This is a genomic window from Mycobacterium sp. MUNTM1 (assembly GCF_054660795.1).
Genome location: NZ_BAAGDE010000042.1, coordinates 1 through 43,816, shown reverse-complemented (window position 1 = coordinate 43,816; position 43,816 = coordinate 1). Strand labels below are relative to the sequence as shown.

The 43,816-nt window shown below is 68.6% G+C and carries 40 protein-coding genes; 22 read left to right on the top strand and 18 right to left on the bottom strand.

The window, feature by feature from the left end; translation table 11 throughout:
* The first annotated feature begins 161 nt into the window (after positions 1-161).
* Both ACYQ8K_RS21365 and ACYQ8K_RS21360 read left to right on the top strand, forming a co-directional pair.
* Positions 162-248, top strand: a complete 87-nt coding sequence (locus ACYQ8K_RS21365) for a hypothetical protein (protein WP_459972150.1) — start codon at positions 162-164, stop codon at positions 246-248.
* 108 nt (positions 249-356) lie between these two features.
* Positions 357-1,751: a WS/DGAT/MGAT family O-acyltransferase gene (locus ACYQ8K_RS21360; RefSeq protein ID WP_459972130.1), complete on the top strand. Its 1,395-nt coding sequence runs from the start codon at positions 357-359 to the stop codon at positions 1,749-1,751.
* 58 nt (positions 1,752-1,809) lie between these two features.
* Here the strand turns inward: ACYQ8K_RS21360 and ACYQ8K_RS21355 are convergent, their stop codons facing one another.
* The 4 genes from ACYQ8K_RS21355 to ACYQ8K_RS21340 form a co-directional block, all read right to left on the bottom strand.
* Positions 1,810-2,655 carry a DUF559 domain-containing protein gene (locus tag ACYQ8K_RS21355; protein WP_459972128.1) on the bottom strand — a complete coding sequence of 282 codons (846 nt, stop codon included), beginning with the start codon at positions 2,653-2,655 and terminating at the stop codon, positions 1,810-1,812.
* A gap of 137 nt (positions 2,656-2,792) precedes the next feature.
* Positions 2,793-4,064, bottom strand: a complete 1,272-nt coding sequence (locus ACYQ8K_RS21350) for an alpha/beta hydrolase (RefSeq protein ID WP_459972126.1) — start codon at positions 4,062-4,064, stop codon at positions 2,793-2,795.
* Positions 4,064-5,683, bottom strand: a complete 1,620-nt coding sequence (gene fadD12, locus ACYQ8K_RS21345) for an acyl-CoA ligase FadD12 (protein ID WP_459972148.1) — start codon at positions 5,681-5,683, stop codon at positions 4,064-4,066. Before fadD12 ends, ACYQ8K_RS21350 begins: the two co-directional genes overlap by 1 nt.
* A gap of 15 nt (positions 5,684-5,698) precedes the next feature.
* Positions 5,699-6,439: a lysophospholipid acyltransferase family protein gene (locus ACYQ8K_RS21340; protein WP_459972147.1), complete on the bottom strand. Its 741-nt coding sequence runs from the start codon at positions 6,437-6,439 to the stop codon at positions 5,699-5,701.
* Positions 6,440-6,697: 258 nt separating this feature from the next.
* Between ACYQ8K_RS21340 and ACYQ8K_RS21335 the strand changes: the two genes are divergently transcribed.
* The 7 genes from ACYQ8K_RS21335 (at position 6,698) to secG (ending at position 13,941) form a co-directional block, all read left to right on the top strand.
* Positions 6,698-7,162 carry a hypothetical protein gene (locus ACYQ8K_RS21335; protein ID WP_459972124.1) on the top strand — a complete coding sequence of 155 codons (465 nt, stop codon included), beginning with the start codon at positions 6,698-6,700 and terminating at the stop codon, positions 7,160-7,162.
* A gap of 104 nt (positions 7,163-7,266) precedes the next feature.
* Positions 7,267-9,066, top strand: coding sequence for a DUF3556 domain-containing protein (locus ACYQ8K_RS21330; RefSeq protein WP_459972123.1), 1,800 nt, complete (start codon positions 7,267-7,269; stop codon positions 9,064-9,066).
* On the top strand, positions 9,063-10,487 hold the full coding sequence (locus ACYQ8K_RS21325; RefSeq protein ID WP_459972121.1) for a phytoene desaturase family protein: 1,425 nt from the start codon (positions 9,063-9,065) through the stop codon (positions 10,485-10,487). Before ACYQ8K_RS21330 ends, ACYQ8K_RS21325 begins: the two co-directional genes overlap by 4 nt.
* Before the next feature lie 125 nt (positions 10,488-10,612).
* Positions 10,613-11,632, top strand: a complete 1,020-nt coding sequence (gene gap / locus ACYQ8K_RS21320; protein WP_064950380.1) for a type I glyceraldehyde-3-phosphate dehydrogenase — start codon at positions 10,613-10,615, stop codon at positions 11,630-11,632.
* 3 nt (positions 11,633-11,635) lie between these two features.
* Complete coding sequence (locus ACYQ8K_RS21315) at positions 11,636-12,877, top strand: phosphoglycerate kinase (protein ID WP_459972118.1); 1,242 nt, start codon at positions 11,636-11,638, stop codon at positions 12,875-12,877.
* A gap of 14 nt (positions 12,878-12,891) precedes the next feature.
* Positions 12,892-13,677, top strand: coding sequence for a triose-phosphate isomerase (gene tpiA, locus ACYQ8K_RS21310; RefSeq protein WP_459972116.1), 786 nt, complete (start codon positions 12,892-12,894; stop codon positions 13,675-13,677).
* A gap of 30 nt (positions 13,678-13,707) precedes the next feature.
* Entirely contained in the window at positions 13,708-13,941 is a 234-nt protein-coding gene (gene secG, locus ACYQ8K_RS21305) for a preprotein translocase subunit SecG (protein WP_065027059.1), read from the top strand.
* A 22-nt stretch (positions 13,942-13,963) separates the two neighbouring features.
* Here secG and ACYQ8K_RS21300 read toward each other — a convergent pair whose 3' ends face one another.
* Positions 13,964-14,881 (bottom strand): LLM class F420-dependent oxidoreductase, encoded by a 918-nt coding sequence (locus ACYQ8K_RS21300; RefSeq protein ID WP_459972114.1) that lies wholly within the window; start codon positions 14,879-14,881, stop codon positions 13,964-13,966.
* Between the two features lie 138 nt (positions 14,882-15,019).
* On the opposite strand from ACYQ8K_RS21300, the gene ppc reads away from it, so the two are divergent.
* The 3 genes from ppc (at position 15,020) to ACYQ8K_RS21285 (ending at position 19,811) form a co-directional block, all read left to right on the top strand.
* Positions 15,020-17,851, top strand: a complete 2,832-nt coding sequence (gene ppc, locus ACYQ8K_RS21295; protein ID WP_459972113.1) for a phosphoenolpyruvate carboxylase — start codon at positions 15,020-15,022, stop codon at positions 17,849-17,851.
* A gap of 75 nt (positions 17,852-17,926) precedes the next feature.
* On the top strand, positions 17,927-18,718 hold the full coding sequence (locus ACYQ8K_RS21290) for a bestrophin-like domain (RefSeq protein WP_459972111.1): 792 nt from the start codon (positions 17,927-17,929) through the stop codon (positions 18,716-18,718).
* Between the two features lie 106 nt (positions 18,719-18,824).
* Positions 18,825-19,811: an aldo/keto reductase gene (locus ACYQ8K_RS21285; protein ID WP_459972109.1), complete on the top strand. Its 987-nt coding sequence runs from the start codon at positions 18,825-18,827 to the stop codon at positions 19,809-19,811.
* Between the two features lie 2 nt (positions 19,812-19,813).
* Here the strand turns inward: ACYQ8K_RS21285 and ACYQ8K_RS21280 are convergent, their stop codons facing one another.
* Together ACYQ8K_RS21280 and ACYQ8K_RS21275 are read right to left on the bottom strand one after the other, a co-directional pair.
* A complete protein-coding gene (locus tag ACYQ8K_RS21280) occupies positions 19,814-20,743 on the bottom strand; it encodes a histone deacetylase family protein (protein ID WP_459972107.1) in 930 nt (309 codons plus the stop codon).
* Positions 20,744-20,763: 20 nt separating this feature from the next.
* Positions 20,764-21,162 (bottom strand): ATPase, encoded by a 399-nt coding sequence (locus ACYQ8K_RS21275; protein WP_459972105.1) that lies wholly within the window; start codon positions 21,160-21,162, stop codon positions 20,764-20,766.
* A gap of 110 nt (positions 21,163-21,272) precedes the next feature.
* On the opposite strand from ACYQ8K_RS21275, the gene ACYQ8K_RS21270 reads away from it, so the two are divergent.
* Positions 21,273-22,766 carry an MFS transporter gene (locus ACYQ8K_RS21270; RefSeq protein WP_459972103.1) on the top strand — a complete coding sequence of 498 codons (1,494 nt, stop codon included), beginning with the start codon at positions 21,273-21,275 and terminating at the stop codon, positions 22,764-22,766.
* A 19-nt stretch (positions 22,767-22,785) separates the two neighbouring features.
* On the opposite strand, the gene pgl is transcribed toward ACYQ8K_RS21270, so the two are convergent.
* Genes pgl through tkt form a run of 5 tightly spaced genes read right to left on the bottom strand, consistent with a single transcriptional unit; the run spans position 22,786 to position 29,224 of the window.
* Entirely contained in the window at positions 22,786-23,541 is a 756-nt protein-coding gene (gene pgl, locus ACYQ8K_RS21265; RefSeq protein ID WP_459972101.1) for a 6-phosphogluconolactonase, read from the bottom strand.
* Positions 23,538-24,449, bottom strand: coding sequence for a glucose-6-phosphate dehydrogenase assembly protein OpcA (gene opcA, locus ACYQ8K_RS21260; protein ID WP_459972099.1), 912 nt, complete (start codon positions 24,447-24,449; stop codon positions 23,538-23,540). The genes pgl and opcA overlap by 4 nt, the downstream gene beginning before the upstream one ends.
* Positions 24,446-25,990, bottom strand: a complete 1,545-nt coding sequence (zwf, locus tag ACYQ8K_RS21255; protein WP_459972098.1) for a glucose-6-phosphate dehydrogenase — start codon at positions 25,988-25,990, stop codon at positions 24,446-24,448. The genes opcA and zwf overlap by 4 nt, the downstream gene beginning before the upstream one ends.
* Positions 25,987-27,108 (bottom strand): transaldolase, encoded by a 1,122-nt coding sequence (gene tal / locus ACYQ8K_RS21250; protein ID WP_459972096.1) that lies wholly within the window; start codon positions 27,106-27,108, stop codon positions 25,987-25,989. Before tal ends, zwf begins: the two co-directional genes overlap by 4 nt.
* 16 nt (positions 27,109-27,124) lie before the next feature.
* Positions 27,125-29,224 carry a transketolase gene (gene tkt / locus ACYQ8K_RS21245; RefSeq protein ID WP_459972094.1) on the bottom strand — a complete coding sequence of 700 codons (2,100 nt, stop codon included), beginning with the start codon at positions 29,222-29,224 and terminating at the stop codon, positions 27,125-27,127.
* Positions 29,225-29,479: 255 nt separating this feature from the next.
* Between tkt and ACYQ8K_RS21240 the strand changes: the two genes are divergently transcribed.
* Positions 29,480-30,406 carry a heme o synthase gene (locus ACYQ8K_RS21240; RefSeq protein ID WP_459972092.1) on the top strand — a complete coding sequence of 309 codons (927 nt, stop codon included), beginning with the start codon at positions 29,480-29,482 and terminating at the stop codon, positions 30,404-30,406.
* 129 nt (positions 30,407-30,535) lie between these two features.
* On the opposite strand, the gene ACYQ8K_RS21235 is transcribed toward ACYQ8K_RS21240, so the two are convergent.
* Positions 30,536-31,510 (bottom strand): quinone oxidoreductase family protein, encoded by a 975-nt coding sequence (locus tag ACYQ8K_RS21235; RefSeq protein WP_459972090.1) that lies wholly within the window; start codon positions 31,508-31,510, stop codon positions 30,536-30,538.
* A 19-nt stretch (positions 31,511-31,529) separates the two neighbouring features.
* Here ACYQ8K_RS21235 and ACYQ8K_RS21230 point away from each other — a divergent pair, with 19 nt between their 5' ends.
* Positions 31,530-32,195, top strand: coding sequence for a hypothetical protein (locus ACYQ8K_RS21230; protein ID WP_459972088.1), 666 nt, complete (start codon positions 31,530-31,532; stop codon positions 32,193-32,195).
* On the opposite strand, the gene ACYQ8K_RS21225 is transcribed toward ACYQ8K_RS21230, so the two are convergent.
* The 4 genes from ACYQ8K_RS21225 to mptB all read right to left on the bottom strand — a co-directional run bounded on the left by ACYQ8K_RS21225 (position 32,145) and on the right by mptB (position 36,751).
* On the bottom strand, positions 32,145-33,080 hold the full coding sequence (locus tag ACYQ8K_RS21225; RefSeq protein WP_459972145.1) for a COX15/CtaA family protein: 936 nt from the start codon (positions 33,078-33,080) through the stop codon (positions 32,145-32,147). The genes ACYQ8K_RS21230 and ACYQ8K_RS21225 overlap by 51 nt on opposite strands.
* Positions 33,081-33,244: 164 nt before the next feature.
* Positions 33,245-33,955 (bottom strand): ABC transporter permease, encoded by a 711-nt coding sequence (locus ACYQ8K_RS21220; protein WP_459972143.1) that lies wholly within the window; start codon positions 33,953-33,955, stop codon positions 33,245-33,247.
* 77 nt (positions 33,956-34,032) lie between these two features.
* Positions 34,033-34,998: an ABC transporter ATP-binding protein gene (locus ACYQ8K_RS21215; RefSeq protein ID WP_459972086.1), complete on the bottom strand. Its 966-nt coding sequence runs from the start codon at positions 34,996-34,998 to the stop codon at positions 34,033-34,035.
* A gap of 49 nt (positions 34,999-35,047) precedes the next feature.
* Complete coding sequence (gene mptB / locus ACYQ8K_RS21210) at positions 35,048-36,751, bottom strand: polyprenol phosphomannose-dependent alpha 1,6 mannosyltransferase MptB (protein WP_459972085.1); 1,704 nt, start codon at positions 36,749-36,751, stop codon at positions 35,048-35,050.
* An 80-nt stretch (positions 36,752-36,831) separates the two neighbouring features.
* On the opposite strand from mptB, the gene ACYQ8K_RS21205 reads away from it, so the two are divergent.
* From ACYQ8K_RS21205 to ACYQ8K_RS21175, 7 genes are read left to right on the top strand one after another with little or no spacing between them, the layout of a single operon-like run.
* Positions 36,832-37,635, top strand: coding sequence for a helix-turn-helix transcriptional regulator (locus ACYQ8K_RS21205; protein ID WP_459972083.1), 804 nt, complete (start codon positions 36,832-36,834; stop codon positions 37,633-37,635).
* Positions 37,632-39,080, top strand: coding sequence for a Fe-S cluster assembly protein SufB (sufB, locus tag ACYQ8K_RS21200; protein WP_459972081.1), 1,449 nt, complete (start codon positions 37,632-37,634; stop codon positions 39,078-39,080). The genes ACYQ8K_RS21205 and sufB overlap by 4 nt, the downstream gene beginning before the upstream one ends.
* Complete coding sequence (gene sufD / locus ACYQ8K_RS21195) at positions 39,080-40,273, top strand: Fe-S cluster assembly protein SufD (protein WP_459972080.1); 1,194 nt, start codon at positions 39,080-39,082, stop codon at positions 40,271-40,273. Before sufB ends, sufD begins: the two co-directional genes overlap by 1 nt.
* Positions 40,270-41,052, top strand: coding sequence for a Fe-S cluster assembly ATPase SufC (gene sufC / locus ACYQ8K_RS21190; RefSeq protein WP_459972078.1), 783 nt, complete (start codon positions 40,270-40,272; stop codon positions 41,050-41,052). The genes sufD and sufC overlap by 4 nt, the downstream gene beginning before the upstream one ends.
* Before the next feature lies 1 nt (position 41,053).
* Positions 41,054-42,316, top strand: coding sequence for a cysteine desulfurase (locus tag ACYQ8K_RS21185; protein ID WP_459972076.1), 1,263 nt, complete (start codon positions 41,054-41,056; stop codon positions 42,314-42,316).
* Positions 42,313-42,813: a Fe-S cluster assembly sulfur transfer protein SufU gene (gene sufU / locus ACYQ8K_RS21180; protein WP_075233623.1), complete on the top strand. Its 501-nt coding sequence runs from the start codon at positions 42,313-42,315 to the stop codon at positions 42,811-42,813. Before ACYQ8K_RS21185 ends, sufU begins: the two co-directional genes overlap by 4 nt.
* Positions 42,788-43,135 (top strand): metal-sulfur cluster assembly factor, encoded by a 348-nt coding sequence (locus ACYQ8K_RS21175; protein WP_085289419.1) that lies wholly within the window; start codon positions 42,788-42,790, stop codon positions 43,133-43,135. Before sufU ends, ACYQ8K_RS21175 begins: the two co-directional genes overlap by 26 nt.
* A 43-nt stretch (positions 43,136-43,178) precedes the next feature.
* Here the strand turns inward: ACYQ8K_RS21175 and ACYQ8K_RS21170 are convergent.
* On the bottom strand, positions 43,179-43,816 hold a 638-nt coding region (locus tag ACYQ8K_RS21170), incomplete at its 5' end, for a DUF5666 domain-containing protein (protein WP_459972074.1).

Below are 43,816 nucleotides of genomic sequence, written 5' to 3'. Positions count from 1 at the left end.
GCGCCACGCCAGCGTGACGCCGGCCGCCGAGCGCCACGCCAGCGTGACGCTCGAGGGCGCGGGGCCCGCAGCATTACCGGGGGAAACCGCGCCCGGGGGGGGGCCGCCGCTACCACACAACGCCGCGGGCGAGCCTCGGTAGCGGGGCGCCAATCGGAGTCTTGTCGGTTCCGCAGGCGTGGACTCGATCAATGCCACGCCCAACGTCGCCGAGTCCCCAAGCGGCTCCCGTGGATCGAAGCCAATGAGATAACCGCTCCGGCCGGCGACCACGCCAACGTTTCCCCGGCCGAGCCGACCGGTAGTTTGTTTGCCATTGCTGGTCGCGACGGGGGTTGGGGGGCTACGGTCAGATGATGAAGCGGCTTTCGAGTGTTGACGCGGCGTTTTGGTCTGCAGAAACTGCGGGCTGGCACATGCACGTGGGGGCGTTGGCGATTTGCGACCCGAAGGAGTCCTCCGAGTACAGCTTTCAACGTCTCCGTCAATTATTGATCGAGCGCCTGCCGGAGGTGCCGCAGTTGCGCTGGCGGGTCACCGGCGCGCCGCTGGGCCTGGACCGGCCGTGGTTCGTCGAAGACGAGGAGCTCGACGTCGACTTCCACGTCCGCCGCATCGGGGTTCCCGCGCCGGGCGGGCGCCGCGAGCTCGAGGAGCTGGTGGGCCGGTTGATGTCCTACAAGCTGGACCGCTCCCGGCCGCTGTGGGAGATGTGGGTGATCGAGGGCGTCGAGGGCGGCCGGATGGCGACGCTGACCAAGATGCACCACGCCATCGTCGACGGGGTCTCGGGCGCCGGGCTGGGTGAGATCCTGTTGGACGCCACGCCGGAACCGCGTGCGCCGCAACAGGAAACGGTGGGATCGCTGGTCGGGTTCGAGCTGCCGGGGCTGGAGCGGCGGGCGGTGGGCGCGCTGATCAACGTCGGTGTCAAGACGCCGTTCCGCATCGCGCGGCTGGTGGAGCAGACCGTGCGTCAGCAGATCGCCACGCTGGGGGTGCGCAGCAGGCCGCCGCGATACTTCGAGGCGCCCAAAACCCGCTTCAACGCACCGGTCTCGCCGCACCGGCGCATCACCGGCTGCCGCGTCGAACTCGCCCGCGCCAAAGTCATCAAGGACGCGTACGGCGTCAAGCTCAACGACGTCGTGCTCGCGTTGGTGGCCGGCGCGGTCCGCGACTACTTGCAGAAGCGCGGCGAGCTGCCCGCCAAACCGCTGATCGCCCAGATCCCGGTGTCGACTCGCACCGACGAGAACAAGGACGATGTCGGCAACCAGGTGAGCTCGATGACGGTCTCGTTGGCCACCGATGTCGACGATCCGGGGGAGCGGCTGCGGGCCATCCACGAAAGCACCCAGAACGCCAAGCTGATGGCCAAGGCGTTGTCGGCGCATCAGATCATGGGGCTGACCGAGACCACGCCGCCGGGGTTGTTGGGGCTCGCCGCGCGGGCCTACACGGCCAGCGGGCTGTCGCGAAACCTGGCTCCCATCAACCTGGTTGTGTCCAATGTCCCCGGTCCGCCGTTCCCGCTGTACATGGCCGGCGCCAAACTGGATTCGCTGGTGCCGTTGGGGCCGCCGGTGATGGACGTCGCGCTCAACATCACCTGCTTCTCCTACACCGATTACCTGGACTTCGGTTTCGTGACCACCCCCGAGGTGGCCAACGACATCGACGACATGGCCGATCGGATCGAGCCGGCGTTGACCGATCTGGAGAAGGCCGCCGCGCGCGAAACGAGCTAGCGGCGAGCGTCTTTGGGCGAGGGTCACGCTAGCGTGACCGCCGCAGGCGAGCGTCACGCTAGCGCGACACTCGCCGCGCGAAGGCGCCTCGTACCCGGCTGACGATTTCGGCGGGTCGATCCCCCACAACGACTCGAATGACAATCCAGCCCAAGCGCTCAAGGGTTTCACGCCGCCTGATATCCCACGTGTATTGTCGGCGATTTCGCCGGTGTTGCTCGCCGTCGTACTCGACAGCGACCTTTAGATCCTCCCAGCCCATATCGAGGTAGTAAGTTATGTCGCCGAACTCGTCGCTAACCGGGATCTGCGTTTGTGCTCTTGGCAAGCCCGCCCGTGTGAGTAACAGTCGCAGCCACGTTTCCCTAGGCGATTGCGCGCCGGCATCCGCGAGTCCGATCGCGTTGCGCGCCGACTGAATTCCGCGTCTGCCCGGATACCGCTCGGCGAGCGACTGAGCCTCAGCCACCTTGCAGTCGGTCACGCGCAGCAGGTCGTCGATCGCGGCCACGGCGTCGTGAAGCGGATACCAGCATCCCAAGTCGACCGCGGTCCGGGCCGGCGTCGTCACGGGTACGCCGCTGATCAGACTTACTGCATCGTCTTCTATCCGGTCACTGTGGATTCGCAATCCCGGCGACGGGTTTCTGTTGGTATGCAGAAGGTCAAGTGGCGCGGTGACATCGACCCATTCGGCACCGTGAACAGCGGCAGCCGAGAGCCCCGCGACTATGCCTCGCCGGCGCGACCACAGCCATCCCGCGCGGGCGCGAACGAGTGGAGTCAGCTCGGCATCGGGGTTGACGTAGACATCGCGCAGCAACTTCATGTAGTGGGTGCGCAGAGCGCTCTTGACGACCTCTCCGTTCGCGACGGCCTCACTGCCGATGAATGGCTGCGCCATCGCGGCAGCGTCGCATAGTGGGCACCTATCGTCACGTCAGCTGGGGCCGTCTATCCACAACCAGTCACGCCAGCGTGACGCACGCGCGCCTGGGCCGCGCTAGCGTGACGCTCGTCAGAGGCACAGCCAGATGAGACTTAGTCGCGCTCGGGCGGATTCGTGGCATACACCCACGACAGGAACCGCGCGACGGCCTCCGCGGACCGATGCGCCCGGGGGGAACTGAAGATGTCGAAAGCGTGTTGTGCGTGCGGCAATTCGGCGTAGGCGACCGGGTTTTTGGACACCGCGCGCAGCTCCTCGACGAACTCTTCGGCCTCGCCGACCGGGATCAGCGAATCGTCGTGGCCGTGTAGGACGAAGAACGGCGGTGCGTCGGCGCGCAGCCGCCGGATCGGGGACGCGTCGACGTAGATGTCGCGGTGGGTGGCGAATTTCTTTTTCACGACGAACTTTTGGAGCAGGTCCACGAATTCGCGCCGGCCCTCGCCCTCGGTGGAGAACCAGTCGTAGCGCCCGTACACCGGCACCGCGGCGACCACCGAGGTGTCGGCATCCTCGAATCCGGGCTGGAATTTCGGGTCTCCTGCGCTCAGCGCCGCCAGCGAACACAGGTGGCCGCCGGCGGATCCGCCGGTGATGGCCACGAAGTTCGGGTCGCCGCCGTAGCGGGAGATGTTCTCCTTGACCCAGGCCAGCGCGCGCTTGACGTCGACGATGTGGTCGGGCCAGGTGTGCCGCGGCGACACCCGGTAGCCGATCGACACGCACACCCAGCCCCGCGCGGCCAGGTGGCTCATCAGCGGATAAGCCTGGGGGCGGCGCATTCCGATCACCCAGGCGCCGCCGGGGACCTGCAGCAGCACCGGCGCCTTGCCGTCGCGGGGCAGGTCGTGGCGGCGCCAGATGTCGGCGAGGTTGGCGCGGCCGTGCGGACCGTAGGACACCACGTTGGTCTTCTCGACGTAGCGCCGGCGCGCCACGGTGTTGCCCAGTGGCAGGGTGCGCCGCCCGCTGCGTGTCGGCGTGCTCTGCGGCAGCTTGCTCAGCGCTTCTTCGTAGTCGTCGCCCAGCTGGTCGCGCAGACCGGCCTCCAGCACGGGTCCGGGAGTGGTGACGCCGCGATACTTGATCACGCCCAGAATGGCCCAGGACGCCGCTGTCAGGGCAAGGGCGGCCTTGCCGCGCCGCCCCGCGAAGTCGCCGCGGCCGCCCCGCCGCAGCGCGTCGAGCAGCGAAGCGGAGAAGTAGACGCCGGGCACCTCGGAGGCCGGCCAGCCGAACCAGAAGACCAGCACGGTGGTGTAGCCCTTGCGGGCCAACGGGCGTAAACCGTTGGCGGCGTTGGCCAATTCGAGCGCGGCCCGGGCGAGCGGCCGGGGTTTTCTGATGGTCCGGGCCAGCCGCATCAGCCGGTCACCCGCGCTTGCAGCTCGGCGCGCAGGATCTTGCCGGTGCTGCTGCGGGGAAGCTCGTCCAGCACGGCGATCTCGCGGGGGATCTTGTAGTTGGCCAGGTTCTCCCGCACGTGCTGCTTGAGCGCCTCGGGCGCGGCACCCGCGTCGAGTGCGGCGCCGGGCTCGAGCACCACGAAGGCCGCCAGCCGCTGTCCGTATTGTTCGTCGTCCACGCCGATCACCGATGCCTCCGCCACGTCGGGATGTGCCGCCAGAATCTTCTCCACCTCGATCGGGTACACATTCTCGCCGCCGGACACGATCATCTCGTCGTCGCGGCCGACCACGAACAGGCGCCCCGACTCGTCCAGGTAGCCCAGGTCGCCCGACGACATGAAGCCGGCGTGGAAGTCCTTGGTGCTGCCCGAGGTGTAGCCGTCGAACTGAGTGTTGTTGCGTACGTAGATGCTGCCGACCTCACCGGTGGGCAGTTCATTGAATTCCGGGTCCAGGATCCGGATTTCGGTTCCCCCCGCGGGCCGGCCGGCGGTGTCGGGTGCCGCGCGCAGGTCCTGCGGGGTGGCCGTCGCGATCATGCCGGCCTCGGTGGCGTTGTAGTTGTTGTAGATCACGTCGCCGAACGCGTCCATGAATGCGATGACCACGTCGGGCCGCATCCGCGACCCCGACGCCGCGGCGAATCTCAGGGACCGGCCGCTGTAGCGGCGCCGCACTTCGGCGGGCAGCTCCATGATGCGGTCGAACATCACCGGCACCACGGCAAGCCCGGTGGCCTTGTGCCGGTCGATGAGGTCCAGCGTGGCCTCGGGATCGAACTTGCGCCGGGTGATCACGGTGCAGGCCATGGACGCGGCGAAGATCAACTGTGAGAAGCCCCAGGCGTGGAACATCGGCGCCACGATCACGATGTTCTCCTCAGCCCGCCACGGCGTGCGGTCCAGAATCGCCTTGAGCGTGCCGATTCCGGCGTTGCCGCCGGTTTGGTTGGCGCCCTTGGGCGTTCCGGTGGTGCCGGAGGTGAGCAGGATCATCCGGCCCTTGCGGCCGGAGCGCTGCGGCCGCTGCCCGGCGTGAGCGGCGATCAGCTTCTCGACGGTGCGAACGTGTTCCCCGTCCGTCCACGCCACGATGCGGGTGGCGTCCGGCCTGTCGGCCAGCGCACGGTCCACCGTTGGGGTGAATTCCTCGTCGTACACCACCGCGTCGACGCCCTCGCGGTTGACCACCTCGGCCAGCGCGGGCCCGGCGAACGACGTGTTGAGCAGCACGACGTCCGAACCGATGCGGTTGACGGCCACCACCGCCTCGACGAAGCCGCGGTGATTGCGGCACATGATGCCCACGACCTTGGGTTGACCCGTGGGCAGCTGTTGCAGCGCGGCGCCGAACGCGTTGATGTGCTCGTCGAGCGCGCGCCACGTCAGCGTGCCGCGTTCGTCGATCAGCCCGGGACGATCCGGGCAGCGCTGCGCCGCACTGGCGAAGCCGACCGTCATGCCCATGCCCTCGCGGCGCATGGCTGCGGCCATCTTCAGGTAGCGGTCGGGGCGCATCGGCGCGATCATGCCGGCGCGGCTCAGCGTGGTGACTATGCCGAGGGTCTCGCTCAACGGGTTCGGCACGGCTCAGCCCAGAATCGGGAAGCGACGCTTGGCGGCGAGCTCGGTCAGGGCCTCCTGCATCACCGACCGCACGTACTCGTCGACCTCGTCGGCGTCCGGGTCATCACCGAACTGCTGGGCGATGTCAATGGGCTCCAGTACCTGCGTCACGATCTTGGTCGGCAGCGGCAGGTTCGGCGGGATGACCGCGCTCAGGCCGAACGGGAAGCCGAACGACAACGGCAGAATCGCGCTGCGCAGCAAGCGTTTAATGCCCAGCCGCTCGGCCAGCCAGGTGCCGCGGGTCAGGTAGAGCTGGGTCTCCTGGCCGCCGATGGACACAGCGGGCACGATCGGCACGCCCGCCTCGATCGCCGTGCGGATGTATCCCTTGCGGCCGTTGAAGTCGATGACGTTCTCCGACAGGGTTGGCCGGTAGGCGTCGTAATCGCCGCCGGGGAACACGATCACCACGCCGCCGGACCGCAACGCCGCGGACGCGTTCTCCCGGTTGGCCCGGATGTATCCGGTGCGCCGGAAGAAGTCAGCGGTGGGGCCGGTCATCAGGATGTCGTGGCTCAGCGTGTAGACCGGCCGGTCGTAGCCGAGCTTGTCGTAGAAGTGGACGCTGAAGATGGGGACGTCCATGGGGAACATGCCGCCGGAGTGGTTGCCCACCACCAGGGCCCCGCCGGGCGGGAACGTCTCCAGGCCGTGCACCTCGGACCGGAAGTAGGTTTTCAGGACCGGGCGCATCACCGCCATCAGGCGCTGGGTCAAGCCGGGGTCGAATTTGCCGATGTCCCCGCCGTTGGGGTTGCCGTTGTCGGTCACGTTCCTCCCTTGACACTCGCACGAGGCCGCTTGAGGTTTGCGAGGCCGAGTCGAGTCCCTCGATGGTAGCGACCGGACCCTCGTTGCTGTCAGGGTGTTTCACCCCATTTCGTCCAGGTATGTGGTGCGGCCCCCGCCGGGGCGCTATTGTTACGGCGCCCTAAGTAATCCTCGAGAAATGGGGACGCGATGGACGTAGCGGGTCTGTCACCCGAGCGCGGCGCACGCTCGGGCGCTACCCGCAGGTCGGCCAGCACCCGGGACCGGCGCGGACGGCGTTCCCACACCGGTGCGCCCAGCACCGAGACCGTTCGTCGCAGCCAAGAACCGACCCGGCCTGCACCGGTCGTCGACGCGCTCGCCCCGGACAGCGCGGACCACCAGCAGGCCGACTACTTCGTGCGGCTGCTGGCGGGTCGGCGCGGCTTCATCGATCAGCGCATCGAGGAGTATCAGCGCAAGATCGGCACGGCGGAGGCCAAGGGCGACTTCGATGCGGTGGCGGACCTGCGCCGCCTGGTGCGCATCGCCGAGCAGGACCGGCGGACGCTGGACGCCCTACTCGACAAGCTGCGCCGGCGGTTTGTCCGCCAAGCACCGGCACCGGGTGCGGCTCAGGCGCGCCCCGCGGTTCGCCGGCCCGCCCTACGCTGAATCACCCGTCGCCGCAGCGGATTTCGTCGTCAACTAACTGGCGGATAGCCTCTGCCGATACATTCAATGGGCCAGCTGGTTTCTAGATAGGAACGAGGCCGCCCATGGGATTCATGGCTCCGGAGTTTCCCGACGTCGACCCGCAGACGTGGCTGAGCCTGCCGCGGTCGACCAGGCGCCAGATCATGAGCCGGCACTGGGTCGAACACGGCTTCGGCTCCCCGTACGCCGTTTATCTGTTCTACGTCTTCAAGATCGCCGGGTACGCCGCCGGCGCCGCCGCGGTGATCTCCCTGACGCCCGGCCTGGGCGGGTTGAACCACATCGCCGACTGGTGGACGCAGCCGATCGTGTACCAGAAGCTGGTCGTCTTCACGCTGCTGTTCGAGATCCTGGGCCTGGGCTGCGGGTCGGGGCCGCTGACCGCGCGGTTCTGGCCGCCGTTCGGCGGCTTCCTGTATTGGTTGCGGCCCAACACCATTCGGTTGCCAGCGTGGCCGGACAAGGTTCCGTTCACCCGTGGGGACCGCCGCACCGTCGTCGACGTCGCTCTGTACCTCGTGGTGCTGGCCTCCGGCGTCTGGGCGCTGCTCTCCCCGGGGCGGGCCGGCCCCGTCACCGCGGCCGGCGACGTCGGCCTGATCGATCCCCGGCTGGTGGTTCCCGCCATCGTCGCGCTCGCGCTGCTGGGCCTGCGGGACAAGACCGTGTTCCTGGCGGCGCGCGGCGAGCACTACGGGCTGACCCTGCTGGTGTTCTTCTTCGGGTTCACCGATCAGATCGCCGCGTTCAAGATCATTATGTTGGCGCTGTGGTGGGGCGCGGCGACGTCCAAGCTCAACCACCACTTCCCGTACGTCGTCGCGGTCATGATGAGCAACAGCCCACTGCTGCGCGGCCGGGCCTTCAATTGGTTCAAGCGCCGGCTCTACCTCGACCCGGTCGACGACCTGCGACCCTCGTGGATCCCGAAGATCATGGCCCACGTCGGCGGGACGACGGCGGAGTTCCTGGTGCCGCTGGTTCTGGTGTTCGTCGCCGACGGTCACCGCTGGGCGTGGTTCCTGATCGCCTTCATGGTGCTGTTCCACCTCAACATCACGTCCACCATCCCGATGGGTGTCCCCCTGGAGTGGAACGTCTTCTTCATCTTTTCGCTGTTCTACCTGTTCGGGCACTACGCCGGCGTCACGGCCGCCGGGCTGAGCTCGCCGCTGCTGCTGATCATCCTGATCGTCGCGCTTGCGGTGGTGCCGATTGTGGGAAACCTCTTCCCGCAACAGATTTCGTTCCTGCCGGCAATGCGCTACTACGCGGGCAACTGGGCCACCAGCACCTGGTGTCTACGTAAGGGCGTCGAGGACAGGATCGAGGCGAACATCACCAAGGCGTCGGCGCTGGCGCCCAATCAGCTTGCCCGGCTTTACGATCCGCAGACCGCCGAGCTCATGATCGACAAGTTGATGGCGTGGCGATCCATGCACACGCACGGGCGGACGCTGGGCGGGCTGGTGCCGCGCGCCTTGCCCGCCGGCGCCGACGAGGCCGACTACCTGTTGCGCGACGGCGAGATCATCGCCGGGCCGCTGATCGGGTGGAACTTCGGCGAAGGCCACCTGCACAACGAACAGCTGCTTGCGGCCGTGCAGCGGCGCTGCGACTTCGACGAGGGCGACGTGCGGGTGATCATCCTGGAGGCCCAGCCGATCCACCGCCAGACGCAGGCCTACCGCATCGTCGACGCGAAGACCGGCCTGATCGAAGAGGGCTACGTCGACGTCGCTGGCATGCTGAGCCGCCAGCCCTGGCCCGAGCCCGGCGACGACTACCCCGTGCACGTCATCGATCGCGGCGACCCGCCGCGCTTGCGATCGCCGCGGACGACCCGGCGCGCCGCCCGATGACCCGAGCGGTCGTCGTCGGCGCCGGACCCAACGGCCTGGCCGCGGCGATCCAGCTCGCCCGCCGCGGGGTCGACGTGCAGGTGCTGGAGGCCCGCGACACCGTCGGCGGGGGAGCGCGCTCGGCCGAGCTGACGGTGCCCGGCGTGATCCACGACGTCTGCTCGGCCACCCACCCGTTCGGCGTCGGTTCGCCGTTCTGGAGCGAGATCGACCTGCCGAGCTACGGGCTGGTCTGGAAGTGGCCGGAGATCGACTGCGCGCATCCGCTCGACGACGGCACCGCCGGCGTCCTGTACCAGTCGATCGATCGGACGACGGCGGGCATGGGACCCGACGCCACCCGGTGGCGGCGCGCCGTCGGGGACCTCGCCGCCGGATTCGATCAGCTGGCGCAGGACCTGCTCCGTCCCGTGCTGCACATCCCGCGCCACCCGGTGCGCCTGGCCGGTTTCGGGCCGCGCGCGCTCCTGCCGGCCACGGTGCTGGCCCGCTGGTTTCGCACCGAGCAGGCCCGCGCGCTGTTCGGCGGCGCTGCCGCGCATATCTATACCCGGCTGGACCGCCCGCTGACCGCATCCATGGGGCTGCTCTTCCTGGCCAGCGGGCACCGCTACGGGTGGCCGGTCGCCGAGGGCGGTTCCGGGTCGATCACCCGGGCCCTGGCCGCGGCCGTGGAGGCGCACGGTGGCGCCATCGCCACGGGGGTGACCGTCACCGGCCGCCGCGACATCCCCGACGCCGACATCGTCATGCTCGACCTGAGTCCCGCCGCCGCGCTGCGGCTCTACGGCGACGCCATGCCCGGCCACATCAAACGCTCCTACCGGCGCCACCGCCAGGGTTCCTCGGCGTTCAAGGTCGACTTCGCGATCCAGGGCGACATCCCCTGGACCAACCTCGACTGCAGGCGCGCGGGCAGCGTGCACCTCGGCGGCGGCTTCGCCGAGATCGCCGACACGGAACGCCAACGCGCGCAAGGCACGATGGTGCGGCGGCCGTTCGTGCTGGTCGGGCAGCAGTACCTGGCCGACCCGTCGCGCTCGGCGGGCGGCATCAACCCGATCTGGGCCTACGCGCACGTGCCGTTCGGCTACACCGGCGACGCCACCGCGGCCGTCATCGACCAGATCGAGCGCTTTGCCCCCGGATTCCGCGACCGCGTCGTGGCAACCGTCAGCAAAAGCACCGCAGAATTAGAGGCCTACAACGCCAACTACATCGGCGGCGACATCCTCGGCGGCGCCAACGACGGCCTCCAGGTCATCCTGCGGCCGCGCGTCTCGGTCAACCCGTACGCGACCGGCGTGCCGGGCGTCTATCTGTGTTCGCAATCCACGCCGCCGGGAGCCGGCATCCACGGCCTGTGTGGCTACTACGCCGCCGAGGCGGCGCTGCGCTGGGCCCGCGGACGTCACCGATAGGTCGTGACCCGTGTGGCCGACGTCACGGCCGTTGTACCAGCGCGGCAACGGCGGACCTCACTGATCTAGGCTGGCGACGAGCGCAGATCAGCGGACACAGGAAAGAAAGACGACAGGAGAGACAAGTGACGGTCCGAGTAGGTATCAACGGCTTCGGTCGCATCGGGCGGAACTTCTACCGGGCCTTGCTGGCTCAACAGGAGCAAGGCACCGCCGACATCGAGGTGGTCGCGGTCAACGACCTCACCGACAACGCCAGCCTGGCGCACCTGCTGAAGTTCGACTCCATCCTGGGCCGCCTTCCCCACGACGTCAGCCTCGAGGGTGACGACACCATCGTCGTCGGCAGCAAGAAGATCAAGGCGCTCGAGGTCAAGGAAGGCCCGGCGGCGCTGCCCTGGGGCGACCTGGGCGTCGACGTCGTCGTCGAGTCCACCGGCATCTTCACCAACGCCGCCAAGGCCAAGGGCCACCTGGACGCCGGCGCCAAGAAGGTGATCATCTCCGCGCCCGCCACCGACGAGGACATCACCATCGTGCTGGGCGTCAACGACGACAAGTACGACGGCAGCCAGAACATCATTTCCAACGCCTCGTGCACCACGAACTGCCTCGGCCCGATCGCCAAGGTGCTCAACGACGAATTCGGCATCGTCAAGGGCCTGATGACCACCATCCACGCCTACACCCAGGACCAGAACCTGCAGGACGGGCCGCACAAGGACCTGCGCCGGGCCCGCGCCGCCGCGCTGAACATCGTGCCGACCTCCACCGGCGCCGCCAAGGCCATCGGCCTGGTGCTGCCGGAGCTGAAGGGCAAGCTGGACGGGTACGCGCTGCGGGTGCCGATCCCCACCGGCTCGGTCACCGACCTCACCGCCGAGCTGAAGAAGTCCGCCACCGCCGACGAGATCAACGCCGCGATGAAGGCCGCCGCCGAGGGACCCATGAAGGGCATCCTGAAGTACTACGACGCGCCGATCGTGTCCAGCGACATCGTCACCGACCCGCACAGCTCGATCTTCGACTCCGGCCTGACCAAGGTGATCGACGACCAGGCCAAGGTGGTGTCCTGGTACGACAACGAATGGGGCTACTCCAACCGCCTCGTCGACCTGGTCGCCCTGGTCGGCAAGTCGCTGTAAACCGTGGCCGTCCACGACCTCAAAGACCTGCTCGCCGAAGGGGTTTCCGGACGCGGCGTGCTGGTGCGCTCCGATCTGAACGTGCCGCTCGACTGGTCCGGTTCGCAAGGCAAGATCACCGACGCCGGCCGCATCACCGCCTCGGTGCCGACGCTGAAGGCGTTGGTCGACGCGGGCGCCAAGGTGGTGATCGCCGCGCACCTGGGGCGGCCCAAGGGCGGGCCCGACCCGAAGCTCTCGCTGGCGCCGGTTGCCGCGGCGCTCGGTGAGCAGCTCGGCCGGCACGTGCAGCTGGCCGGCGACGTCGTGGGCACCGACGCGCTGGCGCGCGCCGAGGGACTGACCGACGGCGACGTCCTGCTGCTGGAGAACATCCGCTTCGACGCCCGCGAAACCAGCAAGGACGACGGTGAGCGGTTGGCGCTGGCCAGGCAACTGGCCGAATTGGTCGGGCCGACAGGTGCTTTCGTCTCCGACGGCTTCGGCGTGGTGCACCGCAAGCAGGCCTCCGTGTACGACATCGCCACCCTGCTGCCGCACTACGCCGGCACGCTGGTGGCCGAGGAGATCGCGGTGCTGGAACAGTTGACCAGCTCCACCAAGCGCCCATACGCGGTGGTGCTGGGCGGGTCGAAGGTGTCCGACAAGCTCGGCGTCATCGAGTCGCTGGCCACCAAGGCCGACAGCATCGTGATCGGCGGCGGCATGTGCTTCACCTTCCTTGCCGCCCAAGGATTTTCGGTTGGTAAGTCGCTGCTGGAGACCGAGATGGTGGACACCTGCCGCCGGCTGCTGGACACCTACGTCGACGTGCTGCGGCTGCCGGTGGACATCGTGGCCGCCGACAAGTTCGCCGCCGACGCGACCCCGCGGACCGTCGCGGCCGACGCCATCCCGGACGACCTGATGGGCCTGGACATCGGGCCGGGCTCGGTCAAGCGGTTCACCACGCTGCTGTCCAACGCCGAGACCGTCTTCTGGAACGGGCCGATGGGCGTGTTCGAGTTCCCGGCGTTCGCCGCGGGCACCAAGGGCGTCGCCGAGGCGATCGCCGCGGCCACCGGCAAGGGCGCGTTCAGCGTGGTGGGCGGCGGAGACTCCGCGGCCGCGGTGCGCGCGCTGAGCATCCCCGAGGGCGACTTCTCGCACATCTCCACCGGTGGGGGAGCGTCGCTGGAATACCTTGAGGGCAAGACGCTTCCGGGTATCGAGGTGTTGAGCCGACCCCAGCCCGACCACAACTAGGGAGGCCCTGAGCCGTGAGCCGCAAACCGCTGATCGCCGGCAACTGGAAGATGAACCTCAACCACTTCGAGGCCATCGCGCTGGTGCAGAAGATCGCGTTCGCGCTGCCGGACAAGTACTACGACAAAGTGGACGTCACGGTCCTGCCGCCGTTCACGGATCTGCGTAGCGTGCAAACCCTGGTCGACGGCGACAAGCTGCGGTTGAGCTACGGCGGGCAGGACCTGTCCGAGCACGACTCGGGCGCCTACACCGGCGACATCAGCGGCGCCTTCCTGGCCAAGCTGGGTTGCACGTTCGTCGTCGTCGGGCACTCCGAGCGCCGGACCTACCACCACGAGGACGACGCGGTGGTGGCCGCCAAGGCCGCGGCGGCGCTCAAGCACGAACTGACCCCGATCGTCTGCATCGGCGAGCACCTCGAGGTGCGCGAGGCGGGAAACCACGTCGGCCACTGCGAGGAGCAGCTGCGCGGCTCGCTGGCCGGGCTGTCGGCCGAACAGATCGGCAAGGTCGTCGTCGCCTACGAACCGGTCTGGGCCATCGGCACCGGGCGGGTGGCCAGCGCGGGCGACGCCCAGGAGGTGTGCGCGGCGATCCGCAAGCAACTGGCGTCCCTCGCCTCGTCAGAGGTCGCCGACTCGGTGCGGGTCCTCTACGGCGGCTCGGTGAACGCGAAGAACATCGGCGAGCTGATCGCCCGCGACGACATCGACGGCGGCCTGGTCGGCGGCGCGTCCCTGGACGGCGAGCAGTTTGCCACGCTGGCGGCGATCGCCGCCGGCGGGCCGCTGCCCTGAGAACGACCCCGCCCCGGTAGGCTGGCCGTCATGCAGTTGGCTTTGCAGATCACCCTGGTCGTCACCAGCATCCTGGTGGTGCTGCTGGTGCTGCTGCACCGCGCCAAGGGTGGCGGCCTGTCCACGCTGTTCGGTGGCGGCGTGCAGTCCAGCCTGTCCGGCTCCACGGTGGTGGAAAAGAACCTGGACCGGCTGACGTACTTCATCACCGCCATCTGGCTGGTGTGCATCGTCGGCATGGCGCTGCTGATCAAATATCGCTGACGGCGCGCGTGTCCCGCGCCGTTCACAGCGCGGCGGCGAGTCTCCATAGTGCTTCGCGATCGACCGAGTCGGAGCGGTCCAGCGGGCTGAGCACGATGTCGGTGGCTCCGGCGTCACGGTAGCGGCGCAACTGGCGCGCCACGGACTCCTCGGGCCCGATCGCGGCGAGGTCGACGACGCTGGCGAGGCTTTCCCGGGCGATCACGTTGCGGTACGACGGTATGGCCTCATAAAAGCTCAGCTGCTGGGCGGCGGTGCTGCGAGCGGCCTCGACATCGTCGGACAACAGCACGGGCACCGCGGCGATGACGCGCGGTGCCGGGCGGCCCGCCTCGGCCGCCGCCTTGGTGATTTCGGGCACGATGAATTCTCCGATGGTGCGGGGCCCGGCCAGGTAGGGCAGTGTCCCGTCGGCCAGTTCGCCGGTGACGCGCAGTGCCTTGGGGCCCATCGCCGCCACATACACCGGGATCGGTGTGCCGCCGGGCACCCGCACCGGCCAGGTCGGGCTGGCGTGCAGTTCGCTGCCGTGAAAGTCGACGCCGCCGCTGTCGAACACCGACGCCAGGATCGTCAGGTGCTCGCGCAGCCGGGTGATGGTGTTGGGGAAGTCGGTACCGAAGGCCGGGCGTTCCACCTGGCGGGCGCCAAGTCCCAGTCCCAGGCTGAAGTTGCCGTGCGCGGCGGCCTGCGCCGTTTGCGCCAACGAGGCGACGATCAGCGGGTGGCGGGGATTGATCGGCACCACCGAGGTGCCCACGCCCAGCCCGGGCACGGCGGCCCCGACGAGCGCGGCGAGCGTGATGGCGTCGTAGTTCTGCTGCTGGGGCAACCACACCTGCGCGACCCCGAGCTCGTGGGCGCGTGTGGCCTGAGCTATCACGTCGTCGACCAGGTTGGGGGCATCGGGACGGGCCATGAGAATGATTCCGGTGGACATGTCCGCAACCAACACGGTTGTTCGGCTGGTCATTCCTGTCGAATCACGCTGATCTGACTCGCTGGGCGCCATGGTGATTCGCGGCCGGGGGTGGTCCCCGACGGGCGGGCGCGGGCATCCGCGTCGATACTGGGTCCCATGGTTGAGGCATCCGAGGGCACGCTGGAACCGATCGGCGCCGTACAGCGCACCCTGGTCGGTCGTGAGGCGACCGAACCGATGCGGGCCGACATCAGGCTGTTGGGCGCCATCCTGGGCGACACGGTGCGCGAGCAGAACGGGGACGAGGTGTTCGAGCTCGTCGAGCGGGCCCGGGTGGAATCGTTCCGGGTGCGCCGCTCCGAGATCGACCGTGCCGAGCTGGCGCGGATGTTCGCCGGCATCGACATCCGCCAGGCGATCCCGGTCATCCGCGCGTTCAGCCACTTCGCCCTGCTCGCCAACGTCGCCGAAGACATCCACCGGGAACGCCGCCGGGCGATTCACGTCGCCGCCGGCGAGGCGCCGCAGGACAGCAGCCTGGCCGCGACCTACGCCAAACTCGACCGGGCGCAACTGGATTCGGCCACCGTCGCCGACGCGCTGAAAGGCGCGGTGGTGGCCCCGGTGATCACCGCGCACCCCACCGAGACCCGCCGGCGCACCGTCTTCGTCACCCAGCACCGGATCACCGAGCTGATGCGGCTGCACGCCGAGGGGCACCAGGAGACCGACGAGGGCCGCAACATCGAACTCGAGCTGCGCCGCCAGGTCCTCACGCTGTGGCAGACCGCGCTGATCCGGTTGTCCCGGCTGCAGATCACCGACGAGATCGAGGTGGGGCTGCGCTACTACGCCGCCGCGTTCTTCCGGGTGGTTCCGCAGGTCAACGCTGGGGTGCGCGACGCGCTGCGGACCCGTTGGCCCGACGCCGACCTGCTGAACCAGCCGATCCTGCAGCCCGGGTCCTGGATCGGCGGCGACCGCGACGGCAATCCGAACGTGACGGCCGACGTGGTGCGCCAGGCCACCGGCAACGCCGCGTTCACCGCGCTGGCGCACTACCTGGCCGAACTGACCGCCCTGGAACAGGAGCTGTCGATGTCGGCGCGCCTGGTCGCGGTCACCCCCGAGCTGGCCGAGCTGGCCGAGGGCTGCGGGGAGAAGGCCCGCGCCGACGAGCCCTACCGGCGCGCGGTGCGGGTGATCCGCGCCCGGCTCACCGCGACCGGCGCCCGGATCCTGGACCGGCGACCGCAGCACGAGCTGGACCTGGGTTTGACGCCGTACGCCGCCCCGACCGAGGTGCAGGCCGACCTCGACACCATCGACGCGTCGCTGCGCGCGCACGGCAGCGCGCTGCTGGCCGACGACCGCCTGGCGTTGCTGCGAGAAGGCGTGCGGGTCTTCGGGTTTCATCTGTGCGGCCTGGACATGCGGCAGAACTCCGACGTGCACGAGGAAGTGGTCGCCGAGCTGCTGGCGTGGGCGGGGGTGCATCCGGATTACGGTTCGCTGCCCGAAGAGGAGCGGATCGAGCTGCTGGCCGCCGAGCTGGCCACCCGCCGACCGCTGGTCGGCGACCGCGCGGTGGGGGTACCGCCCGCGTGTGGGGGACTGTCCGAGCTGGCGCACACAGAGCTGGGCGTGGTGCGCGCGGCCGCGCACGCCATCGAGCGCTATGGGCCGTCCGCCGTGCCGAATTACGTGATCTCCATGTGCCGTTCGGTCTCCGACGTGCTCGAAGCCGCGATCCTGCTCAAGGAGGCGGGCCTGATCGACGCGTCCGGGGATGCGCCGTACTGCCCGGTGGGCATCTCGCCGCTGTTCGAGACCATCGACGATCTGCACAACGGCGCGACGATCCTGCACGCGATGCTCGAACTCCCGATCTACCGCGCCCTGGTGGCCGCGCGCGACGACAGCCAGGAAGTGATGCTCGGCTACTCCGACTCCAACAAGGACGGCGGATATCTCGCCTCTAGCTGGGCGGTGTACCGGGCCGAGCTGGCCCTGGTCGAGGTGGCGCGCAAGACCGGAATCCGGTTGCGGCTCTTTCACGGTCGTGGCGGCACCGTCGGCCGCGGCGGCGGCCCCAGCTACGAGGCCATCCTGGCGCAGCCGCCGGGCGCGGTGAACGGCTCGCTGCGGCTCACCGAGCAGGGCGAGGTGATCGCCGCGAAGTACGCCGAACCGCAAGCAGCGCAACGCAACCTGGAGAGCCTGGTGGCCGCCACGCTGGAATCGACGCTACTGGATGTGGAGGGATTGGGCGACGCCGCGGAGCCGGCCTATGCGGTGCTCGACGAGGTGGCCGTGCTGGCGCAGCGCGCCTATGCCGAATTGGTGCACGAGACACCGGGTTTCGTCGACTATTTCATGGCCTCCACGCCGGTCAGCGAGATCGGCTCGCTGAACATCGGCAGCCGGCCCACCTCACGCAAACCCACGCAGTCCATCTCGGATCTGCGCGCCATCCCATGGGTGCTGGCGTGGAGCCAGTCGCGGGTGATGCTGCCCGGCTGGTACGGCACCGGCTCGGCGTTCGAGCAGTGGATCGCGGCGGGCCCGGAGAGTGAAAGCGAGCGGGTCGAGATCCTGCACGAGTTGTACCAGCGCTGGCCGTTTTTCCGCAGCGTGCTGTCGAATCTGGCCCAGGTGCTGGCCAAGAGCGACCTTGGCCTGGCGGCGCGCTACGCCGAGCTGGTGGACGACGAGCAGTTGCGGCACCGGGTGTTCGACAAGATCGTCGACGAGCACCGGCGCACCATCGCCATGCACAAGCTCATCACCGGGCAGGACAACCTGCTGGCCGACAACCCGGCGCTGGCGCGGTCGGTGTTCAACCGCTTCCCGTACCTCGAGCCGCTGAATCACCTGCAGGTGGAGTTGCTGCGCCGCTACCGATCCGGCGACGACGACGAATTGGTGCAGCGCGGCATTTTGCTGACCATGAACGGGCTCGCCAGTGCGCTGCGAAACAGCGGCTGATAACCGGCGATTCGCCTCCCCGGGCCGGCCCCCTCGCGAATACCCTGATTGACGCGACGTCGACCGAGGAGACCAGTGAGCGGATCCGGACTACCCCTGTGGCTCTTTCTGGCTTCGGTCGTGGCGGTGGCGATCGCCATCGCGGTGGGCTCCATCTGGTTGGGAAACCGCATCCTGCCGATGCAGCGCTATGGGAAGGAGCCGAACCCGGCGATCGGCTCGTTCCTCACCGTCGTCGGGTTCATCTACGGCGCGCTGCTGGGCTTCACCGTGGTGGCCACCTGGGAACACTTCTCGTCCACCCAGGTCGTCGTGTCCGGCGAGGCGTCGGCGCTGACGACGATGTACCGGCAGACCGTCGCGATGCCCGAACCGGAGCGCACCGAGGTTCAGCAGCTGTTGCGCAAGTACGCGAGCGCGGTGGCGGGCCCGGAGTGGAACAGGCAGCGTAACGACGGCGCACGCGCCGCGATCACCCGGATGTATCGCACCGTCGGGCGCCAGCAGCCCAACGTCGCGGCGAAGCCGATCAATCAGCAATTCCTCAACCAATTGAGCGAGCTGGCGTCCGACCGTAACGAGCGGATCGTGGGCACCAAGCCGCGGATACCCCCGCTGATGTGGGCGGGCCTGATCTTCGGTGCGGTTGTGCTGGTTGCGTTTACCGGCTTCCTGCGGATGGGCAACACCGTCGGCCATGTCATCGTGTCCGGCACGGTCGCCGTTCTGCTGGGTGTGCTGCTGTGCGTCGTGTTCCAGCTCGACCACTCGTATGCGACCGATCAGCGCATCACGTCCGGGCCGTTCCAGCACGCGCTGGACATCTTCGATTCGGTCGACAACGACAGCCGTTACTTCCCGCGCTGAGCATTGACGTTGCGGGCCACCGCATCGGCCTGGTTATGGTTGGGTTCGGGGGCTCGGCCGCACCGGCCGCATACGCAGTGGACGTCTATGCAACGGGAGGTTGGCATTGAAGACCATCGCATTCGGCAAGACGGGGCTCGAGGTTTCCCGGTTGGCGTTCGGTACCTGGGAATTTTGCAGTGACTGGGGCCATGCCGACGAGGAGGCCGCGATCACCATGATCCGCAGCGCCCGCGAGCTTGGCATCAATTTCTTCGACACCGCGCAGCAATACGGGTTCGGCGCGTCCGAACGCCTGCTGGGCAAGGCCCTTCGTGACGACCTCAAGAAGTCCCGGGACGAGGTGGTGATCGCCACCAAGGGCGGCCTGCGTGCCACCGACAACGGCCTGGTTCGCGACGGCAGCCGCAAATGGCTGCGCGAAGGCGTGGAATCCAGCCTGACCGCGCTGGGCATCGACCACATCGACGTCTACCTGGTGCACTGGCCCGACCCCAACACCCCGGCCGCCGACACGGCCGGGGCACTCGCAGAACTGGTGTCGGAAGGCAAGATTCGCCACGTGGGTGTGTCGAACTACGACACCGCGCAGGTGCGCGAGTTTTCCGGGACGCTGCCGGTGGAAGTGGTGCAGCCGCCCTATCACCTGTTCCGCCGCGATATCGAGGACGAGCTGCTGCCGTATGCGCGCGAGCATGACATCGGGGTGATGGTGTACGGGCCGCTGGCGCACGGCCTGCTGACCGGGACGATGAAGGCCGACACCAGTTTCGCCGCCCAGGACTGGCGCGGCAAGAGCGACATCTTCAGCGGCGACGGCTACCTGCGCAACCTGGAAGTCGTTGCGCGCCTTGAGGGGCTGGCCGCCGGGCTGGGTATAACGATCAGCCAGCTGGCCATCGCGCGGGCCATCGCGCAGCCGGGTGTGCACGTCGCCATCGTCGGGGCCCAGCACCTGCGGTACCTGCAGGAAAGCTCGCGCGCGGCCGACGTCACGCTCTCCGAGGGCGACATCGTTGCCATCAACGAAATCCTGGGGGCCGCGACACCGGTCGGCGGCCCGTATCCCGAGATGCACCAGAAGGCGAGTTAGCCTCAGCCCTTCAGCAGCTCGCCGACGTGCGCGGTGACCGAATCGGTGAGGGCCTGCAGGTCGTAGCCCCCTTCGAGCACCGCCACCATCCGGCCGTCGCACAGTCTTTCGGCCGTCGTCATCAATTCCCTGGTTACCCAGGCGAAGTCGTCGGCCGTCATGGTCAGCGAGCCGAGCGGATCGCGTTCGTGGGCATCGAAACCCGCGGACACGATGATCAGCTCAGGCGAAAATCGTTGCAGCGCTGGCAGTATCCGATCCTGAAAGGCCGCGCGCAATTCGGCGCCGCCGTCGCCGGGCGCCAGCGGCGAATTGAAGATGTTGCCGGCACCGGTTTCTCGCACCGCGCCGGTCCCGGGAAACAGCGGCATCTGATGCGTGGACGCATAGAGCACACTGGGGTCGGAGTAGAAGATCTGCTGGGTGCCGTTGCCGTGGTGAACGTCGAAATCGACGATGGCGACCCGCGTCAGCCCGTGTTTGCGCTGTGCGTGACGCGCGCCGATGCTGATGTTGTTGAACAGGCAGAAGCCCATGGCCCGCTCGGTCTCGGCGTGATGGCCCGGCGGGCGGCACGCGACGAACGCGTTCTGCGCGTCACCGGCCAGCACCCGGTCCACGGCCTGCAGCGTGGCGCCCACCCCGCACAGCGCCGTCTCCCAGGTGGACGGCTCCATCATCGTGTCGCCGCCGTCGAGGTAGACGTAGCCGTCGTCGGGCCGCGCGGCTTCCAGCGCATCCACGTAGCGATTGGAGTGCACGTACCGCGTCGTCGCGAGGTCGGCCGGCTCGGCCTCCTCGCGCACCAGGGCGTCGAACTGCGGCCGGCTCAGCGCCGCCTCGACCGCGCGGTAGCGGTCCGGCCGCTCGGGATGGCCGGGAGCCGTCCGATGGGCGGCGAACGCGGAGTGGTGCAGCAGCAACGTGGCCATCGTGGATCCTACCGACGTGGCTAAAGGATGGTCCGGTTGCGCAGCCTGTCCACAAAGCCGCGCACGGCGTGCTCGGTAATCGCCAGCGGAGACATCATCGTCTCGCCCACCTTCACCATCTCCTCGATCCGGGCGACGATGGCCTCCACCGGCTCGACAAGCGTGATCAGCCGCTTGGCCAGGTCGTCCAGGCTCGCCATGGTGCCGTCCAGATGGTCCAGACCGGCCTCCAGGCGTTCCACCGTGGCGTTCAGGCTGGACAGGGAACTGCTGAGCTCCTTCATGGTGGTGCTCAAACCGTCGAGGACGTCTTCGACCTGCTCCACCGTCTTGTCCGCGTTCAGCGCGGCCTGGGTGAGCGTTTTGATCCGGCTTCGCTCTTGCCCCCCGCGCACGGTTCTGTCTGCCATGACCGTCATTATTACCCCTGCGCCGAGCCAGTGTGGCAGGCGTCACCATTCCCATTTTGATAGGGTTCCTATCTAATTTTCCTTGTCGAAATCTCTGCCCGCGCATGGCGTGAAGGAGGATGGCGTTGACGAAAACCCGCGGGGGGCCCGGCTTTCTACGTCAGCCGAGATCGGTGTGGGCCGTCGCCTTCGCGTGTGTGATCTCGTTCATGGGCATCGGTCTCGTGGATCCGATCTTGCCGACGATGGCCAGCCGGCTGCATGCGACGCCCGAGCAGATCTCGCTGCTGTTCACCAGTTACCTGCTGGTCACCGCGGTGGCGATGCTGATCACCGGCTGGGTGTCCTCCAGGATCGGCGCCAAGCTGACGCTTGTCGTCGGGTTGGTCATCATCGTGGTGTTCAGTGCCCTTGCGGGAGCCGCGGGTGGAGTGAACGGAATCATAGGCTTTCGGGCCGGGTGGGGTCTGGGCAACGCGCTGTTCATTGCCACCTCGCTGGCGGTCATCGTGGGCGCGGCCAGCGGCGGCTTCGCGGGCGCGATCGTGCTCTACGAGGCCGCGCTCGGTGTCGGTATCGCGATGGGGCCGATGGTGGGTGCCGCACTTGGCGGGATCAGTTGGCGTGGGCCGTTTTTCGGGGTAGCCGCGCTCATGGGGGTCGCCCTCATCTGCGTGATCACGTTGGTTGCGCCGGCTCCGCTCCCGGCCGAGCGGACGCGGATCGCAGACCCGATCAACGCGCTACGCCATCGCGGTCTTTCGACCGTCGCCGTCGCCGCCCTGTTGTACAACTCGGGCTTCTTCATCGTCATGAGCTATTCGCCGTATCCGATGAAGATCGGCGTGCATGAACTGGGATTGGTGTTTTTCGGCTGGGGGCTGCTGGTCGCGGTGTTTGCCGTCTTTTGCGCGCCGTGGGCGCAGCGGCGCATCGGCACCGCCCGCTCGCTTTATCTGACCCTGTTCTTGATGTCCCTGGACTTGGTGGCGATCGGAGTGTGGATCGCCCGGCCGCCCGTGGTGATCGCTTGCGTGATAGCCAGCGGCGCCTTCATCGGAATGAACAACACGCTGGTGACGAGCACGGTCATGCAGGTGTCACCGGTGCCGAGACCGACGGCGTCTGCCGCTTACAGCTTCGTGCGGTTTATCGGCGCCGGTCTCGCGCCCTGGCTGGGCGGGATCGTGGCCGCTCACTACGGTCAGGCCGCGCTGTTTTACCTTGCGGGAGGCGCGGTGTTCCTCGGCCTGCCGGTGCTCGCCACCGCGCACGGTCTGGTGGCCAAGGCTCACGTGCCCTCCGAACACGAGAGTGATGAGGCCGCCGAGGAAATCGTCGAGGCGGCCGAGGGCAATGTGCTGTACGGCCACTTGCGTGGCGTCGACGCCGCGCCGCTTGCCGACGCCAAACTCACGCTGATCGACAGCGCCGGTCGTCAAGTGGCGCAAGGGCGGTCAAGCGCGGACGGCTACTACCACCTCGTCGGCCCGGTCGACGGCAGACATACGCTCGTCATCGCGAGTAACGGTGACACACAAGCCTTTCCGGTGCAGCTGAGCCGTGCGTCGACAGAACTGTCGCTGCGGCTGGACGGATGCCCGGTCTCTTAGCGACCGGCCTAGCCCACTGTCACGCCACGCCGGATGGGTTCGACGGCAGTTTGGCCGCGGCGTCCTCGTCGAGCAGCCACAGCGTGGTGTCCAGTCCGACCGCCCCGGCGGCCGGCACCGAGACGGGTGCGGCGCCCCCGATGGCGGCGGCCACCGCGTCGGCCTTGCCGCCGCCGGTCACCAGCAACCAGACCTCGCGCGACCGCGCTATCGCGGGCAGCGTCAACGTGATTCGTTGCGGCGGCGGCTTGGGGGAGTCGTCGACCGATACCACCATGCGGGCGGTTTCGAGCACCGCGGGGGTGTCGGGGAACAGCGAGTTGATGTGGCCCTCGGGGCCCATGCCCAGCAGGTGCACATCGAAATTCGGAACCGGCTCGCCGGGTGCGGCGTTGGCGGCCAGCAGCTGCTCGTAGGCCAGCGCGGCCGCGGCGAGGTCGCTGCCGAACTCCCCGTCACTGGCCGGCATCGGGTGCACCTGACTGGACGGGATGTCGACGTGCGAGAGCAACGCGGTCCGGGCCTGCTTGTCGTTGCGTTCGTCGTCGTCCTCGGGGACGTAGCGTTCGTCGCCCCAGAACAGATGCACCTTCGACCAGTCGATCTCGCGTCCCACCAACGACTGCAACAGCCCGATGCCGTTGCCGCCGCCGGTCAGCACGATGAGCGCTCGGCCCCGCGCCGCCACGGCGTTCGCGATGGTCTCGGTCAGCCGCGCCGCGGCGGCCTCGACCATGGTCTTGCTGTCCGGGAAAACTTCGATGCTGGTGCTCACACGTACTGCACTTTCTCAATGCCTTCGAGCGCTGATTGGTATATCTCGTCGGGGTCCAGTCGGCGCAGGTCTTCGGCGAGGCATTCACCGGTTTCCCTGCGCGCCAAGGGGAGTAGGGCGTCCGGCCGGGACGTCCGGCTCAACGTGGCCGTCCTTCCTTCCTGCGGGCGGCTCAAGACGATGGTCTCGCTCTTGCGCACCAGTTCGATCTTGAGCTCGCCGACCGCCCGGCGCACCGGGCCGTCGATCCGGCTGGCCAGCCACCCCGCCAAAACGTCCAGCGCGGGCTCGGTTGCCAGACCGGACACCAGCGCCGACTCGATCGGTTCGTGCGGGGTCAGGTCGACGGCGGAGGTGAGCAGCGCGCGCCAGTACGTGATGCGCGCCCAGGCGAGGTCGGTGTCACCCGCGGTATACCCGGGCAGCCGGCTCTTGATGGCCGACAACGGGTCGACCCCATTGGTGGCGTCGGTGATTCGCCGAATCGCCAACCGGCCCAACGGATCTTGAGCGGGGACCGCCGGCGCGACGTCGGGCCACCAGGCCACCACCGGGATGTCGGGCAGCAGGAAGGGGGTGACCACGCTGGCCGCGTGGCCGGACAGCGGGCCGGACAGCCGTAGTACCACGACCTCGCTGGCGCCGGTGTCCCCGCCGGCGCGCAGCTGCGCGTCCAGCCGCGGTTTGTCCGCATACGGATTGCCCCGCATCGTCACGATGATGCGGCTGGGGTGTTCATGGCTAGCGTTGTTGGCCGCTTGCAGCGACTCCTCGAGGATCTCCTCGCTGTCCGGCGCGACGATCAGGGTCAGCACCCGGCCCATCGCCACGGCGCCGACCCGTTCCCGCAGTTCGTCGAGCTTCTTGTTGACCGCCGTGGTGGTGGTGTCCGCCATATCGATGATCACGGCCGCCGCCATTCCCGGCCGGTGCGGCGCAGCATCTCGAAGGAGGAGTCCGGGCCCCAAGTGCCCGAATCGTACGGTTCGGGTTTACCGCCGGACGCCCAGTTGTTGAGCACGGGATCGAGTATGTCCCAAGCCAATTCGACCTCAGCGTTGACCGGGAACAGGGACGGCTCGCCCAGCAGCACGTCGAGGATCAGCTGTTCGTAGGCCTCCGGGGACTCCTCGGCGAACGCCGAGCCGTAGGAGAAGTCCATGTTGACGTCGCGGACTTCCATCGCGGTGCCGGGCACCTTGGAGCCGAACCGCAGCGTGACGCCTTCGTCGGGCTGCACCCGGATCACCATGGCGTTGGTGCCCAGCTCGTCGGTCATGGTGGCGTCGAACGGCAAGTGCGGCGCGCGCTTGAAGATCAGCGCGATCTCGGTCACCCTGCGGCCCAAGCGTTTTCCGGTGCGCAGGTAGAAGGGGACCCCGGCCCAGCGGCGGGTGTCCACCTCGAGCGTGATGGCGGCGAACGTCTCGGTGGTCGAGTCCTTGGCGAACCCTTCCTCGTCGAGCAGACCGACGACCTTCTCACCGCCCTGCCAGCCCGCGGCGTACTGGCCGCGGCTGGTGGTCTCGTCGAGCGGCTCGGCGAGCTGGGTGGCCGACAGGACCTTGATCTTCTCGGCCTGCAGCGCCAACGGGCTGAAGCTGACCGGCTCCTCCATCGCGGTCAGCGCCAGCAGCTGCATCAGGTGGTTCTGGATGACGTCGCGCGCGGCGCCGATGCCGTCGTAGTAGCCGGCCCGGCCGCCCAGACCGATGTCCTCGGCCATGGTGATCTGTACGTGGTCGACGTAGTGCGCGTTCCAGATCGGGTCGAACAACTGATTGGCGAACCGCAGCGCCAGGATGTTGCGGACCGTCTCCTTGCCCAGGTAATGGTCGATCCGGAACACAGACTCCTCCGGAAAGACCGTATTGACGGCCTTGTTCAAGGCCTGCGCGCTCTCCAGGTCGTGACCGAACGGCTTCTCGATGACCACCCGGCTCCACCGCTCGCCCTGCGGACGCGCCAAGCCGGACTTGTGCAACTGCTCGCACACCACCGGGAAGGACTTGGGCGGGATGGCCAGATAGAAGGCGTGGTTGCCGCCGGTACCGCGCTCGGCGTCCAGCTTGTCCAGGGTCTCGGCCAGCCGGGCGAACGCCTCGTCGTCGTCGAAAGCGCCTGGCACGAAACGGAATCCCTCGGCGAGCCGATCCCAGTTCTCCTGCCGGAAGGGCGTGCGGCAGTGTTCCTTGACGGCCTCGTGCACCACCTTGCCGAAATCCTGTGTGCTCCAATCCCGGCGGGCGAAGCCCACCAGCGAGAAGCTGGGCGGCAGTAGTCCGCGATTGGCCAGGTCGTAGATCGCCGGCATCACCTTCTTGCGGGCCAGGTCGCCCGTGACGCCGAAGATCACCATCCCGCATGGCCCCGCGATCCGCGGGAGCCGCTTATCGCGCTTGTCCCGTAACGGGTTCTGCCATTCTTGCGGGGAGCGGACTGGGGTCATTTGGAGGCGGAACCCAGCTGCTTCTGTGTTTCCTCCAGCAGCTCGGTCCACGAATCCACGAACTTCTCCACGCCCTCGTTCTCCAGCACCACGAACACATCCGGCAGGTCGATCCCGACCGCGGACAGCTTGTCGAACACCTGCTGGGCGTCGGCGGCGGTGCCGGAGACCGTGTCGCCCTTGATCTCGCCGTGATCGGCGACCGCGTCAATCGTCTTCTCCGGCATCGTGTTCACCGTGTTGGGCGCCACCAGTTCGGTGACATAGAGGGTGTCGGAGTAGTCGGGGTTCTTGACGCCGGTGGACGCCCACAGCGGGCGCTGCACGCGGCCCCCGTCGGCCTTGAGCGACTGGTAGCGGTCGCCGCCCTCGAACACCTCCTGGTAGGCCGCGTAAGCCAGCCGGGCGTTGGCCACGCCGGCCTGCCCGCGCAGCGCGAGCGCGTCCTCGCTGCCGATCTTCTCCAGCCGCTTGTCGACCTCGGTGTCCACCCGGGACACGAAAAACGAGGCCACCGAATGGATCTTGGACAGGTCGTGTCCGGCCTCGCGGGCCTTCTCCAGGCCGGCCAAGTAGGCGTCCATCACGGCCCGGTGCCGTTCGACCGAGAAGATCAGCGTGACGTTGACCGAAATCCCTTCGGCCAGAACGGCGGTGATCGCCGGGATGCCGGCCTTGGTGGCCGGGATCTTGATGAACAGGTTCGGCCGGTCGACGATCTTCCACAGCTCGACGGCCTGCGCGACGGTCTTGTCGGTCTCGGCCGCCAGGCGCGGGTCGACCTCGATGGACACCCGGCCGTCGACGCCGTCGGAGGCCTCCCACTCGCGCTTGAGAACGTCGCACGCGTTGCGGACATCGTCGGTGGTGACGGTGCGGATGGTGGCGTCGACGTCGGCGCCGCGCTCGGCCAGCTCGGCGATCTGGCCGTCGTAGGAATCGCCCTCCGCCAACGCTTTCTGGAAGATCGACGGGTTGGTGGTCACGCCGACGACGCTCTTGGTGTCGATCAGCTCCTGCAGGTTGCCCGACTCCAGCCGCTGACGCGACAGGTCGTCAAGCCAGACGGATACGCCGGCGGCGGACAGCGCCGCCAGATTCGGGTTCTGAGCGGTCATGTGAATTACCCTTTCCTCAGTTATCCACTACTTGTTCCGCGGCGGCAGCGACGGCTTCGGCGGTGAAGCCGAATTCACGGAATAAGGTCTTGTAGTCGGCGGATTCGCCGTAGTGCTCGATCGAGACGATCTTGCCGGTGTCACCGACCAGCTTGTGCCAGCTCTGCGCGACGCCGGCCTCGACGGCCACCCGGGCCGACACGGTCGGCGGCAGGACGCTGTCACGGTAGTCGTCCGGCTGGGACTCGAACCACTCGACGCACGGCATGGAGACCACCCGCGCCACAATGTCCTTGTCCGCCAACAACTTCTGCGCCTCGACCGCCAGCTGGACCTCCGAGCCGGTGGCGATCAGCACCACGTCGGGGTCTTGGTCGGGATCCTCGCCGTCCGAGCCCAGGATGTAGCCGCCGCGGGCGACGCCGTCGGCGCTGGTGCCCTCGAGCACCGGCACGCCCTGGCGGGTCAGGATCAGCCCGACCGGTCCGCTGCCGTTGCCGCGGGCCAGGATCGTGCGCCAGGCGTGGGCGGTCTCGTTGGCGTCGGCCGGGCGCACCACCGAAAGCTTCGGGATGGCGCGCAACGCCGCGAGGTGCTCGATCGGCTGGTGCGTCGGACCGTCCTCGCCGAGCCCGATGGAATCGTGCGTCCACACGTAGATGGTGTCGATGTCCATCAGCGAGGCCAGCCGGACCGCCGGGCGCATGTAGTCGGAGAACTGCAGGAAGGTGCCGCCATAGGCCCGGGTGGGCCCGTGCAGCACGATGCCGGACAGGATCGCGCCCATCGCATGCTCGCGCACCCCGAAGTGCAGCGTGCGCCCGTACCAGTCCGCCGTATAGTCTTTGGTCGAAATCGACGGCGGGCCAAAGGATTTGACGTTGTCCATGGTGGTGTTGTTGCTGCCCGCCAGGTCGGCCGAGCCGCCCCACAACTCGGGCAGCTTCGGCCCGATCGCGTTGAGCACCTTGCCGGACGCGGCGCGGGTGGCCAGGGCCTTGTCGCCCGGCTCCCAGACCGGGATGTCGGCGTCCCAGCCGTCCGGCAGCTCCTCGGCGGTCAACCGGTCCAGCAGCGCCTTGCGCTCGGGTTGGGCCTGCGCCCAGGCGTCGAAATCCGCCTGCCACTTCTCGTGGGCTTCTTTGCCGCGGTCCACCAGCTTGCGGGTGTGGGCGATCACCTCGTCGCGCACCTCGAACTTCTTGTCCGGGTCGAAGCCGAGGATCTCCTTGACGGCGGCGACTTCCTCGTCGCCCAGGGCCGCGCCGTGCGCCTTGCCGGTGTTCATCAGCTTGGGTGCGGGGTAGCCGATGATGGTGCGCAGCGAGATGAACGACGGCCGGTCGGTGGCCGCCTTGGCGTTGGCGATGGCCTCCTCGATCGCGACGACGTTCTCGCCGCCCTCGATCTCCTGCACGTGCCAGCCGTAGGCCCGGTACCGCGCGGCGGTGTCCTCGCACAACGCGATGTCGGTGTCGTCCTCGATCGAGATCTCGTTGTGGTCGTAGAAGACGATGAGGTTGCCCAGCTGCTGGACGGCCGCCAGCGACGAGGCCTCCGAGGTGACGCCCTCTTCGATGTCGCCGTCGGACGCGATGACGTAGATGAAGTGGTCGAACGGGCTGGTGCCGGGGGCCGCATCGGGATCGAACAGGCCGCGCTCGTAGCGGGCGGCCATCGCCATGCCCACCGCCGACGCCAGGCCCTGCCCGAGCGGGCCGGTGGTGATCTCAACGCCCTTGGTGTGCCGGAACTCCGGGTGCCCGGGGGTCTTGGAGCCCCAGGTGCGCAGCGACTCGATGTCGGAGAGTTCCAGGCCGAAGCCACCCAGGTACAGCTGCAGGTACAACGTCAGGCTGCTGTGCCCGCAGGACAGGACGAACCGGTCGCGGCCCAACCAGTAGGTGTCGCTGGGGTCGTGGCGCATCGCCCGCTGAAACAAGGTGTACGCCAGCGGCGCAAGGCTCATCGCCGTCCCGGGGTGGCCGTTGCCCACCTTCTGCACCGCGTCCGCGGCCAGCACCCGGATGGTGTCGACGGCGGCCGAGTCGAGCTCGGACCAGTCGTCGGGGAGGTGCGGTTGGGTCAGCGTAGAGATCTCTTCGAGTGTCGTCACAGACATTGTCCTTGGGTCATCGAGCTGATCAATCCCACCCTAGTGCGGGAGGGCCGGCTCTTGCAGCGCAGGATTTCGGGTACCCACGGCCGGCAGGTGTGAAAATTACGCGCCCGTCGAAAGCGCTTAACATTCAGTTCGGAAATCTGGGAAAAATCTGCGGGAACCGACCCGCGGGCGGGCCATCACCCCAACGCGGTCTACCATCGTGTGTAGTAGATGCTGCGCGCCGCTGCGACCCCAAGGAGTTATTGCGTGAGCGTTCGCGGGCGCGCCGCGCCGAGCCAATTGCCAAGCCGAATACAAGGCACGGTGCTGGCGTATCTGGCGCTGACCAAGCCGCGGGTCATTGAACTGCTGCTCGTCACCGCCATCCCGGCGATGCTGCTGGCTCAGCGCGGCACGGTGAACCCGCTGCTCATCATCAATACGCTGGTCGGCGGGATGCTGGCCGCCGGCGGCGCCAACACCCTCAACTGTGTGGCCGACGCGGACATCGACAAGGTGATGAAGCGCACTGCGCGGCGGCCGCTGGCCCGCGCGGCGGTGCCCACCCGCAACGCCCTGGTGCTCGGCCTGGTGCTGACGGTGACCTCGTTCGTCTGGCTCTGGTGGACGACGAACCTGCTGTCCGGGCTGCTGGCCCTGGCGACGATCGCGTTCTACGTGTTCGTCTACACGCTGCTGCTCAAGCGCCGCACCTCGCAGAACGTGGTGTGGGGCGGCGCGGCCGGCTGCATGCCGGTGATGATCGGCTGGTCGGCCGTCACCGGCACCATTCAATGGCCCGCGCTGGTGATGTTCGCCATCATTTTCTTCTGGACGCCGCCGCACACCTGGGCGCTGGCGATGCGCTACAAGGATGACTACAAGGCGGCGGGCGTGCCGATGCTGCCGGCCGTGGCGACCGAGCGTCAGGTGACCAAGCAGATCCTGATCTACACCTGGCTGACGGTGCTGGCCACGCTGGCGTTGGCGCTGGCGACGGGGTGGCTGTACGCCGCCGTCGCCGTGGTCGCGGGGGTGTGGTTCCTGGCGATGGCCCACCAGCTCTACGCCGGGGTCCGCGCCGGCGAGCCGGTCAAGCCGCTGCGGTTGTTCCTGCAGTCGAACAACTATCTGGCCGTGGTGTTCTGCGCGCTGGCCGTGGACTCGGCCATCGGGCTGCCGCACCTGTTCTGATCTGGACCTCGGCGCGCCGTTGAGTGTGCGGCCTGGGCGGAAAAATCGTCGGGATCCCGCCCTGACCGCGCTCTCGACGCCGCCAGTGCACACTCGACGACGCAACCCCCGTCCAGGGCCTGCCCCGAGTCAGGGCAGCAGCACGACCGAGCCCGCCGTCTTGCGGCCCTGCAGATCCTGGTGGGCGCGGGCCGCCTCGGCCAGCGGGTAGCGCCCGCCAATCTCGACGGTGATGTCGCCGCAGGCGATCGCGGCGAACAATTCCTCTGCCCGCCAACTGAATTCCTGGCCGGTGCGCACGAAATGCGCCAGCGACGGCCGGGTCAAGAACACCGAGCCGGCGGCGTTGAGGCGCTGCGGGTCGAACGGCGGAACGGGCCCGCTGGCCGCGCCGAACAGCGCCAGCGTGCCCCGGATGGCCAGGCTGGCCAGGCTGGCGTCGAAGGTGGTCGCGCCCACCCCGTCGTACACCGCGGCCACCCCGGCGCCATCGGTCAACGAGCGAATCCGCTCGCCGAACGCTTTCGCGTCGTCGGGGTAGGGGAGCACCTCGTCGGCGCCCGCCTGCCGGGACAGCCGCTCCTTGTCCGGCGTCGACACCGTGGTGATCACCCGCACACCGAGCAGGTGGGCCCACTGCGTCAGGATCAGTCCGACGCCGCCCGCGCCGGCGTGCACCAGCACCGTGTCGCCCGCCTGCACCGGATACACCGACTTCAGCAGGTAGTGGGCGGTCAACCCCTTGAGCAGCGCCGAGGCCGCCACCTCGGCCGTCACGCCGTCGGGCACCTCGGCCGTCAAATGTGCTGGGGCCGTAGCGTATTCGGCGTACCCGCCGGCCGCCGCGGCGCTGACCACACGATCGCCGACGCGCAGCCCGTCGACGCCGTCGCCGAGGGATTCGATGGTGCCGGCCAGTTCCGAGCCGAGGATGAACGGCAACTCCCGCGGGTACTGCCCGGAGCGGAAGTAGGTGTCGATGTAGTTGACGCCGACGGCCTCGGCCTTGATCAGCACCTCGCCCGGCCCGGGCGTGGGCCTGGTCGTGTCGACGTAGCGCAGCACCTCGGGGCCGCCGGTTTCGCTGATCTCGATCGCGTGCATCTGCTTATCATGCCCGGGCATGAAACTCGCTCGCCCGGACGTCTTCCATCCCCGCCTTGTGTTGGCGGGGGCGGGCGACGGCGCGGGCCGGGTATCCGACGACGCCGGTCTGGTGGGCGCGCTGCGGGGGCGCGGGCTGCACGCGCGCTGGCTGTCCTGGGACGATCCGGACGCCACCGGCGCGGATCTGGTGATACTGCGGGCCGCCGCGGGCGCACCGGATCGGCGCGACGAATTCCTGGCCTGGACCCGGCGCGTGCGCCACCTGCTGAACCCGCCGGGCGCGGTGGCTTGGAACCTCGATGAGCGGTATCTGCGCGACCTCGAGCACGACGGGGTCTCGACGGCCGATCCGGGCACACCGCCCGACGCGTCGCTGGTCTTTCTGGGCGGCGAGCGGTCGCACGCCTGGCCGGTCGAGCCGGAGTTCGAATCGTGGGACCTCGGCCACGCCGCGCTGGCCGCGGCGGCCACCCGCTCCGGCATCGCCGCCCGGGAGCTGCTCTGCGCGCGGGTCGACGTGGCCGGCGAGCGGCTGGTACGGCTGGACCTGGTCGCGCCGTCACTGGGCTGGCGCCGGCTGGACACCGCCGCGCGCGACCTCGCTCAGCATCGCTTCGCGCTGGCGGTGGAGTCAGCCTGCGAGCGGCTCGGGCTCGGCCCGCTCTCGCATCGACGCCCATAGCGCCGCGGTGGCCGCCGTGCACGCCGCGGCCCCGGCCACGTGCAGCGCGACCAGCACGGCCGGCACCCCGGTGTAGTACTGCGCGACGCCGACGCCGGCCTGCGCGAACACCAGCACCAGCAGCACCGCGAGCCGCAACCGCACGGGGCGGGCGGCGCGCACCGCCAGCAGCCCGAAGCCCAGGCCCACCAGCAGCGCCAGGTAGGCGATCAGCAGCGACGAGTGCAGGTGCACCAGGGTGTCGACCTGGACTTTCAGCCGCGGCACCGTGCGGGTGGGGCTGCGATCGCCCGCGTGCGGGCCGGCGGCCGTCACCAGCGTGCCGGTGACCAGCACCGCGGCCAGGTTCAGGCCGGACAGGGCGGTTCCGGCGCGCAGCGGCCTGACCACCCGTTCGCGGACCACCCCGTCGTCGGGCTCGCCGACCTTCACGTACAGCAGCACCGCCAGCCACACCATCGTCATCGACGTCAGCAGGTGGATGGCCACGGTCCACCACAGCAGCCCGGTGCGCACGGTGATGCCGCCGATCACCGCCTGCACGACGGTGGACACCGGCATCAGCCAGGCATAGACCAGCACCTCGCGGCGGCGCCGTGCCCGGGTCACGGCCAGGACGGCCAGCGCCGCGGTGATCACCACGGCGAAGGTGACCATCCGATTGCCGAATTCGACGGCCTGGTGGATGCGCGGCACCTCGGCGTGGGCCACCGGAACGAAGCTGCCCGGAAAGCATTGCGGCCAGGTGGGGCAACCCAGCCCCGAGGCGGTGACGCGCACGATCGCGCCGGTGATGGCGATGCCGCCCTGGGTGAGGATGACGACCGCGGCGATCAGGCGCTGCACACCGACGCTGGGGTTGGGGAGCAGGTCCACCGCGCGCATCAGCATCCGTCCAACCACGGCCCGATCCTAAGGCACCGAAAACTACGGGCCGTAGTAAGACCGTCCGCTCGCGAGACTTGAACCACCCACAGGGGTCCCCGGGGCGTGTCGTGTGCGTGGTTTACGTGTCGTGCCACGACAGCCAGCCACGGCAACTAAGACCGTCAGGTGAAGCGGAACCAGCGCAGCGCGCTCAGCGCGCCCACCGCGCCCCACGCCGCCAGGACGACCACGCCGAACCAGTCCACCGACATGGTCATCGCCTGCGAGAGCGCCTCGGTGAGCGCGCCGGACGGCGTCAGCCGAGCCGCGAGTTTCACCGCCGCCGGGGTGATCCCGGTTTCCAGGGTCAGCGCGCCCAACCCGGCGAAGACGAACCACAGCAGGTTGGCGACTGCGAGCACGATCTCGGCGCGCAGCGTCCCGCCGAGCAGCAGCCCCAGCGCCGCGAACACCACGGTGCCCAACGCGATCACCGCCGCGCCCAGCGCCAGCGCCGTCGGCGCGGGTCGCCAGCCCAGTGCAAAACCGATGGCGCCCAACAGGATTGCCTGCAGGAACACCACGGTCACCACGGCCAGGGACTTACCCGCGATGATGCCCCACACCGGGAGCGGGGTGGCGCCGAGCCGCTTGAGCGCGCCGTAGCGCCGGTCGAAGGCGACCGCGATCGCCTGCCCGGTGAACGCCGTCGAGATCACCGCCAGCGCCATGATGACCGGGGTGAAGGTCGCCGCGCGGTGCTGGCCGAACGAACCGAGCGGCAGCAGCGTGAGCCCGACCAGCAGCGTGATCGGGATGAACATGGTCAGCAGCAGCTGTTCGCCGTTGCGCAGCAGCAGCTTGAGCTCCAAACCGAATTGCGCGGCAAGCATTTTCGGCACCGGGCTGGGCCGCGGATCGGGCGCGAAGGTACCCGCGGGGAAGAGGTTCGATTGAATCTCGTTGTCCGTCAAGGCCGTAACTTCCTGCCGGTGAGGTCGAGGAACACGTCCTCGAGGCTGCGTTGCTCGACGCGCATGTCGGTGGCCAGCACGTCGATCCGCGCGCACCAGGACGTGACGGTCGCCAGCACCTGGGGGTCGACGTGCCCCTCGACCAGGTACTCGCCCGGCGTCACCTCGGTCGCCTTGTAGTCCTCCGGCAGCGCGGCGGACAGCAACGACAGGTCGAGCCGCGGGGGTGCGCTGAACCGCAACTGGTCCTTGGCCCCGCTGCGCATCAGCTCGGCGGGCGTGCCGGAGGCCACCGTCGCCCCGTGATCGATGATCACCAGCCGGTCGGCGAGTTCCTCGGCCTCCTTGAGCTGATGCGTGGTCAGCACCACCGTCACGCCGTCGCGGCGCAGCGCGTCGATCAGCTCCCAGACCAGCAGCCGGGCGTGGGCGTCCATGCCCGCGGTCGGCTCGTCGAGGAACACCAGTTCGGGGCGGCCGACCAGCGCGCACGCCAGCGCCAGCCGCTGCTGCTGGCCGCCGGAGAGCCGCCGGTAGGTGGTGCGGGCGGCGTCGGTGAGGCCGAGCGTGTCCAGCAGCCAGGCCGGGTCCAGCGGGTCGGCGGCGTAGGCGGCCACCAGGTTGAGCATCTCGCCCGCCCGGGCCGCGGGGTAACCGCCGCCGCCCTGCAGCATCACCCCGATCCGCGCCCGCAGCCGGGCGTTGTCGGCGATCGGGTCCAGGCCGAGCACCTCGATGGTGCCGGCGTCCGGTCGCACGAAGCCCTCGCACATCTCGACCGTCGTCGTCTTGCCGGCGCCGTTGGGGCCGAGCAGGGCCAACACCTCGGCGGCGTAGACCTCGAGATCGAGGTTGGAGACGGCCTCGACGGCCGTCGCGCCGGATCCGTATTTCTTGGTGACCCCGCGCAGCCGCACCACTGCGTCAGGGGATTCGCGCGATTCTGGAAAGGCCGAACTCACGAGCGCCGCTCCTTCTCATCGCTTCGCTCTGCATCGTCGTCGGCGCGGCTCACGTGGAATCAGCGTAGGCGTCATGCGCAGGCGCCGGGCGGGGGGTCGGCGGAGTCGGCGGCGTCGCCGCCGCGTCGTCGACGGGTTCGCCGTTGGATCCGGTGTCCTGGCCGGGCGGGCGGCGCCAGGGCAGGCGGGTGTAGGTCAACGCGATGAGCGCGACGACGATGACCGTGCTGGCCAGCGTCGCGTCGATGATCTGGAACAGCGCGAACCGGTCGCCGTTGGCCGTCGGGCCGAAGATCCCGACGACGAGGCTGATGACGATTGCTGCCACCCGGAAGCCGGTCCGCGTCGCCCAGGCGGCCAGCGGGATGACGGCCCACAGCAGGTACCAGGGCTGCACGACGGGGAATAGCAGCACCGTAATGCCCAGCGCCACGCCCAGCCCGCCGATCGGGTGCAGCCGGCCGCGGAAGACGGCCAGCAGCAACCAGGCCACCATGACCGTGATGATCAGCACGCCGATCGCACGGGTCAGCCCCAGCACCGCGGTGGTGTGATCGCCCAGGCCCAGCAGGATGCCCACCTGTCCGGTGCCGAGCGCCAGCAGCGTCGGCGGCGACATCCAGCTGCGCACCACGTTGGCGGTGCCCAGCGTGTAGATCCAGCCGAATCCGAGGCCGCTGGCCCAACCCACCAGCGCCATCACCGCCAGCGACAACCCGGCCATGGCGCCGCCCGTCAGCAGCAGGGCGCGCACGGTGCCACCGCAGCGGTAGGCCAGCGCCATCGTGACGAAGCCCAGCGCCAGCAGCGACGGCAGCTTCACCTGCGACGACAACACGATCAGCACCGAGCCGGCGACCAGCATCCCCAGCGGTTCCCAGTCCGGGGCCAGCTTCCACGACGCGGGCAGCAACCGCGGCGCGTCGATGCCGCGCAACGCGAATTCGGCGCCGGCCAGCATCAGGCCCAGCATCAGCGCCTCGTTGTGCACGCCGGCCACCAGATGCATGATCAGCAGCGGGTTGGCCGCCCCCAGCCACAGCGCGCTGACCTCGGCGACGCCGCAGCGCCGCGCCAGCCGCGGTGTCGCCCAGACGATCAGCCCCACGCCCAGCAGCTCCACCATCCGGTGGCACAGCACCGCGGCGACGATGTTCTCCCCGGTGATCGAGGAGATGCCGCGCCCGATCCACAGGAACAGCGGCCCATAGGGCGCGGGCGTCTCGCGCCACAGCGTCGGCACCGACAGCGTGAAGATGTGCGACAGGCCCAGGCCCGACGCGGGGCCCACCCGGTAGGGATCCAGGCCCTCCAACGAGATCTGGCTCTGCGCCAGATAGGAGTAGACGTCCTTGCTGTACATCGGCGGGGCGATCAACAGCGGCAACACCCACAGCAGCAGGGTGCGGTCCAGGTCGCCGCGCGACATCCGCCGGTTTCCCAGCGCGAACCGGCCCAGCATCAACCAGGCCAGCGCCATCATGACCGCACCGGTGGTCGTCATGGTCAAAGAGACGGTCTGGATGCGCGAAGGCAGGTTGAGCAGCCGCACGCCGAACGTCGGATCCTGCACGACGGGCCTGGCGCCCGCGCCGAGCGCGCCGATCGCCATCACCACCGTGCCCGTCGCGCCGAACAGGCGGGTGCGGCGCAGCGTGGTGAGCTCGGTATCGTTCAGCGGCGACCCCACCGCTTGCTCGTCGCCGTGCAGACTGGCGATCGATGAGCTCAGCGTGTGGTGGCGGGCTGCCATCAGAGCAGCGTAGCCGCCGGATGAAAAGGGTTACTGCCACGCCGTTGGTGTGAGCAGCGCAACGCCAGGACAGGGGACCCTTGCTAGACCGATCCCCGGAATTGCGTCACACTGGTGTTGTGAAAATCCGAACCGGCCCCGATGGGTCCGCCGACGCCGGTACCGGCGCGGCGGACGTCGGCGCGTCGGTACCGGATGGTCACACCCGCCGCGCGATCGTGCGCCTGCTGCTGGAATCCGGATCGATCACCGCCGGCGAGATCGGTGACCGGCTGGGCCTGGCGGCCGCCGGCGTGCGACGCCACCTCGACGCCCTGATCGAGGCCGGTGACGCCGAGTCCACCGCGGCCGCGGCGTGGCAGCAGGTGGGACGCGGACGACCCGCCAAGCGCTACCGGCTGACCCCGGCCGGGCGGGCCAAGCTCGACCACGCCTATGACGACCTGGCGGCGGCGGCCATGCGGCAACTCCGCGAGATCGGCGGCGAAGAGGCGGTGCAGGCCTTCGCCCGGCAGCGCATCGATGGCATCCTGGCCGACGTCCCCGCGGCCGACAGCGCGGCGGACACCGACGTCGAGGCGGCCGCTGAGCGGATCGCGACCGCGTTGACCAAGGCCGGCTATGTCACCACCACCACGCAGGTCGGCGGGCCGATCCACGGCGTGCAGATCTGCCAGCACCACTGCCCGGTATCGCACGTCGCCGAGGAATTCCCCGAACTGTGCGACGCCGAACAGCAGGCCATGGCCGAGGTGCTGGGCACCCACGTCCAGCGGTTGGCGACCATCGTCAACGGCGACTGCGCCTGCACCACGCACGTACCCCTGACCCAGGCGCCCAGCCCGCGCCACGACACCACGAGCACCAAAGGAGCGTCTCGATGACACTCACACCCGAGGCCAGCAAGACGGCAACCGCGCCGCTGACGCAGGAAGAGGCGATCGCCTCCCTGGGGCGGTACGGCTACGGCTGGTCGGACTCCGACGTCGCCGGCGCCAGCGCCCAGCGCGGATTGTCCGAGGCCGTCGTCCGCGACATCTCGGCGAAGAAGAGCGAGCCGGTGTGGATGCTGCAGACCCGGCTCAAGGCGCTGCGCATCTTCGACCGCAAGCCGATGCCGAACTGGGGCTCGAACCTGGGCGGCATCGACTTCGACAACATCAAGTACTTCGTGCGCTCCACCGAGAAGCAGGCCGCCAGTTGGGAAGACCTGCCCGAGGACATCCGCAACACCTACGACCGGCTGGGCATCCCGGAGGCCGAGAAGCAGCGCCTGGTCGCCGGGGTCGCGGCCCAGTACGAGTCCGAGGTGGTCTACCACCAGATCCGCGAGGACCTGGAGGCCCAGGGCGTCATCTTCCTCGACACCGACACCGGTCTGCGCGAACACCCCGAGATCTTCCAGGAGTACTTCGGCACCGTGATCCCGGCCGGGGACAACAAGTTCTCCGCGCTGAACACCGCGGTGTGGAGCGGTGGCTCGTTCATCTACGTCCCCAAGGGCGTCCACGTCGACATCCCGCTGCAGGCCTACTTCCGGATCAACACCGAGAACATGGGCCAGTTCGAGCGGACGCTGATCATCGCCGACGAGGGCTCCTACGTGCACTACGTCGAGGGCTGCACGGCTCCGATCTACAAGTCCGATTCGCTGCACTCGGCGGTGGTCGAGATCATCGTGAAACCCAATGCGCGCGTTCGCTACACGACGATCCAGAACTGGTCGAGCAACGTCTACAACCTGGTCACCAAGCGGGCCCGCGCCGAGGCCGGCGCCACCATGGAGTGGATCGACGGCAACATCGGGTCGAAGGTCACCATGAAGTACCCGGCGGTGTGGATGACCGGCGAGCACGCCAAGGGCGAGGTGCTCTCTGTCGCATTCGCCGGCGAGGACCAGCACCAGGACACCGGCGCGAAGATGCTGCACCTGGCGCCGAACACGTCGAGCAACATCGTGTCCAAGTCCGTGGCGCGCGGCGGTGGCCGCACCTCCTACCGCGGCCTGGTGCAGGTGAACAAGGGCGCGCACGGATCGCGCTCCAGCGTGAAATGTGATGCGCTGCTGGTCGATACGATCAGCCGCAGCGACACCTACCCCTACGTCGACATCCGCGAGGACGACGTCACCATGGGCCACGAGGCCACCGTGTCCAAGGTCAGCGAGAACCAGCTGTTCTACCTGATGAGCCGCGGCCTGACCGAGGACGAGGCGATGGCCATGGTGGTTCGCGGCTTCGTCGAACCGATCGCCAAAGAGCTGCCGATGGAATACGCGCTCGAGCTCAACCGGCTGATCGAGCTGCAGATGGAAGGCGCGGTCGGCTAGTGACGAACCTGACTGAAGCGGTTGAGGGTTCGGCCCTGACCGCGGCCAACAAGGGCGAGGTCTTCTCCTCGTTCGATGTGGACGCGTTCGAGGTCCCGCACGGTCGCGACGAAATCTGGCGGTTCACCCCGCTGCGCCGGCTGCGTGGCCTGCACGACGGGTCGGCGCGCGCCACCGGCAAGGCCGGCATCAGCGTCGCCGAGCGGCCCGGCCTGCGGATCGAGACCGTCTCCCGCGGCGACGAGCGCCTGGGCCAGGGTGGGGTGCCCACCGACCGTGTTGCCGCGCAAGCGTTTTCGTCGTTCAACTCCGCGACCGTGATCACCGTCGAGCGCGACACCCGCATCGCCGAGCCCGTCGGTGTCACCGTCACCGGCCCCGGCGAGGGCGCGGTGGCCTACGGACACCTGCAAATCCGGGTCTCCGAGCTCGCCGAGGCGGTCGTCGTCATCGACCACCGGGGCAGCGGCACGCTGGCCGACAACGTCGAATTTGTCGTCGACGACGCCGCCCGGCTCACCGTGGTGTGGCTGGCCGACTGGGCCGACGACGCGGTGCACGTGAGCATGCAGCACGCCAGGCTGGGCAAGGACGCGGTGCTGCGCCACGTCGCCGTCACGCTCGGTGGCGAGGTGGTCCGGCTGACGGCCAACGTGCGGTACCTGGGCCCCGGCGGCGACGCGGAGTTGCTCGGCCTGTACTTCGCCGACGACGGCCAGCACCTGGAGTCGCGGCTGCTGGTGGATCACGCCCAGCCCGACTGCAAGTCGAACGTGCTGTACAAGGGTGCGCTGCAAGGCGATTCGGAGTCCACGCTGCCCGACGCGCACACGGTCTGGATCGGCGACGTGCTGATCCGCGCCGAGGCCACCGGCACCGACACCTTCGAGGTGAACCGGAACCTGGTGCTGACCGACGGGGCGCGTGCCGACTCGGTGCCCAACCTGGAGATCGAGACGGGCGAGATCGTCGGCGCCGGGCACGCCAGTGCCACCGGGCGTTTCGACGACGAGCAACTGTTCTACCTACGCTCCCGCGGCATCCCCGAGGAGCAGGCGCGCCGCCTGGTCATCCGCGGCTTCTTCGCCGAAATCATCTCCAAGATCGCGGTGCCCGAGATACGGGAACGCCTGACCGACGCCATCGAACACGAACTGGCCATCACGGAAAAGACGGAAACAACAGCCTCATGACCACTCTGGAAATCAAAGATCTGCACGTCAGCGTCGTCAACCCGAACGCCGCCGAGTCCGAGCGCGAGATCGGAATCCTCAACGGCGTCGACCTGACGGTGAAATCCGGTGAGACGCATGCCTTGATGGGCCCCAACGGGTCGGGCAAGTCGACGCTGTCGTATGCCATCGCCGGTCACCCCAAGTACACGGTGACCTCGGGCTCCATCACGCTGGACGGCCAGGACGTGCTGGCGATGGGCATCGACGAGCGCGCACGCGCCGGAATCTTCTTGGCCATGCAGTATCCGGTCGAGGTGCCCGGCGTCTCGGTGTCGAACTTCCTGCGCTCGGCGGCGACCGCCGTGCGCGGCGAGGCCCCGAAGCTGCGGCACTGGGTCAAAGAGGTCAAGGCGGCCATGGGCTCGCTGGAGATCGACCCGGCGTTCGCCGAGCGCAGCGTCAACGAGGGCTTCTCCGGCGGTGAGAAGAAGCGCCACGAGATCCTGCAGCTGGAATTGCTCAAGCCCAAGATCGCCATCCTCGACGAGACCGACTCCGGCCTGGACGTCGACGCGCTGCGGGTGGTCAGCGAGGGCGTGAACCGCTACGCCGAGTCCGAGCACGGCGGCGTCCTGTTGATCACGCACTACACCCGCATCCTGCGCTACATCCGGCCCGAATACGTACACGTGTTCGTCGGTGGCCGGATCGCCGAGTCCGGCGGCCCGGAGCTGGCCGACGAGCTCGAGCAGAACGGCTACGTCCGCTTCACCCAAGCGGCGGCAACCGGGGCCTGACATGGCTACACCTTCGGCGGCGGTCTCACCCCTGGATGTCGCGGCCATCCGCGCCGATTTCCCGATCCTCAAGCGGGTCATGCGCAGCGGAAATCCATTGGCGTACCTGGATTCCGGCGCGACGTCACAGCGGCCGCTGCAGGTGCTCGACGCCGAGCGGGAATTTCTGCTGACGTCCAACGGCGCGGTGCACCGCGGTGCGCACCAGCTGATGGAGGAGGCCACCGACGCCTACGAGCAGGGCCGCGCCGACATCGCCGCGTTCGTGGGTGCCGACGCGCAAGAGCTGGTGTTCACCAAGAACGCCACCGAGGCGCTCAACCTGGTGTCATATGTGCTGGGGGACAGCCGTTTCGAGCGTGCCGTCGGACCCGGCGACGTCATCGTCACCACCGAGCTCGAGCACCACGCCAACCTGGTTCCCTGGCAGGAGCTCGCCCGGCGCACCGGGGCGAGCCTGCGCTGGTACGGCGTCACCGACGACGGGCGCATCGACCTCGACTCGCTGCAGCTCGACGAACGCGTCAAAGTCGTGTCCTTCACCCATCATTCGAACGTCACCGGCGCGGTGGCCCCGGTGGCCGAGGTGGTCAGCCGCGCCCGCGCCGTGGGCGCACTCACCGTGCTCGACGCCTGCCAGTCGGTGCCGCACCAGCCCGTCGACTTCCACGCCCTCGACGTGGACTTCGCCGCGTTCTCGGGTCATAAAATGCTGGGCCCCAACGGCATCGGCGTCCTCTACGGACGCCGTGAGGTGCTGTCGGCCCTGCCGCCGTTCTTGACCGGCGGTTCGATGATCGAGGCCGTGACCATGGAATCGTCCAGCTATGCGGCGGTGCCGCAGCGGTTCGAGGCCGGCACGCCGATGACGTCGCAGGTGGTCGGATTGGGCGCGGCCACACGCTATCTCGGCGCCCTCGGCATGGAGGCCGTGCAGGCGCACGAGCACCAGCTGGTCGCCGCGGCCATCGACGGTCTGTCCGGCATCGACGCCGTGCGCATCGTGGGGCCGGTGTCGATGGAGAACCGCGCCTCGCCGGTGTCTTTCGTCGTCGACGGCGTGCACGCCCACGACGTCGGGCAGGTGCTCGACGACGAGGGCGTCGCGGTGCGGGTGGGACACCACTGCGCGATGCCGCTGCATCGCCGGTTCGGTCTCGCGGCCACCGCCCGGGCGTCCTTCGGGGTGTACAACACCGCCGAGGAGGTCGAGCGCTTGGTGGCCGGCGTGCGCCGCGCTCTGGATTTCTTTGGGAGAGGCTGACATTGCGTCTCGAGCAGATGTACCAGGACGTGATCCTGGATCACTACAAGCACCCGCAGCACCGTGGGCTGCGGGAGCCGTTCGGCGCCGAGGTGTTTCACGTCAACCCGGTCTGCGGTGACGAGGTCACGCTGAGGGTCGCGCTGTCCGAGGACGGCGAGACCGTCGCCGACGTGTCCTACGACGGGCAGGGCTGCTCCATCAGCCAAGCGGCGACCTCGGTGCTCACCCAGCAGGTGATCGGTCAAAGTGTCGGCGAGGCGCTCAAGACCATCACTGCCTTCACCGAGATGGTGTCGTCGCGCGGGACGATCGAGGGCGACGAGGACGTGCTGGGCGACGGGATCGCATTCGCCGGGGTGGCCAAATACCCGGCGCGGGTCAAATGCGCGCTGCTGGGCTGGATGGCGTTCAAAGATGCTCTGGCCAAAGCTTGTTCGGACCAGGAAGCGGACTTCGAGGAGGTCACAGATGAGCGAAACCACCGCGCAGGGTGAGGAGTTCCTTGCCGACCTCGAGGAGGCGATGCGTGACGTCGTCGACCCCGAACTCGGCATCAATGTCGTCGATCTGGGGCTCGTCTACGGGCTGAACGTCGAGGACGGCGACGAGGGAACCGTCGCCCTGATCGACATGACGCTGACGTCGGCGGCCTGCCCGTTGACCGACGTCATCGAAGACCAGTCCCGCAGCGCGCTGGTGGGCGCCGGCCTGGTCGACGACCTGCGGATCAATTGGGTGTGGAACCCGCCGTGGGGTCCGGACAAGATCACCGAGGACGGCCGCGAACAGCTGCGCGCCCTCGGCTTCACCGTCTGAGTCAGGCTTTTAGCGCAGCGACGGCACGGCGGCGTCCCGCGTCCTAGAGGTGGATGTGCGGGAGGTGGGGCAGGTGCAGGTGGGGGTGCGGGCGCCCCATCGGTGGGCACGTTTCCACGCTGATCATCTGTGCGTGCAGGGCGCCACCGTCCTGAGTTCCTTGGGCCCCAATGCATTTGCCGTTCGTGATCGACTCGGCGTTCGACGGCGTCTGCCGCTGGTATGAGGTCGAGTCGGCGACGGTCACGTTGGTAGCGGCGCCGGGGCCGCCGGGTCCGAGGCCGTTGACGGCGATCGTGTTGCCCGTCACCGACGCCACGGTGCCGTAGAAGCCGGCCGGCGGCGGGCACTTGCCGTCCGCGGACTGCGTGACCGTGACGGCTTGCGCGGTGATCGGGCCCGGCGGCGGCCCGCCGGGCGCTGGAGTCCCGGGGGGTGGCGCGCTCTGCGGGGTGGCTTTGACGTTCACGCAACTGCCGGGCGTCACATCGGCCAGCTTCGCCGGGGTGACGTCCATGACCCTGGTCTGCGGTGTGTAGTCCACCGTCGCCGAGCCGGAGCGCGTCCGAAGCGCAATCGTCCCGTTCGAGTTCGACTGCACCATGCCCTCGACATAGTCCTTGCCTACCGGTGGCGGTGATCGCGTTGGGCACCGTGGTGTTCGCGGCGCTGGGGCTGCTG

Coding starts and splice junctions, on each gene's coding strand:
- ACYQ8K_RS21360 (WP_459972130.1), top strand. CDS start 357: ATGAAGCGGCTTTCGAGTGTTGACGCGGCGTTTTGGTCTGCAGAAACT.
- ACYQ8K_RS21355 (WP_459972128.1), bottom strand. CDS start 2,655: ATGGCGCAGCCATTCATCGGCAGTGAGGCCGTCGCGAACGGAGAGGTC.
- ACYQ8K_RS21350 (WP_459972126.1), bottom strand. CDS start 4,064: ATGCGGCTGGCCCGGACCATCAGAAAACCCCGGCCGCTCGCCCGGGCC.
- ACYQ8K_RS21340 (WP_459972147.1), bottom strand. CDS start 6,439: ATGGCGGTGATGCGCCCGGTCCTGAAAACCTACTTCCGGTCCGAGGTG.
- ACYQ8K_RS21335 (WP_459972124.1), top strand. CDS start 6,698: ATGGACGTAGCGGGTCTGTCACCCGAGCGCGGCGCACGCTCGGGCGCT.
- ACYQ8K_RS21330 (WP_459972123.1), top strand. CDS start 7,267: ATGGGATTCATGGCTCCGGAGTTTCCCGACGTCGACCCGCAGACGTGG.
- ACYQ8K_RS21325 (WP_459972121.1), top strand. CDS start 9,063: ATGACCCGAGCGGTCGTCGTCGGCGCCGGACCCAACGGCCTGGCCGCG.
- secG (WP_065027059.1), top strand. CDS start 13,708: ATGCAGTTGGCTTTGCAGATCACCCTGGTCGTCACCAGCATCCTGGTG.
- ACYQ8K_RS21300 (WP_459972114.1), bottom strand. CDS start 14,881: ATGTCCACCGGAATCATTCTCATGGCCCGTCCCGATGCCCCCAACCTG.
- ppc (WP_459972113.1), top strand. CDS start 15,020: ATGGTTGAGGCATCCGAGGGCACGCTGGAACCGATCGGCGCCGTACAG.
- ACYQ8K_RS21280 (WP_459972107.1), bottom strand. CDS start 20,743: ATGGCCACGTTGCTGCTGCACCACTCCGCGTTCGCCGCCCATCGGACG.
- ACYQ8K_RS21275 (WP_459972105.1), bottom strand. CDS start 21,162: ATGACGGTCATGGCAGACAGAACCGTGCGCGGGGGGCAAGAGCGAAGC.
- ACYQ8K_RS21270 (WP_459972103.1), top strand. CDS start 21,273: ATGGCGTTGACGAAAACCCGCGGGGGGCCCGGCTTTCTACGTCAGCCG.
- zwf (WP_459972098.1), bottom strand. CDS start 25,990: ATGACCCCAGTCCGCTCCCCGCAAGAATGGCAGAACCCGTTACGGGAC.
- tal (WP_459972096.1), bottom strand. CDS start 27,108: ATGACCGCTCAGAACCCGAATCTGGCGGCGCTGTCCGCCGCCGGCGTA.
- ACYQ8K_RS21235 (WP_459972090.1), bottom strand. CDS start 31,510: ATGCACGCGATCGAGATCAGCGAAACCGGCGGCCCCGAGGTGCTGCGC.
- ACYQ8K_RS21230 (WP_459972088.1), top strand. CDS start 31,530: ATGAAACTCGCTCGCCCGGACGTCTTCCATCCCCGCCTTGTGTTGGCG.
- ACYQ8K_RS21225 (WP_459972145.1), bottom strand. CDS start 33,080: ATGCGCGCGGTGGACCTGCTCCCCAACCCCAGCGTCGGTGTGCAGCGC.
- ACYQ8K_RS21220 (WP_459972143.1), bottom strand. CDS start 33,955: ATGCTTGCCGCGCAATTCGGTTTGGAGCTCAAGCTGCTGCTGCGCAAC.
- mptB (WP_459972085.1), bottom strand. CDS start 36,751: ATGGCAGCCCGCCACCACACGCTGAGCTCATCGATCGCCAGTCTGCAC.
- sufB (WP_459972081.1), top strand. CDS start 37,632: ATGACACTCACACCCGAGGCCAGCAAGACGGCAACCGCGCCGCTGACG.
- sufC (WP_459972078.1), top strand. CDS start 40,270: ATGACCACTCTGGAAATCAAAGATCTGCACGTCAGCGTCGTCAACCCG.
- ACYQ8K_RS21185 (WP_459972076.1), top strand. CDS start 41,054: ATGGCTACACCTTCGGCGGCGGTCTCACCCCTGGATGTCGCGGCCATC.
- ACYQ8K_RS21175 (WP_085289419.1), top strand. CDS start 42,788: ATGAGCGAAACCACCGCGCAGGGTGAGGAGTTCCTTGCCGACCTCGAG.